This is a genomic window from Polaromonas sp., assembly GCF_029945895.1.
Taxonomy (GTDB): Bacteria; Pseudomonadota; Gammaproteobacteria; order Burkholderiales; family Burkholderiaceae_C; genus Polaromonas.
In genome coordinates this window covers 1-55,998 of record NZ_JAQSDL010000015.1, presented here as the reverse complement: position 1 = coordinate 55,998, position 55,998 = coordinate 1, and the positions used below count along the sequence as shown (strand labels likewise).

The following is a 55,998-nucleotide window of genomic DNA, read 5'->3' as shown; positions in this document are numbered from 1 at the left end:
TTCGACCGGCGTTGAAGAACCGGCCCGTGGTCGTGCTCAGCAACAATGACGGCTGCGCCATCGCCCGTAGCAACGAGGCCAAGGCACTGGGCATTCGCATGGGTGCACCCTGGTTTGAATGCCGCCAGTTGGCGGAGGAACACGGCGTGGTGGCCTTGTCAGCCAACTTCGTGCTGTACGGCGACATGAGCGACCGCATGATGTCCGTCGCCGCCGGGCTGGGGCCGGGGCAAGAGATCTACAGCATCGACGAGTCTTTTATTGACATGGCCGGCGTGCGCGGCGACATCACCGACCGCGCCAGGCGCGTGCGTGAGCGCGTGTTGCAGTGGACGGGCATCCCCACCGGCATCGGCATCGCAGCCACCAAAACCCTCGCCAAGCTGGCCAACCACGTTGCCAAGAGTGCCGATCGCAAGCCAGGCAGCTACCCCGCCGAACTGGCCCGTGTGTGCAATCTTGCGAACTTGCCGGCGGCTGATCTGGACGCCGTGCTGCAAGCCACCGCCGTGGGTGAGGTGTGGGGCGTTGGCCGGCGGATTGCTGATCAGCTGAACGAAGGCGGCGTGTTGACCGTGCTCGACTTGGTGCGGCTGGACCCTGCCACTGTGCGCAGACGCTGGAGCGTGGTACTTGAGCGCACTGTGCGCGAACTGCAAGGCCAACAGTGCATCTCCCTGGAGGACCAGCCGGCACCAAAAAAAGAAATTGCCTATACCCGAAGCTTCGGCGGTGCGGTGACAGAGCTTGCTGACCTTGTGGCGGCCGTCACCCGCTTTGCTAGCGGCGCGGCCGTGAAGTTGCGTGCCCAGGGCAGCAAAGCGGGGCAGCTACAGGTGTTTGCGCACACCAGCGCATTTCGGCCCGGGCCAAAGTACAGCCGCAGCTTGATTCTTCCGCTTCGTCGCCCCACAGACGACAGCATGGCCCTGGTGAACGCCGCAGTGCGCGGCATCGAGGCAATCTACCGGCCAGGCTTCAACTTTGCCAAGGCCGGCGTGATGCTGCTGGATCTGCAAGACGGTGGCATCGAGCAGGGCGAACTGGATCTGGAGCCGGAACCACCGGCACGCGGACAGTTGATGGGAACCCTTGACAAGCTGAATGACCGTTACGGCCGTGGCACCGTGACATTGGGCAGCGCCGGTGTGAAGGGGCCGCAACGTCATTTTGAAATGAAGCAGAACCTTTTGACGCCGCAATACACGACTTGCTGGGCTGACCTACCCGTAGCCAAGGCGTAAGGGCCGCGACGTCCCATACCCATGCCGGCGCACTACGACATACACGCGCGGCCGACCGGACGATCTGTTGGATTGTCTGTCTGTGATGTGTGGCTCGTAATGTGTAAAAAACTTAACCTACCCGTGAGGGTAGGCCGAGTTAAGTAGTGGCAAGTTCCTTGGTAAGCAGGAGCTGCTGTTTAGCGCGATCGTGACGTGACTGGTCCACGTATGCGAGGGACATCTCCTCACCTACGGTAGTGATGTTGTCGAGGATCTTTGCACTGCGTTCGAGAGCAGTGAAGAGGGTGGTGAAGAATGCGAACAGTTGACCGATTGCTTTGCCCATGACGATCCTTAAGGTTGATGGAGTGAGGTAGCTAACCCCCACAGCATGGGCGTAGCCCAAGAAACGTCACGCAGGGTGAAGCGGGGGGGGGTAATCCGCTGTGTGTCGCACTCCCTTTAAGTTCTGGGTTGACACCCAGATTAGATTTTTCACTAAACCCCGATGCTTTCAAGATTAAAAATTTCCCTCAAAATTTTTAAAATTTCACCATATGTCGAGCCAAGTGCAGTAGCCGATACAGTCTGAGGTACATGAATCTAATTCGCCAGTTATGGCGAAGCGTCTGAATCTGGATGCATAGAACTTGTATGAACTGATGCACGTTTAGGGAGAAAAGAACTTGCAAATGGAACAGGACTGGGACGGATCTCCGTTGAGAGCATATCTGTTACGCGATTACTGGACGCCAGATGGCGGCCTATGCCTACTAGCCGGGTTTGATTACGCAGCCCACATTGAAAGTGCACCGTTTCAACCTCAATGGATGCACACGCTGTCCCCCGCTACTTTGCAAGGTCACTATGGACAAGAGGCGGATGAGGTAGACGATCTGCTAAGCAGGATGAATAGCGATCTTGATGAACTTCGTACTGCCTGGGCGGGTTGCAAGAGGGATTCGGAAGCTGAAGATTACTCACCAACATTCTTTATCGAATGGGCGTTATCAAAAAAATTCCCCCCTGATTGGCTGGAATGGGCAATTTGGAGAGGGCTCTATATTCCAAAGCAGGAGGCGGATGACTCCTCGCAGTCAGATTTTGATAAGGCCAGTCTTGGCTATCCTCTTGAGTTAGCTTTGGACTCTCAAGCAGCCGTAGGGAGTACGGATCCTCTGCCTGATGTGCCGGCGATAGCTGACACTGAGACCCAGGCCGCGCCAGTGAATTCAGATAGCATCACCTCAAAACAAGTAGCTCTTTTCTTTGATCGCCTGCCCTACCCTGCCGATAGCTGGCCCAAGCGTCTGAGCGATACCAAATGGCTAAAGCCCGCCAGAATTTCTCAAGGTGAGGTAGGCGGCGTAACTGCCCGATGGTGCCCACTTATATTGGCCCGATTGATTCACGCCCGCGAAGAGGGAAACGTGAAGCAGAAAACCCTTGCAGCACTGAATGCCCGGTTCAAAAAGCACACCGCGTTACTACCTTGGCGCGATGCCTGGAACGAGCACTATGAAATGTTTACAAACGCGAATAGTGACTAATCAAATTCCGGGAATTAATTCCGGCTTCAGTCATTGCAGTAAACGCAAGTCGATGATTTAGAACGGCTTACTAATTCCGGGATACCTTCTAAAAAACCCCGGAAATTTCCAATTCGCTTATTCCTAGCCCGGACGCCTTGCAATGTTTGCAGGCCAGAGCTGCTAGGTAAGAAAGCGTACATGCAAGTCCTACACAGCACCGATACTCGCCAACAGGCGAGGATCCCGACCTTCACACCCCTCGCGCAAGTGCAACGTACCCACGTTGACACCAACGCCGCCGCCTTTTACATGAACCGCCGCCCTCAGACTTTGAGAGGTTGGCATTGTCATGGCGACTTCCCAACCGATGGTTTGCGCCCGCTAGTGCTAAACGGCCGACTGGCTTGGAGCGTTGCGGCGATCAAATCAGCAATGGGGGTCAAATAAAAATGGCGATCAATATAAAAGCCCCCGATCTGCCGCGAACATTGAAAGAGATGGTTGAGATATTGAATGCCAACCAATCCGGTTACGTCAGTACTTTGGACTTCTTAAAGAAAGGGATATTGAGTCCTGCTGCTGGCATTGCCAGACTCAAAAAGAAGGGTGTGATGTTTGAAACCATTTTCCAAACGATAACTGATGGGTCAGGTCGGATTCATACAGGAATAGCCTGCTACAAAATTGTAGGGGTAGCCATTCTATGAACCCTGATGAAAACGCCTCGGTTGCAACCGAGGCGGCCAATCCAAAACATTGCGTGATGCATTTATCGGAAAAGTTCGATCTTCGCAACGAGTTTAAGCGCTCATTATTCGCCGACGCTTTCCCTGATGATGGTGGGGTACTAATGCATATGCCATCCGACATGGCTGCCAACGACTTGTTGGAGGACGATGACCCTGATGCAGCGAGTAACCTGCCGGTTTCCCCTGAAGCTCCTGAATCGCGTTACGACCTGCTGACTGATGATGACCTGTGCAAGCTCTCCCCAATGCAATGGCGAATCAAAAATGTGTTGCCTGAACATGGAGTAGCTGCTCTGTACGGCCCGAGTGGTTCAGGAAAGTCGTTCCTTGTACTCAATATGCTGCAAAGCCTTGCATCTGGCCGTGAATGGTTTGGGCGAAAGGTGAAGCAGTGTTCCGTGACTTATATCGTCCTCGAGGGTGAAGCGGGGTTGGCTGGCCGTGTTTCCGCACATCGCATCCAACATGGTTCGATTTCCATGAATATCCGTTATATTGTGCAGCCGTTTAGGCTGCTGGATGCTGACGATATTAACGAACTGGTGGAAGCCATCCAAGCCGCTGGCACTGGTGATGTGGTTGTATTGGATACGCTGAGCCGAGCCACGCCAGGAAGTGATGAGAATGACAGCAAGGCTATGGGACAAATTATTGCCGCAGCGAAGTTACTGCAAGATTTCATCGGCGGTCTGGTGCTGTTGATTCACCACACCGGCAAGGACGCATCGAAAGGAATGCGGGGGCACTCTTCTCTTCATGCTGCCCTGGATTGCGCCATAGAAGTCAGGCGTCACGGTGACCAGCGCGAATGGCTAGTTGCCAAAAGCAAGGACGGTGAAGACGGTGCATCACATCCTTTCAAGTTGGAGGTTGTGTCATTGGGACACGATAACGATGGGGACGAAATCACTTCGTGCGTGGTTGTGCCGGATGAATCAGTGCGAACCATTCAAAAGAAAATGCCGACCCTCGGGAGTAATCAAGTCATCGCTCATAACGCCCTGAGGGAGCCGCTTAGCAAGTCTGTTGATGTTGACAAAGATGGTGCACCACCAGGAAGACCGTGCATTAGCCTTGATGACGCACTTGCGATTGTTGCGCCTTTGATACCGGTGGCAGCTAAATACCAAAAGGAGCGCGCCAAAGCGGCAATTGCCGGGCTTGTGGGTAAAGACGTTGTTGGTACGAAGGGGGATTGGTTGTGGGACAACCAACCGCATGAACATTAAGCTGACCGGGTTCCCTTCCCGTTTCCACCCCCTCTTATAGAGGGGGCGGGTGAACCGGGAAAACGGGAGCATACCCGAACGGTCCAGGAATGCCCAAAACAGGAAGAGCGGGAAAAACGGGAAACCATGTTTGCAGCCAGGAATCTCGAGCCAATGAATTAGTCACCAGCTTAGGGACCAGGAGTGGAGACCGGCGCGCAGCGACGGAGGGTCCACGACGCAGTTCCGGTGGCTGGTGATTAATTTACTATTGAAGTGCCGACAAAAAAACCACTGAACAAGACAGTTGCTTCGCAAATTTATCGGATGCCTTGTCTTGATATGGCCCATGCCATGGGGCATGTCGGACTGGTGACCCTCCCGGCTGCGCCTACGGGTCACCGCCCTCCAGCCCTCCAGCCCTCCAGCCCTCCGGTTCACGCTCAAGGGAAGTCTTTAGGGTTGAAAGTCAGTGTATCGGCTGGATATCGTACGAATTGAACGATTACACATCGTTAGTTCATCGGGTAGATGTATCGGAGAAGTCGCTTTGCCTCAGCAACAACTTTTCAAAATTTCGGCTGTGTATCGGTACTGAAATTTGAGACAAATATACTGTCTTTCGATTCCAGACGTGCAGTGACGGGGGCGGGTTTTGAATATTCAGGTTATCAATCTCAATCGCCCTTGAAAAACCCATTCAGGGGGATTTTTGGCCCTTACATCATTTACAGAACATGTTCTCACCAACCTTCTTGCACATCACCCGCTCTACACCGAACTTGGGCGGATTCAGGGTGAAGGGTTGGCTTGGGGCGACCGCTGCACCGAAGTTGGGGACAACCATAGGAGCATAGGCAGGTGATGTGGCTTGATTGCTGGCCTGAGTTGTCGAAGGCTTAGTCGCGTTTATTAGGGATGCCAACACATCACACGTTTTCTTATCTGCACGACTTCCCGCACTAATAAGCTCACTAACCTTTGCTTGTACTCGCCCTGTTTCCTGACGATAAATATTACTCATTGCCATGACCTTCCCTCGAGCAGCGGTGTCAAGGTCCATCAACTGGGCATTGGCACAGAGATTGCTGTAATGGAAAACCTCAGAATAGTAGTTAATTTCCTCCGGGGTGTTCGTGGTGGCGCATCCGCCCAGAACAATCAGAGAGAGGCTAAAAATTTGGGTTTGGTGTTTCATGTGTCGGAGTATGGCAGTCCCCTCGCTGTCGCAGCGTGTGATTTAAATCACACACCAGCCTTGCTTAAAATTTGCGGTGGCTGAAGCTCATGTAGAGGCGACTAGATTTTTTGATCTCTTTGCCATCTCGCGCTCGGACTACACCAGGTTGACATCCTTCCCATTGACCAACACCTTGCCGATCTGCCGCCCGTAGCGACCCCGTTTCCGCTTCTGGACGTTCACCGTTTTCTGAAACGAACCTGATAAAGACCCTCACTCCTTCGCAACGACGGTGTCATATAAGCCGTAATGAGTAAGACCCTGGTGGCTCTCGACACCGGTATAGCGGAGTGATGCATCTTCGTAACGCCGGAACGCAAATACCGCCTGGTTCATCTGCTCTGTGTTAAACACCTTGAGGCGCACGAGCAGGTGAAAGTCCTTCACAGTCAGCCCCGTGACCGTCTCGAACAAGCCGGGCTCTATTTTGGTGATCACGTCTTGCAGCTTGTTCTCTCTAAAATCGGTCAGATACATGAATGCTGGAATTCGGGTGGCGAACTTGATGAGTTTCTCCTGTATCAGCTTCCGCTTGGACTTATATTCCTTCTCCTCCTCGGTTAGCATCTTCTTCTCTTTGGCCGACAAGTCCTTGCCCTTCGCCTTATCCTTTAGCTTCTTCACGAGATCGCTCTTGTTGATGATGGTTTCGATGATGTTGTCGCCAAGCGCGCGCCACCCTTCGATGCGTTCCATGGCGGCCATCGCCTCTGGGTTGTTGAGGATACGGCGCAGTGTGTCGTTATCCACATTGACGAGCAGCGCACTCTCCCATTTGCGTGCAAGCAGCGTGGCTGAGGTCCCGGCCATTGCGATGTCGAGGATGCCGCCCGCATCGATTTGCGTCATATTCGCACCGTCGTAGGCAAGGACAGGCAGAAACGATACGAGGTCCTTGACAGCATTTTCTGGGTTCAGCTCGTTGGGCGAGAGCCCGATCCCGTATTCAGAGAGCTGCCGCAGCGCCCGCGTGGGTGCGAAGTCAAACACGAAGCAAATCGGCTTGAGGATTTCCTCCTCCTTCGGGTCATCACCGTTGGGGTTCTTGATCGACCAAGGCGACTGCACGCGAAACGCCGCCTGGAAGTAAGTTTCTGGCGACTTCAGATTGCGCAGCATCAGGATGGAAGACCACTGCGCCACAGTGACGCCAGTCGTGAGCTTGCCGCACGAAAGCGTGATGGTCTTGGTTTCGAAGCCGCTGCCGATGGCCTCACGCACGGGTGGCAATGCCTCCAAGCCGATACCCGCCGCGGCACCAGCGGCGACAAGCGCGTCGTAGTCGTGCCAGAAAACATTGTGCTTCTCGGCCAACAGATTCGCCATCGCGTGGCAGGCCGCGACGTTGGGCAGAAACCAAAACGAGTGCTGGAGATATGGGAGCAGGCGTACGTCCGAATAGGGGAACGGCGGCCGGGTGCCAGTCTTGAGATGTTCTACCGCCCTCGGCGCATAGCCGCCACGAATGATGTCCAGCCACTTCTGTACATCGCTCTTGTGCTTGAACTGCGCCTTGGCGCCTGTTCCAGTGGCCTCAAAAAACGCGTTGAGATCGAACTCATCAAACTCTCCGGCGCTAGCAATCGCCACTAGCTCGTCCGGCATCTGATAGGTTAGCAGCCGCATCTGCGGCAGCGCGCCATAAGGGTTCCATTTGGTGGGGCTCTTCTTTGCAAACTCCTCCTTAGCCCGCTGTTCGTCAGTGTAGGTCCAATTGAAAATCTGCTCTTCAATAAATTCGCCTGTGGCCAGCGCCTTGAAGGGCGTGCCGGAGAGATAGAGGTAGGCTTTGGTGTTGATGGGCAGGAACTGGGTCTCCTTAGTGGAGAGCACGCCGAGGTCTTCGTTCACGTCTTCCAGACCGGCGGCGTACTCCAGCTTTGTTTCCTTTTTTGCGACTGCAGCGTCTTCGCCCTCGAACAACTCCTTGGCGGTGTCGCGCCACGCGCCGAAGTGGTATTCGTCAAACACCACCAAATCCCAGTTCACCACATGAAGCCATTCGTTCTTGGCTTTGATGTTACCCACCGAATCACGCCCCAGCAGATCTTGAAAGGACCCGAAGTAGACCAGTGGCTTCTTCTTGGAAATATCGGTCGGGTCGCTTTCAGAATTGCGAGACATGTATTGCCAGCCGTCGAAATCTGCGTGCGATTCGAGGTCGGTCTGCCACGCGTCCTCCACTGCGGGCTTGAAGGTAAGCACCAGCACTCGCTTCGCCCCGAGTTTTTTTGCGAGCTGGTAGCTGGTGAAGGTTTTGCCAAAGCGCATCTTGGCATTCCATAGAAAGCGCGGGGCGGCTTGTTTGTCCTCCGCCCAGATCGAGTGGAAGTAGTCGTAGGTCTTGTCCACCGCTACAGCCTGTTCCTTCCGCATCGCGAAAGTCTGCGAGTGCGTGCCGGTGAACTTCTTTCCCGTGCGAAGCTCAGTGAGCACAGTCTTCACGTCCTTAAGCGTGCAGCGCATCCACTCCAGTTCGGTGTTCTTGATGCCCTTTCTGGCGAGGGCTGCGCGCACCTCGTGATCGGTAAAAATCGTGCCGTCGTCGCGCTCTCCGGACTCGTCGAGCTCGATCTTGTAGTTCTTAATCGCGGCAGTCTTAAGCTGTTCGGCGACGCGCTGTTTCACATTGCGCGTGGTCTGCCCCACCTTGAGCAGACCCGCGTGCGCCTTGTCTTCTATGGCGTAGGCGTAGATGCGTGGCCGCGCTACCGGCTTGGGCACAAGGATTTCGTCAATACTCTTATTCATCGTTGCTGTCGGCTGCTACGGCGGCATCGAACAACTCGCTGTCGTGCTCTGCCACTTGCGACTCGATGAATGCGATCTCTTCGGCCGTCAGACCGTAGCGTTTGTACAGCTTAGCGTCGGTCCACTCCTTCGCCAACGGAAGGTCGGGAATGAAGGCATACACGTTCTTTGGTGCGTCCTGAGTGGATTTACGAAGCGAGACCAGGAATCTGGCGAAACGGGTACGCAGGTAGCTTCCATATCTCAAGGCCTCGCGCTCGTCGTCGAAGACACCTGCCACGACATAGCTCTCAGTACATGCTGTTCCTGGCTCAGCGATAACCGGCTTACTCAGAAACTTGGTTTCGATTGCGGCGCTGGTTCCTTGAACTCGAGTCATGAGGACTTTCCACTTGTCAATCCACTCAGAATTGACCGGGATATCCCGGCGTTCGACCCAACTGATGCGCTGCGACCCGAACAGCTTAATTGGCTGCTTCAGCCCCTTGTTGTCCGGCTTGCCGTGAAAGAAAGTCCGTAGACCGAACGGCTTCTGGCTGGACACGCGTGCGTCTAGCGTGGGCTCGCGTTTGGCCCTCACCTTTTCAAGGATCGGCACCGCCTCGTTGCGCCGAACGAGGATGTCGTAGGCATCTAGATGGCGTGCCACGGTAGGCCCAGTTGGCTGCCCGTCCCAGATGGTCTCAACCTCGCACAGCCCAGCATGGTTGCGATCCCATACGAAATAGGAGATGCCGCCGCGAATCTTCACGCCCGGAAAGCCCTCGTAAAGTTTTGGGTAATCTACGACCCTCAGCATTCGCTTGTCCGAAAGCATCTTCGCTCTGTACTTGTCGAGCCCCTTGCCCCCTGCCATCCACCGCGACGGAGTCACGAACACCGCGAAGCGTGGGTCAAGGTCAAGAGCGTTCTCCACAAAGAGCTGGTAGATAGGCGCAGCGCTGGTCCCATAGCCACCGTCGTCCAGTTGATATGGTGGGTTCCCGATGATGACGTCGAATTGCATATTGCCTCCAAATAACGCGGCCAGCCGGGTTTTGATGTTCTCTGTATGAATGAACGCGTATGCGTGGGTTTCCAGGCCAGCCGCACGATCAAAAACTGATTTTCCAGCACCACAAAATTTGCACTTTTCACCAGCCCACGTGTGCTTCATACGCTTGAACCAAATGTTTCCATCATCGCTGGCGAAGGATTTGACGATGGAGTGCGAACCGTTGGCGCGCTTTGAGCAATAGACGCTTCGGCGGGCCAAAAGGCTGGTGATTTGCGTGATGCCGATGCCGAATACCTGCTGGGTCAGGATGTGATTCACCCTCTCTTCCAGGTTCGGAATTTCCTTCTCTAACCCCTGGGTAAGGCGGGCGGTGATCTCACGCAAAAACACGCCGGATTTGGTGCAAGGGTCCAAAAACTTGACCGTCTTGTCGGCCCAGAGGTTCGCGCCTTTGTTGCCCGCTGCCCACGCCTCGGCGAGTGTGTCCAACATCTTGTTGGCGAACTCCGGCGGCGTGAACACTTCGTCGTTGGAGAGGTTGGCTATGCACGTCAGCACGTCGGGGTTGCGGTTGCGCAAGGTAAAACTGGCCTGGTTAGTCATGCCGGGGCCTCCTGAACACTGGTGGCCAGCTCGTTTACCACCATGGGCGGATAAGTTCTGGTAGGCGTGAAAATTTCGTGCTTGCCGAGCTGGGCGAAGAGCGACCCCTCAGCACTGAATGCCGACGAACCGGTGAGAACGTCGAGACGGAAGTCGCGCCGCTGGAACCGGCCCTTGCCCAGATAGGCCCACTCGGCAAAGGTGATTGGCAGGGCCTCTTGGGTGCGCATCGTCATGGCGTCACCGTGCACAAGATTTTGCGAAAGCACATAGAAAGCGGCGCGGTACAGATCGTCTGCCTCATCAAGCTGCAGATACTCGGAAAAAATCTCCAGCATGTTCGCGCGGCACTCGGCAATGTTGTCTGGCAGCAGTTCGATGCCGTAGAGGCACATCAGTCCGAGCAGCGCATAGTGCCTTCGCTCGAAATCTGACTTCCCGTATTTGAGTTCCACTGCGGCCAGCTTGCGGCGCAGGATCTGCACGAGGAAGTTGCCGCTCCCGCACGCCGGCTCCAAGAAACGCGAGTCTATACGTTCGGTCTCGCCCTTGACGAGATCGAGCATTGCCTCGACCATCCAGGCGGGGGTGAAGACCTCCCCGTGGTCAGCGACACGCTTTTTGGACTTGACGAGTTTCATGTTCCGGTAACAATCTAGCAGGTTGTTTTAGTTGGATATAGGCGCCCGAACGCGGTAGGTCCGTCGGGGCAGTCTATCAGGTGATGTTGAAGGAATTCGAGAGATTCCAAGTGGGCAAAATGCCAAACGTTGATGCGATCTAGCCTGTCCCTGACCAGCCCAACTTTGCCGATTTAGGCGCCAGCGATTGATTGATGTGCGCGTCATGCGGCTCCTGACAGCGCATGAAAGTTCTTCGGTGCATCCACATGAAGGTTTTCCTCATCGGTCAGGTTAGTTAATCCTGGCCTATCTGGTGCAAAACGGTTATGCGGCGTGCACCACCAGATGCAGCTTACCCGGCTCTGCCTTGGGTTCAAACACAATCCCAGCCTGCTCCAGAATCCACGCCTCGATTTTCTCGTGGTGAACACGCAGCAGGTCGAGTGGGCGGCGGATGTAGTTCTGTTCACGCACACCTTGGGGTGCATGGCCTTGAATCTGTGCACTGATTCCGCCGGGTATGTCCAGCCACTCGCACAGTGAGGCGAACGAACGACGAAGCCCGTGCAAAGTGAGCACCAGCCCGGCAGCAGCGCAGGCTTTGCGGTGGGCGTTGCTGGGGTCTACCAATCGACCTGATGCGCTGCGGGTCGATACGTCACCCATTGGCGCAGCATGTCCTTTGGCTTCGTGATAGCGGGCGCGGCGTTCCGTGTTCTTTTGGGTTGGGTCAAGCACCAGTACGCTTGAAAACACCCACTCGTTGCGCTTGGGCAGGCCAGCCAGTAATTGCGCCACAAACGGCGTTAAAGGCACGGCTCGGCGTCCTTCTATCTTGTCCTTCAAGTCGAGGCCCTTCCACTGAAAATTCACGTCCTCCCATTTCAGCGCAGCCAATTCCTCGCGCCTTGCACCAGTCAAAAGCAGGCATTGCAGGTAAGCACTGATAACCGGATTTTGAATCTGGCGAACATGGGTGAACCAATCGGGCAGTTGCTCGCGTTGGAGATAGTCGTTTTTTGGCTTGGCTTTGCCTGCTAACTCGCGGGTCTTTTTGGCGCTCGCAGCGGTGGGGTCAGCCTTGCCTTTTAGGTCTGGTTCAGACGCGGCCCAGCGTAGAAACGCTTTCAACAATCGCAGTGCAGACCGAACACGGGCGGGGCGGTCTTTGGCTTCGCGACCTGCCCACGCCTCAATCACTGGCGCAGTCAGGTCGGCCAGGCGCAGCGGCATCAATTCAGCCAGCGGCCCGGCCTTGGTCAGCACACCAGGTCGGCGCTCGCGTTGTATGCCTCCGACTTGCGCCAGCAGGTCATGGTCGCGGATGGTCAGGGCGCCCCAATGTGGGCGGCGTTCTTTGGTGTAACGGCTCCATGCTTCGCCCACAGTCACAGCATTGGCAGCGGCGGCAGCTTGTTTTGCAGCTGTTGCGGCCAATGCGCCACGTTTCAGTTCTCGGGGGTCTTGGCCTTCGTCAATCAGTCGTTGCAGTTCGCGGGCCTTGCTGCGGGACTGTTCAATGCTCCAGGCTTCGAGGCTCCCAATGGTCAGGCGGATGGTCTTGTCTTGATACCGGCCCTGAAAAACATAGGCAGGTTTCCCGGCAGGGGTAGCCCGCAGTGCCAGCCCCGGCGCGGTCACGTCCCATAGAAACGCTTGGGCCTTGCCAGCCGGACAGGTGAACCCGCTCACCCTGCCAGCCGTGAAAACAACCTTTGCCATCTTGAACCCTTTGGTGTTGCTTACATCGCAAGGATGTAACGGCGGATGTAAGCAAATTTCCCGAATATTAATGTATTTAAATCAATGCTAGGACCATCCGCCGATCAGCTAAATTGGTGTAAGTCATTGATCTATATAGATTATATAGCTGGTAATCAACGCAGGGAAATATATAAATTCAAGAATTGAAAATCCTTGTGTCGGTGGTTCGATTCCGCCCCAGGCCACCAGAACAGTTTCCTCGTTAACCAATTGACTAACGAGGCAGTTACCAAAATGCGGCCCCTTAAAAAGGCCGCATTTTTGCTTTCTGACGCGGTTTCTTCCCTTCACCTCACAACGGACACTCGCCGGTGCTCCAGCGGGCTATTCCGGGTTATTCCAGTACACGTCAAACAAATTCAGGTTGATGGGTGTCACACCGGCACAGGTCAACCTCAGGGCGTACAGGAAGGGGCAACACGCCGGCATGATGAAGTGAGTGCGGCGACGTCGATTGGCGTTGATCGTCACCCCCGGATTGGAACCGCGCCGAATAAGTGTATATTCGCAATTATTGAACAATACCGGCATCCTTTGGGGCTGACTCGATATCTATGGATAAGCTTGCAAGCAGAACAAATTCCCCATCAATTACCGAGTCTGATGAGGTTTTTGAGTCTGCTGCCGAACTTTTTCGGGCCATGTCCGCGCCGATGCGGCTGAAGATCATCAGCAGTTTGTGCAACGGCGAGAAAAACGTCAGCCAGCTGCTCGTGGAAATTGACACCACCCAGCCCAATATGTCCCAGCACCTCAACACGCTTTATCAGAGCGGCGTCATCGGCAAGCGCCGTGAGGGGGTGCAGATTTTTTACCGGATCATCAACGATCGCGTCGTGACCCTGTGCCGGGCCATTTGTACCCAGATCGCGATCGAGACAGAGTACGAAAACGGCCGCTGAGCCGCTGCATCAGGGCTTGATGTAGACGAAACCTTCCCGGGCTTGCAGGTTGGCGGCTTCTGCGACGCCGGAAGGAACCACTTTGGCTTCCATGAGCAGTTTGTCCGGCGAAATATTGCGCGTTGTCAGCGTGTTGTTGCAGACCCGGAATTCGACACCACGACCGGCCAGTGTGCTGACGATGGAACTGAATTCGCGCCCACGACTGTCCTTGGCGTCCTGAAGCATGAAATCAATACCCGGGCCGTTGGTGACCACCACAATTCTGGCTTTGGGATCCGCGTTCAAATGGTTCTGGATGTTGTTCAGTGCGGCGGCAGCAGTTTCGACGCCCGTGGTGAGGTGATACACCGCCTTGACGGGCTGGGATGCCTGAACGCTCTGGGCATTGGCGGTGGCGCAGCTCGTGAGAGCGCTGGCTGAAAACGCCGCGATGGCCATGGAAAGAATAAGTTTGTGCATGAGTCGTCCCCAAAAAAAATGAATCCCCGGCAAGTGCGGGGGAAGGTGGAAGGTGAAGGGTGAGAGCAACCAAGTTGCCCACCTCCTTACAGCAGTGTATCGGCCCAGATGTTCTGCGCCCAGTTCCAGGCGTACACGCCTTCCAGCTCATTGGGCGCGGCAGAGACCCCTCCCGACCCGGCCACCGTCTTGAACGTTTTTTCAGCGGCCACATACTGATGGACAGACGCCACATGAACGACCAGCTTGTCGTTGACGAAGCTGTAGCAGGTGTTGGTCAGTACCGGCTGCGGGTTGACTTCCAGGCCCGAGAGCTGGGCGACCACGGCAGCGGCAACGACTTTTCCATGTGAGTTGGCCATGTGGCCGGACTTGGGCATCAGTGGGGCGGAAAGTGTCGAATCGCCAATGATGTGGACGTCTTTGGCGGCGGTGGATTCAAACGTCAGGTAGTTGACATCGCACCAGCGCTTGTTGGCATTGGCCAGGCCGGATCGCACGGCAATGGCGCCAGCACTCATGTCCGGCAGTACGTTGAGCACCTGGGCCTTGACGTCGTCCTGAACATCGAATTTGACCGTGTTTGTCCGCGCATCGACGGCAATGGCTTTGTGTCCGCCACGGTACTCGAGCATGCCCTGGTAGTTCTCGGCCCAGAACTTCTTGAACAGTGGGCCCTTGGAGGTGACGTCCGGATTGGCATCCAGAATCAGGACTTTTGATTTCGGCTTGGCTTTCTTGAAGTAGCTGGCCACCTGGCTGGCGCGCTCATAGGGGCCCGGCGGGCAGCGGTAGGGGGCCAGGGGAATGGTGATGGCATACACACCGCCGTCGGGCATGGCTTCGAGTTGGCGGCGCAGCGCCAGGGTTTCCGGGCCCGCTTTCCACGCCTGCAAAATCTGCCCCGACGCACTGGCGGCCTGCAGCCCTTCGATGCTGTTCCACATCAGGTCGATACCGGGAGACAGGATCAGCTTGTCATAACCGATGGTGGCGCCACCTGCCAGCGTCACGGTCTTCCTGGCTGCATCAATGGTGCTGACCATGTCCTTGACAACGGTGACCCCGTGTCTGCCGCCGAGTTTGTCGTAGGGTGTGGTGATGTCGCCCATGGTCCTGGAGCCGCCGACCACCAGATTGGAGATCGGGCAGGAAACGAAGTTGGCGTTGGGCTCGACCATCACCACATCAATCTTGTAGTCCGACAACATGCGCACATACTTGGCCGCTGTCGCGCCGCCGTAGCCGCCGCCGATGACGAGCACCTTGGCCCGGCTGGGGATTCTGCCCGTGGTGGCACAACCTGCCATGCTGCCCAGTGTGCCGAGGGCCAGGGATGCCTGAACAAAATTGCGTCTTTTCATGATGTTGCTCCGGCTCAGCGCTTGGTCGCTGCGAAATAGGTGGCGATGCTGTCGATCTGCTGATCGGTAAAGCCCTTGCTGAGCTGGTGCATCACCGTGGCCGGACGCGAGCCATCCTTGAAGGCCTTGAATTGCATGACCATGTAGCTCTTGGGCATGCCGACCAGAGAAGGAATGGCCGAGCCATCCACCGTGCGCCCATCGGTGCCATGGCAGTTGGCGCAGGTCGCGGCGAGGGCACGCGTGTGCAGGATGGCACTTGCATCCTGAGCCAACGTGGCGCTTGCCGCGCCTCCCAAGAGCAAAGCTGCCGCAAGTTGAATCCTCGTGCGCATGGCCGTCTCCTCGGTTAGATATCAATCAACATGAATATAGCGAAAGCCACACCCGATGTACCGCGGGTAAACACGCACAGCCTCAGGCGTATCAGGGCGCAGTGAGCACGGGCTGTTCCGGGGTCGTGCGCTGGCCGATGGGCTTGCCGTCCAGCAGGCGATCCGTCAGGCCTGCGCCGGCCCACATGCCGACCAGGGCGATCCAGGCCGTCAATGCGAAAATGGATCCACCGGTGATGCCCGCACCGATGGCGCAGCCGCCGGCCAGCATGGACCCAAAACCCATGAGTACCGCGCCCGCGATATAACGGCGCATGCCGTAGCCGTCGGTGAATCCTTCCAGCTTCAGGTCCTTTCCGACCCAGGCGCCAATGAACGAACCCAGGAACACGCCCGGCAGCAGTCCAAAGTCAAACCCGACGGCCGGGGCCGGCGAAGACAGCACCCGCATCAGCCATTCGGCGGAAGGGCCACTGAAGGTCAGGCCCTGAACCTGCACCACCTGAAAGGAGCTCGCAGACACCATGTAGGTGTAGCCCCATGCGGCAGCCACCATCAGGCCTGCGCCGATGCCGCCAATCCATTTCCACAGGCCCCAGCCGCTACGTACCGCGAAGAAAAGCGCAGCCGCAAGCCACACCAGGCCGAAAAAAAGCCCGCCCCAGTGGCCTGCGCCGGTGATGGCCAGCAGGTCACGCGAGGGGCCGCCGTCCACGGTCCACCAGGCGCTGATGGCGTTGCGCAGGGGGGCCAGCGATCCGGAGAGCGAGGCTTGCGCGGTGACTGCAAAGATCAGGCCTGACAGCAATGCCCGCAAATTGCCGTTCGCCGACAAAATCAGCAGACGACTGGCACAGCCCCTGGTCATGATCATGCCGGCGCCGAACAGCAGGCCGCCGATCAGCGCCCCCGAAAGACTGCCGCGCGTGGCGATCTGGCGTGCGGTGCTCACGTCCAGTGACTGTGACAGGATGAGGAGTTGAACGCCGACCACGGCGCTTGAAAACGCAAGCAGCCAGACGGAAAGCTTTTCACCGAATGTCCGATGCCAGAACTCGATGGCGGCCGCCCGCAGACAGAACTTCGACCGCTGGGCAAAAAAACCAAAAAGGATGCCGATGACGAGTCCTCCAAGCGCCAGCGCCGCGCTTTCCCCATAACGCTCAAGAAGGGTTGCCAGGTTCATGACAGTTTCCAATAATTCAGTATTAGCTTATATTCATGGTAAGTTCAGTGAGGCTGTTGTCTCTTGATCTTGCTCAAGTTCCCGGCCTCGGTCCGTGCGGGCGAGCCGGACGACCGATACACTCCTGTTGGGGACACGCATGGCGATGATGAGAATCTTTTTGTGGTGGCGCGGCCTGGGCGCGTTATTGGCTGCGTTGGGCGCCCTGGCGGCCCATGCTGACGCAGGTGTTGCCATGACCGCGCACCAGGTGTCACCCTCTGCGTGGTATGTCGAGGGCGTTTCGGCCCTGGGCTCGCCGGCCAACCAGAACTTCATTTCCAACGCCGGATTCGTGGTGACCCCTGCAGGCGTCGTGGTGATTGATGCGCTGGGCTCGCCTGCATTGGCGAGTCGCCTGATCGCAGAGATCCGCAAGGTAACACCGCAACCAGTCACGCATGTGATCGTGACCCACTACCATGCCGACCACATCTATGGTCTGCAGACCTTCAAGGAGCTGGGGGCGCGCATCATCGCGCACCGGGGGGCGCAGGCCTATCTGAATTCCGAGACGGCCCGCTTGCGGCTGGAGACCTCGCGACAGGAACTTGCGCCCTGGATCGATGCGCAGACGCGCCTGGTGGAGGCCGACGAATGGATCGACAATGACAAGGATCTGGTGGTGGGCGGCGTGCGCTTCCAGATCAAACACGTGGGTCCGTCGCATACCCCGGAGGACCTGGCGGTCTTCCTGCCCTCGGAAAAAGTGCTTTTCGCTGGCGACCTGGTCTTTCGCAGCCGCATTCCGTACGTCGGTCAGGCTGACAGCCGGCACTGGATCGTCGCGCTTGACAATCTGCTCTCGTTTGACACGGCCGTCATCGTGCCTGGCCATGGGCCCCTGTCGTCCGAGGCCCGCAAGGATATGCAGCTGACACGCGACTACCTTGTCTACCTTCGCAAGGCGATGGGGGAGGCCGCCCGGAATCTGGAACCCTTTGACGAAGCCTACAAGGCGGCCGACTGGACGCAGTTTGAACACCTGCCGCTGTTTCGTGTCGCCAACCGCATGAACGCCTACAACACCTATCTGTTGCTGGAACAGGAGACCAAGTGATGAGCCAGTCCCTGTTGATGCCTGGTGCCCCGGGTTCCGGGCGCTCTCCTCTCGCACGCCGGCGTCTGCTGCTGGCCGGCGCTGCCGTTTTCGCCTGCGGTGCCAGTGTGGCCGCGCCGGCGGTTTTGCCCGCTTCCGCGTCGCTGCCCGATGAACTTGCGCAGGCCCTGAAGAAAGGCATGCCCTTGTTGGTGATGGTCAGCCTGGATGGCTGCCCGTTCTGCAAAGTGGCGCGCGAGAGTTATCTCGTTCCACTTCGGGAACAACAGGGCGTGGTGGTGGTGCAGCTTGACATGCGCAGCCGCCAGCGGGTCAAGGATTTCAAGGGAGCCATGCTCACCCATGATGAGCTGATTCGCAACTGGGGCATCAAGGTCGCGCCGACGGTGCTGTTTTTTGGACGTGGCGGCGCGGAAATTGCCGAGCGCATGGTCGGGGGCTATATTCCCGACTTTTACGGCGCCTATCTGGATGAACGCCTGCGCGTGGCGCAAGTTGCGCTGCGCTCCTGACCGGAAGCTGGCGCGCTCAGCATGGCAGACGCCGGGAATAGCCGCCGGCTGCGCAAGTTTCAGGAGCCGGGCGACCGCACGGCTGCGATGCCCTCAAGTCAACCAGCGGCTTGGAACCATGGACTACTACGCTCCAGTTGTTGCTCTAGGGAGTGACGCCGAGCACGTGGTCGACGTAAACCATGTCACCGCTGAACAGGACATGCATCGAGGGCCGCCACACCATCATGTCGCCGGGTGTGTGGCCAGGCGCCGGAAGTCAGCCCGCAATGTGGGGTCATATCGGCCATTGGCCCCCGTTCTATAAGCGCGCCAAGCTATGATAATAATAGCATTTGTGAGGTTGCTCCGATGCGTATCGGAGCGTAGCGCAGCCGTCACGGCGTCGGCGCCATGAACAGTTTCGGACGATCCCTGACCGACCGCCCTGCACATTCGGTCGGCAGGCGTCCTTCAGTGCATCCAGGCCTGACGGCTGACCAACGGTCAGGATCAGCGAAAGCACTTGGCGACCTGGGTGCTTTCAACGCTGTCGCATCCTGCGACGTTTGCGTGGCGTTGCGCCTTGCTGTACGCTTGTATTTCATGAGCCCATCCACCTTCCCCCTGCTTCTCTTGCTGGTCGGTGCATCTGCCGGCGCGCAAGTACCGGCCCTGTACGAGGGCGCTGATCTCAAGCTGGGAGAGCGACTGATCGCGGAGCACAAATGCGCAGCCTGTCATCAGCAGAAATTGGGTGGCGATGGCAGTGCCATTTACCGACCCGCCGGGCGTGTCAATACACCAGGCGTTTTGCGCGGGATGGTGGAGTCGTGCAACACCGAGCTCAATCTGGGGCTGTTTCCCGAAGAAGTGACGGCAATCTCGGCCGTCCTGAATCGGGATCACTACCGTTTCAAATAGGGGCCCTGCAGCCCAGGAGGTGGTGAAAACCCTTGCGGCGATACTGGGATTATCGTTTATATTCGTGCATCCGGATATTCGGAATCTAAGAATACTGGCTGCCCGTTTCAGGACGGGTTTCGGGCTTTGCCTGGATGGCGAGCCGGTTTGACGGAATGCCCGCGATCCACTTGCCGCGGTTGGCAGAGGTGCTGCAAATCCGAGCGACCGGCTTCCAGGCATGCCGGCCGGACAAAAGGGCGAAGGCGGGGGAGCCCCGCAGACCTGGATGGAAATGCGGGCTGGGGCCCGGCTATTTATCAAAAGGACGCTGTGTGAACCAAGACGACTTGAGCTCAGGAAGAATCCTGAAGGCCCCCGAGAGCTTTTTGAGCCGCGACGGCATCAAAACCGTTGTTGCAGAGGCCCGCCACGGGCGTCGCGACTTCATCCGCAGCGCCTTTGCCGCGGCAGCGGCGGGGCTGGCCGTGCCGGTTGCGATGGCCCAGGGAAATCCGGTGCCCGCTGAAGGCGGCGACCCCAACATCCTGAACCTGCCTGAGCACAGCAAGGGCCTGGGCCAGCCCGTGGCCGCCGACGGTGGTTATGGCAAGCCCTCAAAATACGAGGTGAATGTCCAGCGCCGTCAGAGTCCGGGACTGACCCAGACCTCGCAGGCTTCGGTGTCGTTTGCGCCATTGCAGTCACTGTTTGGCATCGTGACTCCCAGCGGCCTGCACTTCGAGCGGCACCATCAGGGCTGGTGGGATATTGATCCATCCAGGCACCGCCTAATGATCAACGGCATGGTCAGGTCGCCCAGGGTGTTCACGCTGGACGAAATCATGCGCCTGCCATCCGTGTCGCGTTTTCACTTTATCGAGTGCGGCGCCAATACGGCGGTCGAATGGGGCAATGTGGCAGTGCCCACAGTCCAGTACACCCACGGCATGATCTCGTGCAGCGAGTTCACCGGCGTGCCGTTGATCACCTTGCTCGAGATGGCCGGAGCCGACCTCAAGGGCGGCAAGTTCGTGCTCGCCGAAGGTGCTGATGGGTCCTCCATGACGCGCACCATTCCCATGAGCCTCATCAAGTCTGGCGAGGTGTTCGTGGCCTACGGCCAGAACGGTGAAATGCTGCGCCCGGAGCAGGGCTATCCTTTGCGCCTGGTCGTGCCGGGTGTGCAGGGGGTGAGCTGGGTGAAGTACCTGCGCCGGCTGGAAGTGGGTGACAAACCTTATGCCACCAAGGATGAAGCGATTCACTACATCGACCTGCAGCTTGACGGCACCCAGCGGCAGTACACCAGCATCCAGGAATGCAAAAGCGTCGTGACCACGCCGTCGGGCGGGCAGGCTTTGCTTGACAAGGGTTTTTACAACATCAACGGGCTGGCCTGGTCAGGCCGGGGCAAGGTCAAGCGGGTCGACGTGTCGGTGGACGGCGGGCGCAACTGGCGCACCGCGCGGCTGGAGTCGCCGGTGCTGACGAAAGCGCTGACACGCTTCAGCCTTGACTGGGTGTGGGACGGCAAACCCGCCATCATTCAAAGCCGCGCCATGGACGACACCGGTTACGTGCAGCCGAATTACAAGCAGCTTCGCGCGGTGCGCGGCACGCGCTCCATCTATCACAACAATGCCATCCAGTCCTGGTTGGTTCAGGAAAACGGCGAGGTGAAGAATGTCCAGGTTTCCTAAAGCGGTTCTGGCCGCTGCCATGCTTGCCCTGGTGAGCCTTGCGGGCGCGCAGACCGCCGCCAACTACCCGGGTGTTGGACGCGCCGCAACGCCCAAGGAGATCGCCGCCTGGGATATCGATGTTCGACCGGATTTCAAGGGTCTTCCGCCAGGATCGGGAACGGTGGCAAAAGGGCAGGAGGTCTGGGAAGGGAAATGTGCGTCGTGCCATGGCGTTTTTGGCGAGTCAGGTGAAGTGTTCAGTCCCCTGGTCGGTGGCACCACAGCAGAAGACATCAAGAAAGGGCGCGTCGCCAATCTCACGACGACAACCTATCCGGGGCGCACCACCCTGATGAAGGTATCCACCCTCTCGACCTTGTGGGACTACATCAATCGCGCCATGCCCTGGACGGCCCCCAAGTCGTTGACGACCGAAGAGGTCTATTCGGTGACGGCCTTCTTGCTCAACCTGGGGGGCATTGTTCCCGACGACTTCACGCTCTCCAACAAAAACATGGAGGAAGTCCAGAATCGCTTGCCCAACCGCAATGGCATGACGAGCCGGCATGCGATGTGGCCGGGCAACGAACTTGGCGGTAGCGCCAAACCTGACACCAGCAATGTGGCCTGCATGAAAAACTGCGCGCCAGAACCCAAGGTGGCGTCGTTCCTGCCGGAGTTTGCGCGCAACGCACATGGAAATCTAGCGGAGCAGAACCGGCCGGTCGGTGCGCAGCGTGGCGTCGATACGACCAGGTCTGAGGGCAAGGCGCTGCTGCCCGGCGTGGCAGCGGCGCCGGGCGCCCAGAAGGCGGCCGAAGCGGCGCCCGCCAAGGCGGCGACCCGGGCCGAGCCGGCTGGAGTCGACAGCAAGGCAGCACTGGCACTGACGCAGAAGTACAGCTGCACGGCGTGCCACTCGATTGACAAAAAGATCATCGGCCCCAGTTTCATGGACATTGCCAGAAAGCACGCCGGGAAAGAGGACTATCTTGCGGGCAAGGTGAAGGCGGGCGGCGTCGGGGTGTGGGGTGCGATGCCCATGCCCGCGCAAAGCTTGAGCGAGGCCGAGGCCAAAACCATTGCCGCGTGGCTGGCAGCAGGTGCGGGAAAATAAGGGCCGGGAATGTCCCCATGCAGGGCGTTGATTCTTATATTAGTATTTACATTGACCAAGGAGATTTAACATGCAAACACGTCGCGAGACACTCAAACAGGGCGCCATCGTTGCGGGCCTGCTGGCATCCACGGGCTTGTTTCCCCAGTATGCAATGGCGGCCTACAACAAGACCGCATTCGAGGCCAAAACACCGGCGGACGTCATGAAAGCACTGGGCGCTGGTGCACCGGTCGAGAGCAAAGACGTCACCATTGGCGGCCCCGACATCGCTGAAAACGGCGCTGTGGTGCCTTTGACCGCCAGCACCACACTTCCCGGCGTGAAGCAGATCCTGATTCTGGTCGAGAAAAACCCCTCCGCTTTGGTGGCAGTGTTCAACATGACCGACAGCGTCGAGCCAAGCTTCGCCACCCGTACCAAGATGGGCCAGTCCTCGGACGTGTACGCCGTCGCGGTGATGGCGGATGGCAAGGCGTTTTTTGCGAAAAAGGAAGTCAAGGTCACGCTTGGCGGTTGCGGCGGCTGATCGCCCTTCTTTGAACAATTCAATACAGATTCAGGAGTAAGAAAATGGCAGATCCGATGCGTATTCGCGCCCAGGTGGCAGGCAACAATGCAACCGTCCGTGTTTTGATGAGTCACGAGATGGAGTCCGGCCAGCGCAAGGACGCGGCAGGCAAGCTTGTGCCTGCCTGGCATATCGCCGAAGTCACCGCCACGCATAACGGCAAGACCGTCATGACCGCGGAATGGGGCCCGGCGGTTTCGAAAAATCCGTTCCTGCAGTTCACCGTCAAGGGCGCCAAGGCCGGTGACAAGGTCGGTGTGAGCTGGAAGGACAACAAGGGCGAAAGCAGGACCGACGAAGCGACGGTTTCCTGAGCTTTCGGATTCCATGTTGAGAGTGGAGAAGGGCTTGCTCTTCTCCATTTACGTTTGGCTTCATAACAAGTTCAAGAGGTGACAATGACACAAGCAAAACTACTGATCATGGCTGCGTTGGCTGCTGTCATGGCAGGCAACGTGCTGGCGCAGAAGTCTGCGTCAGAGGGCATTGCCGAATACCGGGCCATGCTGCAGGACGGTAACCCTGCAGAATTGTTTGAAGCCAAGGGCCAGGAACTCTGGAAACAGAAACGCGGTGTCAAGGCGGAATCGCTTGAAAAGTGCGATCTGGGCAAGGGTCCTGGGGTGGTCAAAGGTGCCTTTGTGGAACTGCCGCGTTATTTTGCGGATACCAAACGGGTGCAGGATATGGAATCCCGTCTGCTCACCTGCATGGAAACGCTGCAGGGCTTCAATGCTGCCGAGATTGCCAAGACGCCTTTCGGCAAGGGCGAGCAAAACAATGTGACGGCGCTCGCGGCCTGGATCTCGGCCGAATCAAAGGGCATGAAATTCAACCTGCCGCAGGACCATGTGCAGGAAAAAACCATGTATGAAGTGGGCAAACGCCTGTTTTTCGCGCGTGGTGGTACCCATGACTTTGCCTGTGCCTCGTGCCATGGTGCGGACGACAAGCGCATCCGCTTGCAGGATCTGCCCAACCTGACCAAGCAACCGGGCGCCGGCAATGGTTTTGGTGCCTGGCCGGCCTACCGCGTCTCCAACGGGCAGTTGTGGGGCATGCAACTGCGTCTGAATGACTGCTATCGGCAGCAGCGCTTTCCTTATCCCCTGTTCGGCAGCGATGCGACCATCGCACTGGGTGTCTATATGGGTGTGAACGGCAAGGGCGGCGAATCGATCGCCCCGGCTCTCAAGCGTTAAGGAGACAGCAACATGAAAAAAACCATCAAATACCTTGTTCCGGCCCTCGCAGTCTTTCTGGCTGGCTGTGCTGTCATGCCCTCGAGCGCGGATCTGGACAAACTGGCGGCGGACATCGCCAAAGCATCGTTCCGGGACCAGGGTCAGGCCAAAGTTGATCGTCTGGTCCAGGACGATGCCAACCGTCAATGCAGCGCCGCCGATGTGGCCGGCAAACCGCTGGATGGAAAAGTGGCCCAGGCGATAGAAGCCGCCAACATGAAAACCATCAAGTGGCCTTCTGACGGGAAATTTCTCGGCGACTGGAAAGAGGGCGAGAAAATCGCTCAGGATGGACGCGGCATGACATGGACTGACAAGGCGGGTTCGGTCAATGGCGGCAACTGCTACAACTGCCACCAGATCAGCAAGGAGGAGATTTCCTTCGGCACGATTGGCCCCAGCCTGTACAACTACGGCAAGTTGCGCGGTGTGGCGGACCCGGCCAGCCCGGCCTCCAAGCCGATCGTGGAATACACCTGGGGAAAGATCTGGAACGCGCGCGCCTACAACGCCTGCTCGCAAATGCCGAGGGCCGGCCACAATGGCTTCCTGACCGAACAGCAGATCAAGAATGTCATGGCCTTGTTGCTGGATCCGAAATCGCCGGTCAACCAGTGATGTGAATCCGACCCAGGCTTGTCCTGGGTCTTTTTTATTGACCAATAATTCAGTAGTTGCAGATTTATGAATTTAACAAAGCGCGAATTTTTCCAGGTTCTGGGCGCGGGCACCATGGCTGGCATGGGCCTGGGCACCTACGCCGAAGCGGATGCCGCGACGGCCTCCAACGGGCTGTACGACATTCCCAAATTTGGCACGGTGTCGTTTCTGCACATGACGGATTGTCATGCCCAGCTCAAACCCATCTACTTCCGTGAGCCCAATGTCAATCTGGGCATCGGTGACATGAGGGGCAAGCTGCCGCATCTGGTCGGTGAGCACCTGCTCAAAGTGGCCAAAGTCCGCCCCGGTACCGCAGAAGCCCACGTGCTCACCTACCTCGATTATGAAAAGGCTGCACGCCGGTACGGCAAGGTCGGCGGATTCGCGCATCTGGCGACGCTGGTCAAGCGCCTGAAGGCAAGCCGTCCCGGCGCGCTGCTGCTTGACGGCGGTGACACCTGGCAGGGTTCGGGCACCGCGCTGTGGACCAATGGCCAGGACATGGTCGATGCCTGCAAACTGCTGGGCGTGGACGTCATGACCGGTCACTGGGAGTTCACGCTGGGCATGGAGCGCGTGAAGGAAATCATCGAGAAGGATTTCGCGGGCAAGGTCGACTTTGTGGCGCAGAACGTCAAGACCAACGACTTTGGCGACCCGGTTTTCAAGCCTTATGTGATGCGTGAAATCAATGGCGTTCCCTGCGCCATCATTGGACAGGCCTTCCCGTACACGCCGATTGCCAATCCACGTTACATGGTTGCCGACTGGGCCTTCGGCATCCAGGACGAAAACATGCAGAAGATGGTGGACGAGGTCCGTGGCAAGGGTGCGCAGGTGGTGGTGGTCCTGTCGCACAACGGGATGGACGTGGACCTGAAGATGGCCGGCCGGGTGACGGGCATCGACGCCATCATGGGCGGCCACACCCACGACGGCATGCCGGTGGCTTCGCTGGTCGGCAACAAGGGCGGCAAAACCATTGTCACCAACGCCGGTTCGAACAGCAAGTTCCTGGGCGTGCTCGACTTTGATGTCAAAGACAGGAAGGTCCGCGATTTCCGCTACAAGCTGCTGCCGGTTTTTGCCAACATGCTGCCGGCCGACCGCGAGATGGATGCGCTGATCACCAGGGTGCGCGCGCCGTATGAAGCCAAGCTGTCGGAGAAGCTGGCCATCACCGAAGGCACGCTGTACCGACGCGGCAACTTCAACGGCACGGGTGACCAGTTGCTGGTCGATGCGCTGATGGATGTCCAGGGGGCTGACATCGCGTTTTCACCGGGTTTCCGATGGGGCACCAGCCTGTTGCCGGGGCAGGCCATCACGCGTGAGTGGATCATGGACATGACGGCCACCACCTACTCCTATGCGACCCTGACCGAGATGTCCGGGGAGACCATCAAGACCGTCCTGGAGGACGTGGCCGACAACCTGTTCAACCCCGACCCCTATTACCAGCAGGGTGGCGACATGGTGCGCGTGGGCGGCCTGCAATACAGCTGCAACCCGATGGCCGGCATGGGCAAGCGCATCGACGAGATGCGCCTCAACGGCAAGCTGATCGAAGCCGACAAGAAGTACAAAGTGGCTGGCTGGGCGCCAGTGGCTGAAGAGGCCAGGAGCCAGGGCAACAAGCAGATGTCGGAGATCGTGGAGACCTGGCTCAAGTCCCAGGGTGGCAAGGTCGGCACCCGCAAGCTCAATACACCCACGCTTTCTGCCGTGTTGCCCAATCCTGGCTACGCGCCGGTGTGACCTGAACGCTTGTCCCCACCGATGACGACCGATGACGAGGCCGCCATCGGGCAGGACCTGCTGCGCAAGGCACCGGGTCGATTGCAAACGCCCGGGGTGCCCGGTTTGAATGCCACGGCCGCGCTATGCTATTGAATTAATAGCTGCACACGCCCGTTCCTGCTGGGCTACAGGCTTATTTGATGAAAGGAATCGCGCGACGGCTGCGGTTGACCGGCTCTGGTCGGCAGGCAGGCCGTCGGGACATTCTCCGCCTGCGGCAGCGCGGCGGACTGCTGGTCCGTCCTACCAGTCCACCAGGCTCAGCCCGACGCTGAGAACCGTCCTGCGGCGGTTGTAGTCGACCAGGCTGTCGCCGTAGCCGCTGAACAGCTGCACGTGGTAACGCAGGGCCGCGCTATCGGCGATCGAGGTGGACGCCTTCATCCATTCCAGCCTGGCCGATCCGCGGGCTTCGGATCGGAGCGAATGGCGCAGCGTCAGGCCCAGGGTGTGCGTGCGGTTGATCTGCCAGTGCCCGGCCAGTTCGGCCCGGCCGATGTAGTCGGCGATGCCGGGATTGTCGTCCTGGCCTGAGGACTCGCGCAAGCGCTGCCACACGCGCGCCTGCAGGTCCAGCCGGCTGTCGCCGCCCAGTTCCTTTTCGGCTGCGCCCATCAGGTAGACCCGGTTCCAGCTGCGTGACAGCGGCAGGCTTTGCCCATTGGACTGGTGGTTCAGGCCGAGGCCGCTCAGGCGGTACTTCCAGCCGCCGGGCAGGGCGATCTGATGCGGGTAGATGTACACCAGTTCGGGCTCATGGTCGGTGGTGCGGAAGGGCCGGGACACGGAGCCGTTGAACAGTTGCCAGTAGCTTTGCTGGGTGTAGCCGACCCACAGCGAATCGCTGCCGTCTTCTTCATCGCTGCCCGAGGCCAGCAGGCCCTTGGCGATTTTTGTACGCACCGACAGCTGCAGCCGGGCCTCGGCGCGCCGGTAGTTGAACGGCGTGGTCACCGTGTGGCCCGGCGCGGGCGAGGACGGCTGGTTGTTCACGCTGTTCGAGCCGGTCCACATCAGGCTGATGGGGCGGTAGCCGCGCAGGCCGAAGGTGTCGCAATCCGTGCCGCGCTGCAGTTCCCAGAAGCGGGACAGCTCGGAGTATTTGGTGTTGCGGCAGCCGATCTTCTTGCCATCCGGGGCTTCGGTGTTCATGGCTGGCAGCAGCAGGACCTGGGCGGACTTTTGCCCGGTATCGGGATTGGCCGGCGCGGTAGTCAGGCTGGGCGGCGGCGTGTCTGCGGGCAATTGCGAGTCCGCCCAGTTCTTGAAACAGGCCAGTTGCGCCGCTGCGTCGCCGCTCATGGCGTGGCAGGCCTGCCAGCCGTGGCGGTTGTTGCGCTCCTGCAGGGTGGGGCTGGTACTGCCGGTCTGTGCCTGCACCGCGCCTGAGGCCAGCAGTGCTGCATATAACCAGGCTGCTGCAAGGCGCCTGCGTTTTTGTTGGGTGGTGACTACCATCCGGAGACCCTCTCCAGCGTGAACGGTACATCGGGCGCGTCGGCCGGGGCGCTGCTGCTCATGTCCTTCCAGGTCCCGGAGATTTTTCTTCCGCAGGACCCTTCCACCATTTTGCCGTTCCATGCCCCGGTGATGCTGACGCCGTTGGAGGACTCGTCGAGGGTCAGGTGTCCGTCTTCCAGGTCGCCGGCCAGCCGGGCCGTCGCCGCGTGGCCGCCCTGCGCGGGTTGGACGGCCGTGGACCCCAGCTCGCGGGTGACGACGCCGGCCACGCTCTCGCTGAATTCTGCGTGCCGCTCCAGGCGCAGCATCGCGTCGGCAGGCAAGCCTGCCGGCGCTGGCGCGAACCGGACCCGCCATGTGCCGTGGATGTAAGCCGCCTTGAGTTGCGTAACGGGCGGACAGGCCGACATGCCGGGCGACCCTGCGCGCGGTGCCTGTCGGTCCGGGTTGCTTTGACCGTTTGCCACGGTGATGACGGCGCTGGCAGCTATAAAAAAGAGAGCAGATCTGGGAAGGGTCAGTGTCATGGTTATTTTCAGGGGCGGTGCCGTCTGGCTGCGGAGCTCTCGGAGCCGCAAGGCAACCGGAGACTGTACCGCAGTCCACCGGAAAATCCGTTTCCCCTCTGCCTTCGCGCAGGCCGTTTTGCCGCCATGCTTTATGCATGAAAGCAACGCTTCCCGGTCCAAACGACGACTCATGGGCCATTCGGTGTTTACACCTACCTGAAAGAGGTCCAAAGTACCTAAAGTGAAACAATATGTAACTGCAAGTGGGTATTTTTAGTTAATTTTCAGGGAGAAAACAATGAATAGACGTTTATGGGTTGGTGCGCTGGCTCTGTTTCTGGGAGCTGGTCAGGTGTGGGCGCAGAGCGGTCCGCTGCTTTTCGCGGTTAACGAGGGCGTGACTTACCGGGTCAATCCGGGAGCCACCGTCGAGCGCTTCAAGGAGGTTTCCGACGACCTCAGCAAATTGCTCAAGCGACCTGTCAAGGTGCAGGCGGTGACCGACTACAAGGAACTCGCGGCGGGCCTGGCCGAACAACGCTACGACCTCGCCTGGGTGCACCCGGCGCACCACGCGATCCGGGCCATGACCAAAAATGGCTACAACCTGGTGGCACTTACGAAGGGGTTTACCGAATACCGCGCGTCCTTCATGGTGCGCGGCGACTCGCCCCTGAAAACGCTGGCCGACCTGAAGGGCATGAAAGTGGGGGCGCCTGACGAAGATTCGATCACGTCGGTGATCATGCGGGCCACGCTGCGTGACGCCCTGGGCCCGCAGCCGCTGGAAACCACCTATGTCAAGTTGCAGGACGCCGTGCCCTTCATGGTGGAACACGGCTTGGTCAAGGCAGGCGTCAGTGCTTCGCGTGCGGTGGTCAAGGACTGGCAGGACAAGGGCGGCAAAGTGCTGGCAACCAGCAAACCCGTGCCGATCAAACACCTGCTTGCCAGCGGCAAGATGTCGGCCGCCCAGCGCGCCCTGGTGACCGAGTACTTTGTCGGTCTGGCTCAGAGCGCCGAAGGCAAGAGACGCCTGGAAGCCCTCAATGTGCAGGGTTTCATCGAGTTCGACCAGAACGCGCTGGTCGGCATCGGTACGTGGCTGGGGATCTGAACCCAGGGGCGGCGCCCGCCAGGGCGTCAGCCCCGCTGCTTTAACGCTCTTCGGCTGCAGCCGCGGCCGCCAGGGCGTCGGCCGATTTTTTGGCAAATTCAGCGCGCAGGGCCCTGATTTTCTCGCGCGGGTCTTCCCTGACCGTGGCCTTGTCGAGGCCCATCTCGGCAATAAAGCGGCTGGGGACGCCGGCGACGGTGTCGCGCCCCTTCTTCCGGCGGCGCAGCCAGTTCACCGCCAGCGTGAACTGGGCCCGGGTGATGCCGACGTACATCAAACGCCGCTCTTCTTCGAGACGCTGCGCAATGTCGCCGGTATTGGTCCCGTCATCGTCTTCGAGCTTGAAAGGCAGCAGGCCTTCGTTCACGCCAGCCAGCACCACATGCGGCCACTCGAGTCCCTTGGCCGCGTGCAGCGTGGACAAGGTCACCACGTTCTGGTCGCCTTCGCGCTCGCTGATGGTCGACAGCAGGGCAATCGTCTGCACCACCTCCAGCATGGTCTTGGTTTCCGCGGCCACCACCGCGCCCGAGGTGTCGTCGATCTGCCCGCCGCAGCGCTGCGCCATCCAGTCGCAGAAATCCATCACGTTGGTCCAGCGCGCGGCGGCGACGTTCTCGCTGTCCTCGCTGTCGTAGATGTGCTTTTCGTAGTCGATGTCCTTGAGCCAGGCGGTGAGAAAAGCGCGCGCATCCTCGGCGCCCACCGTGCGTCTGGCGCGGTATTCGAGGTCGTTGAGGTAGCGGCCGAACTCATGCAGCGACCCGACCGCCTTGGCCGGCAGGACGGCACTGAGGGAACTGCTGAACAGCGACTCGAACAGGCTCAGCCTGTACTGCTCGGCAAAGGTGCTCAGCGCGCCCAGGGTGGTGTGGCCAATGCCGCGTTTGGGCGTCTTGATGGCACGGATGAAGGCGGCATTGTTGTCGTTGTTGACCATCAGCACCATCCAGCTGCAGAGGTCCTTGATCTCGGCGCGGTCAAAAAAGCTCTGCCCACCCGAGACTTTGTAGGGAATTTGTGCCTTGCGAAAGGCCTTTTCAAACGGCTTGGCCATGTGGTTGGCGCGGTACAGCACGCAGAAGTCTTTCCACTCTTTGTGCTGGCCGCCCACGGCCTGCAGCGTGCCTTCGGCGCGCAGGCTCTGGATGCGCGCCACCACGCGTTCGGCTTCATGTTCCTCGCTGTCGCAATCGACCACGCGCACCGGCTCGCCTTCGCCCAGTTCGCTGAACAGCGTCTTGGGAAACAGCTTGGGATTGGGGGCGATCACGTTGTTGGCCGCGCGCAGGATGGCGCTGGTGGAGCGGTAGTTCTGCTCCAGTTTGACCACCTTGAGCTGGGGGTAGTCCAGAGGCAGCTTTTTCAGGTTGTCCAGGGTGGCGCCACGCCAGCCGTAAATCGACTGGTCGTCGTCGCCCACGGCAGTGAAACGCCCCCTCGGACCGACCAGCAGCTTGAGCACCTCGTACTGCGTCGCGTTGGTGTCCTGGTATTCGTCGACCAGCACATGGCCCATCGAGGCCTGCCACTTGTCGCGCACGGCGTCATGCTCGCGCAGCAGCTTGAGCGGCAGCCCGATCAGGTCGTCAAAGTCCACACTCTGGTAGGCCGTCAGGCGCTCTTCGTAACGCGCCATCACGCGTGCCACCAGGCGGTCCTCGTCGCTGGCTGCCTGGGCTTCAGCCTGGGCCGCATTCAGGCCGCTGTTCTTCCAGCCGCTGATGGTCCATTGCCATTGCCGCGCCGTGGCGGCGTCGGTGCTGCCGCCAGCGTCCTTCAGGATGCTGGTCACGTCGTCACTGTCCAGAATGGAAAACTGCTTCTTCAGCCCCAGCACCTCGCCGTCCTGGCGCAACATGCGCACGCCGAGCGCGTGAAAGGTGCAGATCAGCACGCCCCTGGCGGGCTGGCCGATCAGTTTTTTGGCGCGTTCGCGCATCTCCGCTGCGGCCTTGTTGGTGAAGGTAATGGCCGCGATCTCCTGCGGGGGCAAGCCGGCCTGGATCAGGCGGCCAATCTTGTGCGTGATCACCCGTGTCTTGCCGGAACCTGCACCTGCCAGCACCAGACAGGGGCCATGCATGTAGTTGACGGCTTCCTGCTGGGCGAGGTTCAGGCCGTGGGCCTGGGGCGATGCAAAGGGCGGGGGGGACGACATGCAGTGAAAAGGGGCGAACAGGAAGGGCCGAAGCGGTTGCAGCCACCGTCACAGGGCTGGCTGAAAGATGGACGCAAGCGGGCCATCATAGCCAGTCCGCTGGGCGGCCTCTTTGGCGGTGACAATACGGCTTGTGCTAAGCATTCTCCTGATCACCTTTCCCTTCTTCGCGCTGGTGCTGTGTGGCTATCTGGCGGCGCGGCGCGGGTTGCTGCCGCAGGCTGCGATTCCGGGCCTGAACACCTTTGTGCTGTATTTCGCGCTGCCCTGCATGTTGTACCGCTTTGGCGCGAACACGCCGGTGGCGCAGCTGCTCGACGGCGGGCTGGTGGCCGTGTACCTGCTGTGCGCGCTGATCATGGTGGCGTTCACGATTGCCGTGACGCGCAACCTGCGCATCGGCTGGAACGACGCCTCCTTCGGCGCGCTGGTCGCGGCTTTCCCGAACACCGGTTTCATGGGCGTACCCCTGCTGGTGGCGCTGCTGGGCGCGCAGGCGGCGGGGCCAGCCATCGTCACCATCGTGGTGGACCTGCTGGTGACAAGTTCGCTGTGTATCGCCCTGTCGCGGCTCGATTCTGCCGATATCCATGGCGCGGAGGTGGCGGCGAAGAACGCACTCAAGGGTGTGGCGCTGAATCCCATGCCCTGGGCCATCCTGCTGGGCGCCCTGTCGTCGGGACTGGGACTGGCCCTGCCCGGACCGGTGATGCAGACGGTGGGCCTGCTGGCAGATGCCGCCTCGCCGGTGGCGCTGTTCACGATAGGCGCGGTGCTGGCGCGTTCGCAGATGAACAGCGTGGAAACCATACCGCTGAAAGACTATGTGCCGGTGGCGCTGATCAAGCTGGTCCTGCACCCGCTGCTGGTGGGCCTGGTGGGCCTGGGCGCCATCCAGCTGGGTGTGCCGCTGCAGCCTTTTGCCCTGACGGTGATCGTGCTGGTGGCCGCCCTGCCGAGCGCCAGCAATGTGTCGCTGCTGGCCGAGCGTTTCGGCGCCAACAACGGCCGCATCGCGCGCATCATTCTGGTGTCGACGGTGTTGGCGTTTTTCACTTTTTCAGGCGCCGTCGCACTGCTGACCTGAGGCTCCCGCAGAAGCCTCTTCAGACCAGCCGGGGCCGTGGGTCCGGCTCAGCCGGGCCGCAGGCGCAGCGCCCCCTCGGGGGGCAGCGTAGTACGCGAAGCGACAAGCGCGGGGGCTTTATATTGCCAGCGGATCCACGTCGATCGCCCAGCGCACCAGGCTTTTGAATTCGGCCTGCCTGCGCGTCTCGTGCAGCACCGGCTGCCAGGCCGCCAGGAAACGCTGCAGTGCCGCGCGTGAGGGGCTCTCCACCAGCATTTGCGCCCGCTCGATATTCGCCACGCGCTGGATGGTCATGGGCACGGCCGGGTAGGGGGTGACGGCGTCGATGCCCGGAAGCTGCTGCGCCTGCGCCACGGCGGCAGCCGCATTGAGAAACCCCTGGGCCACCGCCTGCTCCCGGGCCTCGGCGCGCACCAGCGCTGAAAAACCGAAGGGCGACATGCCGGCCGCCTCGCGCTCCTTGAGTTCCTGCGCCGCAAACGCCGGGTAGTCGTGTTTTTTCAGCGCGGCGAACAGCGGGTGCTGCGGATGGAAGGTCTGCACCCACATCTCGCTGGCTTCGCCATGGTCGGCGTCGCGCCCGGCGCGCCCGGCGGCCTGCATGAGCAGGCCGAACAGTCGCTCGGGCGCGCGGAAGTCGCTCGAGAACAGCGCGCCGTCGGGGTTGATCGCCGCGACCAGCGTGATGTGACGAAAGTCATGGCCCTTGGCAATCATCTGCGTGCCGACCAGCACATCGACCTCGCGCGCGTGCACGCTGGCCAGCTGCGATTCGAGCGCGCCCTTCAGGCGCGTGGTGTCGGCGTCGATGCGCGCAATGCGCAGGGGGCTGCCGTCGGGCCGCGTCACACCCGCCAGCAGTTCGGCGATGTGTTCCTCCAGCCGCTCCGTGCCCTTGCCTACGGGCGCAATGTCGATGTTGCCGCAGGCCGGGCAGGCGCGCGGCACGCGTTCGGTGAAGCCGCAGTGGTGGCAGCGCAGCGTGCGGTCTATCTTGTGGAAGACGCGGAAGGCGCTGCAATGCGGGCACTCGCTTTTCCAGCCGCAGTCGTGGCAGGCCAGCACCGGGGCGTAACCGCGCCGGTTCAAAAAAATCAGCGACTGCTCGCCGCGCGCGATGCGCTGGCCGATGGCGTCCAGCAGCGGCGGGGCAATCGTGCAGTGTTTGGGCTGGTGGTTCATGTCGACCAGCCTGACGGCAGGCAGGCTGCCCTGTTGCTCCACGCCCCCGATTCGTTCGTTCATCGTCAGGCGCTGGTAACGGCCCACCACGGTCGCCTGCCAGCTTTCCAGCGAAGGCGTCGCCGAACCCAGCAGGACACGACAGGCCCCCACGCTCCCCGCTGCGTCTGGTTCGCTGCTCCTGCGGCCCGGCCAAGCGGGTCCCGCGGTCCCGGCTGGCAAGGGAGAAGCCTCAGCGCCCTCACTGTCACCGGCGTGTGATCGTGAGCTTTCCAGCATCGCCCGGTAAACCGCCAGATCCCGCGCCGAATAACGCGCGCCTTCCTGCTGCTTGTAGCTCGGGTCATGTTCCTCGTCGACGACGATCAGGCGCAGATTGGGCAGCGACGCAAAAATCGCCATGCGGGTGCCCAGCACCAGCCGCGCTTGGCCGGCGTGGGCGGCCAGCCAGCTCTTGAGCCGCTGCGCCGGTGTCAGGCCGCTGTGCAGCGCCACCACCTGGGCCTTGCCGAGGTGCGCAAAACGTTCCTCGAAACGTGCCTGCAGCTGGGGCGTCAGGTTGATCTCGGGCACCATCACCAGCACCTGGGCGGTGGGGTCCTGCGCCAGCACGCGGGCGGCGGCTCGCAGGTAGACCTCGGTTTTTCCGCTGCCGGTGGCGCCAAACAGCAGCGCCGGCCGGGTATCGGCATCAAATTCGGCGATAGCCCTTTCCTGCTCTGCGCTGAGTGCTATTAAATCAGTAGTGTCCGGGGTGTCTGGCGCCGGAGCCACCGGCCGCTTGAGCCGGCGTGCCAGCTGCACGGTGCTCAGTTCGCGCAATTGCGGCGGCAGCGCGGCCAGTGCCACCTCGCCGAGCGAGCGCTGGTAGTAGTTCGCGGTGAAACCGACCAGCCGCCGCCAGGTGGACTGCAGGGGCGCCAGGCCTTCCAGCGCGCCCAGCACCGCTTTGGACTGGCTTTCCGGCAGGTCGCCGCTGTCCGGCAAGACCTCCCACACCACACCCAGGACTTCACGTTTGCCCAGTGGCACGCGCACCAGGCTTCCCGGCAGAAGCGGCCACTCGCTCCGATAGGTCAGCGGTCCGGCCACGCTGCTGTGGGCGGGGGTGGCGACAACAATGCTGAGCCAGTACCTCATTTTCGGATGAATCGATTGGAAGAACAGAAGGGATAGTTAATGAGATAGTCCTCAGATACATTTTCGAACATCGCTCTAAGTGCTTGATTTAAAAAAGCTTTGGCGGTCTTCCAAGGTTTCTGTGGATAACTTTGTTGATAGATTGCTCTGGCGCGCGCCGGGGCCTTATAAATCAAGGCTTTTCTTAAATTGCCCGCAAAAAAAGCAGTTTGAAGATCCTATATGAATCAAGCACTTAGCGGCGCTATGGCTTTGATAGCGGGAGGCCGGCCTGTTACAGCTTCATGCGGCACCGCAGCACAAAATTTGTGAATAAGTCGGGTCTGCGGCGCCTGGATTTGTGCTAACGGACGGCAAAACCTGCATCAATGCGGGTTTCCCGTGCGCATGCGGCGGGAATACGCATGGACGGCACGGACCAGCACCTCCACGCTTTCGGGCGGGGTGTGCTGGCTGATACCGTGGCCCAGGTTGAAGATATGGGTGGGGCCGCTGCTGTGCAGGTCTGCATGCGGCTGGCCAAAACTGTCCAGCACCGCGGCCACTTCCTTCTCGATCTGCGCCGGGTTGGCGAACAGCACATTCGGGTCCAGGTTGCCCTGCAGCGCCATGCGTGCACCGACCCGTGCACGCGCCTGGGCCAGGTTGACGGTCCAGTCCAGGCCCAGCACCTCGCAGTCGAGTCCGGCCATCTGCTCCAGCCACAGGCCGCCGCCCTTGGTGAAGACCAGGCGCGGAATGACCACGCCCTCATGGCTGCGCTTGAGCTGGCTCAGCACGCGCTGGGTGTAGGCCAGGCTGAAGGTCTGGAAGGCCGCGTCGGCCAGCACGCCGCCCCAGCTGTCGAAAATCATCACCGCCTGGGCACCGGCCTCGATCTGGGCGTTCAGGTAGGCCGCCACCGCGTCGGCGTTGATGGCCAGCATTTTGTGCATCAGGTCGGGGCGCTGGTACAGCATGGTCTTGACCAGACGGTAGTCGTCCGAACCGGCACCCTCGACCATGTAGCAGGCCAGCGTCCAGGGGCTGCCTGAAAAACCGATCAGCGGCACGCGGCCATTGAGCGCCTTGCGGATGGATGTGACGGCGTCGAAAACATAACGGAGTTTTTCCATGTCCGGCACTTCGAGTTGGGTCACGGCGGCTTCGTCGCGTACCGGCGTCGCAAAACGCGGACCTTCGCCGAGCGCAAACGACAGGCCCAGGCCCATCGCGTCGGGCACGGTCAGGATGTCGGAAAACAGGATGGCTGCGTCCAGCGGGTAACGCTCCAGCGGCTGCAAGGTGACTTCAGTGGCGTAGTCGGGCGACGTCGCCAGACCCATGAAACTGCCGGCCTTGGCCCGGCTGGCGCGGTATTCCGACAGGTAGCGTCCGGCCTGGCGCATCAGCCAGACGGGGGTGTAATCGGTGGCCTGACGCAGGCAGGCGCGCAAAAAGGTGTCGTTTTGGAGGGGAGCAAACATGCTTGTATTGTCTCAGAGCCGTGAATCTTTCTACTGCGCGGGCCGATCTGGTGCCCGCGTGGCGGAGCGGCGGAGTTTTGAGTCAAGCAGGGGCCGCGGGACCGGCTTTGCCGGCCCGCAGGCGCAGCGGCCCCCTCGGGGGGCAGGGAGTTACACGCAGTGAACGACCGTGGGGGCTATGTTTTTCCGCCGGGCCGCCCCAAGGAAAAATGCGCCCCCCTCGGGGGGCAGCGAACCACACGAAGTGGGGAACGTGGGGGCCTGTCTAACGGACCGGCAGAAACTGCAGAAAGGAAGCGCCCGCCAGGCTCTGCACATAGGTGATCACGGCGCGGCGGTATTTCTCGGTCAGGACTTCGGAGAGCAGGTCGAGCCGGCCGATGACCTTGCCGAACTCGCGCTCGAAACTGAGGTTGCGTTCGCGTTCGGAGATCTCATCGGCCAGCAGCAGCGGCTGGCCGGCCGGGTTGCGCCGCGAGGCCAGCAGCCAGACGGCCGATTCGATGTTGCGCGCCGCGTTGTAGATGTACTGCGCGTCCAGGCTGTCAACCAGGTAAAAATCGGTTTTTCCGTTGTGCGCCACGATCAGCATGTCGGCGCTGGCATACACAAAAGCGGCCACCCGGTCGCCCTTGAAGTCGGGGCTCAGCGCCAGCGACAGGGCGGCGATGTCGCGTTTGCCCTGCAGCTCCGGCCAGGGTGTGTGGCTGTCGATGGCGCTGCGCACGCGCTGGACCGCTGCCTCGCGGCTGGTGCTGCCGGTCTTGCGCCATTCGGCGGGGTTGCGCCGGTACAGCTTGTCGAGTAGGCGGTACAGGCTGCCCAGGTTGTCGCGCATGCCCAGGGTGGCCATGCGGTTCACATCCGATTGCGCCAGCTCGCCCGAGGTCAGTGGCGCCACCTGCGTCTCGCCGCGGTGTGTCGGGGCGGTCTGCAGGCAGCCGCCCAGCAGCAGCAAGGCCGGCAGCCACAACAGGGGCAGCAGGGTCGACAGGGACGAGTGCACAGGCCGGTGCAGGGAGGACATGCGGCGATTATCCCGGAGCCGCGCGCGGCGCAGGGGCCGCGCTCCCCTCAGCCGCCCCGCGTCGCCAGCAGGCCGCGCGACTGCAGCACCTTGTGGTCGACCTTGATGCAGTGGTCCTGCACCACCAGCAGGCCCGCCGCTTCGGCCTGGGCGGCGGCCGCCGGGTGGCGGATGCCTAGCTGCATCCAGACGGCCTTGGCGCCAATGGCGATGGCCTCGTCAACGATGGGCGGAATGTCCTCGCTGTTGCGAAAACAGTTCACCAGGTCGATGTGTTCGTGCTGCGCCGCTTCCGTCAGGCTGGCATAGGCTTTTTCACCGAGCACCTCGCTGACATTCGGGTTGACCGGGATGATGCGGTAACCCTGGCCCTGCATGTAACGCGCCACGTCGAAACTGGCGCGATGCGGTTTGGGCGACAGGCCCACCACCGCAATCGTGCGGCAATGGCTGAGGATGTAAGGCAGACGTTCGGCCGGCGGCACCGGGGTCGCGCCGGAACTCACGCCTTGTCCTTGTATTTGATCGAGCAGCCGTAGGCCCGGCTGCTCGCCACGCTGAGGGCCTTGCCAGCCAGTGCTTCGTTCAAGCCCTGGCGCACATAGTTGGTCGCGGTCCGGATGTCGTCCACGCGGGCGGAAGGCACGCTGTCGATGGCCCCGGCATAAACCAGCTGGCCTTGCGGGCTGATGATGTACATGTGCGGCGTGGTCCGGGCGCTGTAGAGCTGGCCGATGCTGCCCGAGTCGTCCATCAGGGTGGCACTGGCCGCTGCCTGTTTGCCTGCCATCCAGCCGGCGAGCCTGGCGGGCGCCAGGTAGTCGCCGCTGCCGGTGTCGGTCGAGTTGACGGCCAGCCAGACCACCCCTTTGCCAACGGCCTCTTTTTGCAGGCCCTGCATGTTGCCGTTGTAATGTTTCTGCACAAACGGGCAGCCGGGGTTGGTCCATTCCAGCACCAGTTTGCCCTTGTAGTCGCTGAGGCGGTGGGTTTTTCCGGCGGTGTCCAGCGCCGAAAAGTCTGGCGCGGCCTGGCCGACAGCCACCGCTGCATGGGCGGTCTGCGTGAAGCTTGCAGCCCACGGCGCGGTGAGCAGGGCGCCGGAAAAGAGGCGGCGATTGACAGGGTGGTTCAACATGGCTGGAACTCCTTCAGAAAAATGAACTGACGGACAGGTTGCAGTACTAGAGCCTGGCCAGTTCGGCCCGGACATCGGCGACCGAGAGAATTTCCGACAGCACCACCGGCGCGCGGCCGGGTTTGTAGATCACATACACCGGCACGCCGTTGCGGCCCAGCTGCGCCAGCGCAGCCGTCACGGCCGGGTCGCGGCGCGTCCAGTCGGCGCGCAGCAGCACCACGTTTTTCGCATCCATGTCAGCCAGCACATCGGCATTGGCCAGCGTGGTTTTCTTGTTGTACTGGCAGGTCACGCACCAGGCGGCGGTGAAATCGACAAACACGCTCTGGCCCTGGGCCGTGAGCTGGTCCACGCGGCCCGGCTCCCAGGCCTGCCAGCGGCCCGGGGATGCCGCAGCGACGCTGGAAGTCTCCAGCGGCTTGATGACATTCTGGCCTACAGCCCATACCCCGAAAGCGCCAAGCGCTATTGAAAGCGTAGCAGCCACGGTCCGGGTCCGGCCCCGCAGCGTCAGCGACCACAACACCAGCGCCATCAGCACCAGCAGCGCCAGCAGGGCGCCTGCCCCGTCGATGCCGCTTTGCTGGCCCAGCACCCAGACCAGCCAGGCAACGGTGGCAAACATCGGAAACGCCATCAGCTGCTTGAAGGTCACCATCCACGCGCCCGGTCGCGGCAGGGCGCGCGCCACCGCCGGCACCGCACTGGCCGCCAGGTAGGGCAGGGCCATGCCCAGACCGATGGCCCCAAACACTGCCAGCGCCTGCACGGCGGGCAGGCCCACGGCGTAACCGAGCGACGCCCCCATGAAAGGCGCGGTGCAGGGCGAGGCAATCGCGGTGGCCAGCACGCCGGTCAGAAAGGCATTGAGCGTCGGATTTTTGGCCTGCAGGCCGGCGACCTTTCCGGGCACAAAACTGCCAAATTCAAACAGGCCCGCCAGGTTCAGGCCGATCAGCGTGAACAGCACGGCCAGCGCGGCCACCACGGCCGGGCTTTGCAGCTGGAAGCCCCAGCCGAGCTGCTCGCCGGTGGCGCGCAGGCCCAGCAGCAGGGCGCCCAGTGCCAGGAAGGACAGCACCACGCCGGCCGTGTAGGCCAGCCCGCCACTCAGGCGTGCCGCGCGATTTTTCTCCTTGGCGAAACTCATCACCTTGATGGCCAGCACCGGAAACACGCAAGGCATGAGGTTCAGGATCAGTCCGCCCAGCAGTGCACCCAGCAGGGCGGCCACCAGCGTGAGCGGCGGCGTGCTGCTGCCGGTCGGCGCCGCGCCCAGCGCCGCATTGGCCTTGAGCGCGGCTTCCAGCGCCGGCGACACCGTGGCCGCGGCGGCCACGGCCGGCCAGTCGCCCTGGACCAGCAGCTCGACGCGGTAGGCGGTCTTGTCCAGCGCCACCACCACCGGCATCACGCGCGGGCTTTCGCTGCGCTGGCTGGAGAGCGGCAGTTGTGCGGTCCACACCGAGCCCTGCCAGGCTTGCTGCCAAGCGCCGGCGGGCTCAATCACGCCGCCGGTTTCCGGGAAAAAGTCCAGGGTCTTGCCCTGCAGGCGCGCGGGCAGGCCTGCGAGCGCCACCTGGATGGATTTGGCGCCGACCTGCACCTGGCTGCCGGTGGCGGCCAGCGGCTGGGGGCTGGCGGCAAAGGCAGCCGCAAACAGGCTGCTGCTGCTGCCGGTCGAACTCCTGACCGGGATCTGCAGGGAAAAATCACCTTCCTGCGGAATACATTCCTTCTTGCAGACCAGCCAGCTGGCCTTGAGCTGGATGTCCAGGTTGGCGGCGTTGAAGCCGGGCGCCACGGTGAGCGGTACCGGCAGCAGCACGGTGCCTTCGTAGCCGTAGTTGGCGAGGGTGCCGATCGGTATCTTTTTCGGGGTCGGCCAGGCGATGTCGCCAGCGGTGACACCGGCCGGCAGTGTCCATTCAAGCTGCGTCGGCAGGCCGGAATCGCCGGAGTTCTTCCAGTAGGTGTGCCACTCGGGAATGTGCGCCAGCTGCAGGGCCACCCATACCGGCTTGCCCTGCTCCACGCCATCGGGTGCCCAGGCCAGCAGTTCGGCGCGCACCTGGTCGGTGCTGACCACGGTCTTCGCCGCAGTCTTGTTTGTGAAGCTGATTTGGGCTGCAGCCCCCGTTGACAAAGCGCAAGCAGCTATCAAAAACAGAGCGGATGCCAGGCGGTGAAAAATCATGGTCATGGTGTGAGCGGCACGCTGGCCTTTAGTTCCTGGGACGGTGCCCGCAGGCCCTCTTGCTATTGTCGTCCGGCAGGGTCCGTGGGCAGGGCGGTCTGCGCAAACACCCCCGGAAGTTTCTTTGGCGCGCGGATGCGCAGCTGCTTGTTGACGTTCTCCTGGCCGAAGACCACCTCGATGTCGCTGACCGCCACACCGAACAGCGGCGCCAGGAAACGCAGCATGTGGTCGGTGGCCTTGCCGGCCTGCGGCGCGGCGGTCACGCTGACCTTGAGCTGGGTGCCCTTGGGTTTGCCGATCGCGTCACGGCTGGCCGACGGTTTGCCCAGGATATTGACCACCAGCACCTCGCCGTCCCAGGCAAAAAAAGTGTCGCCGGTGGCATTTCTCGGACGCATCGAAGAAATCAGGCAGCGAAGCCGAGGACGATGCGGCGCGTGGTGGCGCTTTTTTTCTCGATTTTGGTGACGATTACCGCGCCGATCTCGGAGGTGTTGGCCACATGGGTGCCGCCGCAGGGCTGGAAGTCGATCATGGCGTCTGCACCGGCGCCGCCGATGCGGATGGTGCGCACCTGGCCGCTGCCGCGCGGCGGCTGCACACTCATGCTTTTGACCAGGGCCGGGTTCGCATCGAGTTCCGCGTCGCTGATGCTGCCCACGGTCACCGGGTGCGCGGCGGCGACCAGGCGGGCAAGGCCGGCGCTCAAGACGTCCTTGTCCAGCGGGTCCGTCATGTTGAAGTCCAGCCGCGCATAGTCGGGCGTGATCGAGCAGCCGTTGACCAGCTGCGGCACCAGGTGGCACAGCAGGTGGGTGGTGGTGTGAAAACGCATGAGCCGGTGCCGGCGCGCCCAGTCGACGCGGGCGGTCACCACATCGCCGGCTTTCAAGCCAGCCGCCAGAAGGTGGTCCAGCACCGACGCGGCCGGGTCCGGCAGGGCCGGCAGGTGGCAGATGTCCGCTGTGAACTGGCCCTGGTCATTTTTTCCCTTGCGCGTGTCGGTAATGGCGATCTCGCGCCCGTCGGCCAGCACCAGCACGCCGGTGTCGCCGGCCTGGCCACCGCCCAGCGGGTAAAACACGGTGCGGTCCAATACCAGGCCCTGGCCGGTCACCGCGGTCACGGCCGCGCTGCATTCGGCCAGATAAGCGTCATCACGAAACAGGGTTTGTGTCATGGTTTGATAATACCGGCATGAACCCCCACGCGCCTTCACCCCTTCTCCCTGAGGCCCAAGGCAGCGCGCGTGTTGTTCTGGCCACCCTGAACGCCAAATACATCCACGCCTCGCTGGGTCTGCGTTACCTGCTGGCCAACATGGACCGCCACGGCGGCGCCGGCCTGCGCGCGCAGACACAGCTGCGCGAGTTTGTCATTGGCCAGCCCGCCACCCGCATGGTGGAAGAGCTGCTGGCGCTGCAGCCCGAGGTGATCGGTCTTGGCGTCTACATCTGGAATGTGGTGGAAACCACCCAGCTGGTGCGCCTGCTGAAAACCTTGCGGCCCGACATCAAAATTGTGCTGGGCGGCCCCGAGGTCAGCCATGAGGTGGAGCAGCAGGAAATCTGCCGCCTGGCCGACCATGTGGTCACCGGCTGGGGTGACGTGAGTTTTCCGAAACTGTGCCGGGCGCTGCTTAAATTACCGGGTGGGGGCCCGCAGCCGCTGATGAAAGTGATTGTTGGCGAGCAGCCGCCGCTGGAGGAACTGGCGCTGCCCTACAGGGACTACACGGCCGAGGACCTGGCCCAGCGCCTGTTGTATGTGGAAGCTTCGCGCGGCTGCCCGTTCAAGTGCGAGTTCTGCCTGAGCTCGCTCGACAAGACCGCCTGGGCCTTTGACCTGGATGTGTTCATGGCCGAGATGGAAGCGTTGTACCGCCGCGGCGCGCGCAACTTCAAGTTTGTGGACCGCACCTTCAACCTGAAGATCGACAACTCGGTACGTATCCTGCAGTTTTTTCTGGACCGCATCGCCGAAGTGCCCGATGTGTTTGTGCATTTCGAAGTCGTGCCCGACAGCCTGCCGGACCGCCTGAAGGAATTGATTGCGCAATTCCCCGACGGCGCGCTGCAGTTCGAGGTCGGCATCCAGAGCTTCAACCCCGACGTGCAGCAGCGCATCTCGCGCAAGCAGGACAACGCCAGGACGGCCGAGAACCTGCGCTGGCTGGTCACGCAAAGCCGCGCCCATGTGCATGCCGACCTGATCTTTGGCCTGCCCGGCGAGACGTTGGCGAGTTTTGCCGAGGGCTTCGATCGCCTGCACGCCCTCGCGCCGCACGAGATCCAGTTCGGTGTGCTCAAGCGCCTGCGCGGTACGCCGATCACGCGGCACACGGCGCAATTTGCGATGGCCTACGACCCGCACACGCCCTACACCATCCTGCAAAATTCGACGGTGGATTTTGCGACCATGCAGCGCATCAAGCGCTTTGCGCGCTACTGGGACATGGTTGCCAACTCAGGGCGTTTCTCGCAGGCGCTGGCCTTGTTGCTGGGACCCGGTTCGGCCTTTGGACATTTCCTGGCCTTCAGCGACTGGCTCTGGCAGACCACCGGCAAGACGCACGAATTCGCGCTGGAGAAACTGGTGGACCTGCTGTTTGTGCATTTGACACAGGTGCGCTTGCTGGCTCCGTCCCTTGTGGCGCAAGCCCTGCTGGCCGACTACCAGGCCAGCGGCGCGCGCGGGCGGCCGCAGTGTCTGGCGGCGTTGCTGGGCGGCCCGCAGAAAGCGCTTTCTGCAGCGGCTGACAAACATGGGGCTCAGCGGCAGGGTCGGCATCTGAGTCAGCAGCAGAATTTGCGGGTGGAGATTCAGAAGGCAGCGGCGGCGGCTTAGTTTTGAACCTTAGAACGGCTAACACCCCCAGCGCAGAATGGCCCAAAATACGCCCATGAACCCCGCGCGCCCCTCCCCAGCATCCTTCCCCCATTTCTGGGCCGACCTCAAAAGCCCCGACTTCGCCCGCCTCGATGCGGCGACCATTGCCGTGCTGCCGGTCGCCGCGATCGAGCAGCATGGGCCGCACCTGCCGCTCAGTGTGGACACGGACCTGGCTAATGGCGTGATTGCACACTGCCTGCCCCATCTGCAAAACCTGCCTGTTCTTTTTCTGCCGACCCAGACCGTGGGCCGCAGCATCGAACACATCGCCTTTCCCGGAACCCTGACCCTGGGCGCGGCCACGCTGATCCAGAGCTGGATCGACCTGGGTGAATCGGTCGCGCGCACCGGCATCAAAAAGCTGGTGTTTCTCAATGCGCACGGCGGCAATGTCTCCACGCTGGACATCGTCGGGCGCGAACTGCGGGCCCGTTTCGCCATGGCGGTGTTCACCGTCAATACCTTCAGCCTGCCGCTACCGGCTGCCGTGAAACAGCTGTTCGGCCCCGACGAAGAACGCTTCGGCGTGCATGGTGGCGATGTCGAAACTTCCATGATGCTGGCGCTGCATCCTCAGAAGGTGGACATGGCGCTGGCGCAGAACTTTCACTCCAGCAGCCAGGACCGGGCGCACAGCTACCCCATCCTGGGCAACGGCAGCAGCGCCAAACTGGCCTGGGCCGCCCAGGACCTGAACCCGCAGGGTGCGGCCGGCAATGCGGCGGCCGCCACGGCCGGCAAAGGCCTGGCGGTGTTGCAGGCCAGCGGCGCGGCGCTGGCGGCCCTGCTGCGCGAGATTGGCCAGCTCCCGCCGATGGCCTGAATCGCCGCCCGGCCGACCTGACAAAAACTGGGGACTTCAGCTGACAGAACACAGCAGCCTGCAGGGTCAACAATCAGCAGCATGCGCGTCCCGATGCGCCCCCAATCACCGACCAAGGATTTACCATGCCAGCCTCGCCTGTTTCCCGCCCTGCCGCCCTTGTTTCGCGTTTCGTGCTGGTGCCGCTGTGCGCAGCGCTGGTGCTGGGTCTGAGCGGCTGTGGCGACACGACCAAGCTGCCGGCTGGCGCCGATATGGGCGTCACCCCCACGCTGTCCCAGCCGGTCAGGTCGCTGATCCCCACCGTCAACATTGCCCCGGCACAGGGCTGGCCGGCAGGCGTGATGCCGCGGCCCATGGCCGGCACCACGGTGACTGCCCTGGCCACGGGCCTGGACCATCCGCGCTGGCTCTACACACTGCCCAACGGTGACGTGCTGGTCGCCGAGAGCAACAAGCCGCCCCAGCCCGACGCCGGCTTCAGCATCAAGGGCTGGATCATGGGGGTGGTCATGAAGCGTGCCGGTGCCGGCGTTGCGAGTGCCAACCGCATCACGCTGCTGCGCGATGTGGACGGCGACGGCAAGGCCGAAACCCGCACGGTGTTCATGCAGGGTCTGAACTCGCCGTTTGGCATGGCGCTGGTCGGCAGGGAACTGTTCATTGCCAACGCCGACGCACTGGTCAAGGTGCCGTATGAAGAGGGCCAGACCGCCATCACGGCCACGCCGGTCAAGGTGGTGGACCTGCCGGCTGGCCTGAACCATCACTGGACCAAAAATGTCATCGCCAGCCGCGATGGCAGCAAGCTCTACGTCACCGTCGGCTCGAACAGCAACGTCGGTGAAAACGGCATGGACATCGAGGTGGATCGCGCGGCCATCCACGAGGTCGACCCCAAGACCAACACGCGCCGCCTGTTTGCCTCGGGCCTGCGCAATCCCAACGGCATGGGCTGGGCGCCCGACGGCTCGCTCTGGACCGTGGTCAACGAGCGTGACGAGATCGGCAGCGACCTGGTGCCTGACTACCTGACCTCGGTGAAGGACGGCGCTTTTTATGGCTGGCCCTACAGTTATTACGGGCAGACAGTGGATGTGCGCGTGGCGCCGCAGCGGCCGGACCTGGTGGCCAAGGCGATTGCACCCGATTACGCGCTGGGCTCGCATGTGGCGCCGCTGGGCATGGTGTTTGCCGAAGGCAACACGCTGCCTTCATCGCTGGCCAGCGGTGTGTTTGTCGGCCAGCACGGCTCCTGGAACCGCAAGCCGCTGAGCGGCTACAAGGTGGTGTTTGTGCCCTTCATCGGCAGCAAACCCTCTGACAAACCCATCGATGTATTGACCGGCTTTGTCAGCCCCGAGGGCAAGGCCTGGGGCCGGCCCGTCGGTGTGGCGCTCGACAAACGTGGCGCCCTGCTGGTGGCCGATGACGTGGGCAATGTGGTCTGGCGCGTCAGCGCCCAGACGCCGCGTTAGGACGTTCATGGACGCGGTCTGCATGGTGATGGCCGCCATGGACAACGAGGCCGCGGCGGAAATGCTGGCGCAGCACCTGGTGGAAGCCCGCCTGGCCGCGTGTGTGCAGGTGATGCCGGTGAAAAGTTTTTATGTCTGGCAGGGCGAGAGCCGAAAAGATGCCGAATTCCTGCTGCTGATCAAGACCCGCGCGGCGTTGTATGCGCAGGTGGAGGCCTTCATCATCACCCGGCACCCGTACGACACGCCGGAGATCCTGCAGATGCCGGTAAGCGCGGGCGCCAGCGCCTACCTGCAATGGCTGGACGCCGCCACGCAAGGGGCCGGCTAGGCCCTAGGAGTAGGTGATCCAGTCCGCGTGTTCGGGCGCATCCAGGTGCGGTAGCGTGTTGTAGGTCACCAGCATGTGGCGTTTGGGCGTGAACGCAAACTCGGTCAGCGAGCAATTGCGGATGCGCAGGTTCAGGTCGATGGTGGCCTCGGGGCTGGTGCCCAGCACATGGCCCACGGCGGTGGCAATCGGGCCGCCGCTGGAGACCAGCAGCACGTTGCCGGTGTAGCTGCTCTTGACGTGGTCCAGCACCCCGGTGATGCCCGCCACAAAATCGGTGTAACTGGGCATGCCGCGTGGGCTGACCACGCCGGCCATCCACTGTGCCAGTCCGTCCTTGAGCAGGCGGAAGTGGCCGCGGACCATTTCGGGCGAGGTCGGTTTCTCGAGTTGGGCCGGATGGATGGCCGCGATCACCGCTTCCGCGTCGTATTCATTGAGCCCGGGTTGCCGCGATGCATCAAGCGTCGTGCCCATGCCTTCGCAGATGCCTGCAAAGGTCTGGATCTGGCGGTTCAGCGTGCCGGTCAGCGCCGCGTCGAAGGTGAGGCCCTTGTACTTGAAGTATTCCCCCAGACGCACGCTCTGCCTGTGCCCCATGCTGCTCAGCACATCGTAGTTGTCAGCGCCAAACGAGGCCTGGCCGTGGCGCACGAGGTAAAGGGTTCCCATGGGCAAATTGTGGCGCGCACCGAAGCCGCACCCAGTCCCGTGTGTGACCACCGCTAAAAGTAGTCGGTCCAGCCGGGGCCGCGGAACCGGGTTCGCCGGGCCGCAGGGGCAGCGTACTACGCGAAGCGAGAAGCGTGGGGGTCCAATACCCTGGCGACAGTGGCGCTGTCCACATTGCCGCCGCACAGCGTGGTGCCCACCACCTGGCCCTTGAGTTGCGCGCGCTCCTGCATGGCGGCCGCAAAACTCGCGGCACCGGCGCCTTCGGCCACGTTGTGGGTGTCGGCATACAGGTCGCGCATGGCCTGCGCGACCTCGTCGTCGCTGACCTTCACGATGTGATCCAGCTGCGGCAACAGGATGTCAAGCGCGGCCGGGTCCGCGATGCGGCAGGCCATGCCGTCGGCCAGCCGCGTGCTGACCGGCGCTTCGACCACGTGGCCGGCGGCCAGCGAATCGGCGTAGGTGGTGGCGTGTGCGCTGACAACACCAACGATGCGCAATTTTCGGCCCAGGGCGAGTTTGGCCGCAATCGCCGAACACGCGCCCGAGCCCTGGCCGATCGGCACATAGACCACATCGAGCTGCGGCACGGCCAGCATGAACTCCCACCAGTAGGTACTCACGCCGCTGAGCAGGTCGGCATGGAAACTGGGCACCATGTGGCCACCGCGTTCGATCGCCAGGTGCATCGCGTATTCGCGGCTCTCCTGGAAGTCCTCGCCGTGTTCGATCAGCGTGACGCCGAGCGCGCGCATGGCGGCGTTTTTCTCCAGTGAATTGCCGCGCGGAACCACGATGGTGCAGGCCACGCCATGCGCGCGCGCGGCCCAGCCCATGCTCTGGCCGTGGTTGCCCCGGGTGGCGCTGATGACTTCCTTCGGCAGCGTGCCGGCCTGGCTCAAGGCATTGAAGTAAGTCAGCCCGCCGCGTATCTTGAAGGCGCCGACCGGTGTGTGATTTTCGTGTTTGATCCAGCAGTCGGTGCCCAGCCGCTGGCTCGACAGGCCCCAGCGGTACTGCGGCGTGGCCTGGAACTCGCGGTACACGACCCGGGCCGCGGCTTCGATGTCCGCGAGTGACGGCAGCGTGCTGCTGCCCACGTCTTTCAGGAGGGCGTTCATGCGCTTGTCCGTTTTTCGCTCAGCAGGCGCAGCGCCAGCAGGCCCAGCACGCTGCCCATGACATAACGCTGCACGCGCATCCAGGCGCTGTTGCGATTGATAAAGACCGCCAGGCTGGCGGCGAAAAAGATGATCACGGTGTTGATGGCCAGACTGACGCTGATCTGCACCGCGCCCAGCGTCAGGCTCTGCAGCAGCACCTGGCCGCGTTCGGGGTGCAGGAACTGCGGAAAGAAGGACAGGTAAAACATCGCTACTTTCGGGTTGAGCAGGTTGGTCATGAACCCCATCAGGAAGAGCGTGCGCGGCGGGTCGTGCGGCAGGCTGCGGGTTTCAAATGGCGAGAGGCCCCCGGGTTTGACGGCCTGCCAGGCCAGCCAGAGCAGGTACAGGGCGCCAGCGACCTTGATTGCGGTAAACCCCACCGGCGCCGCCAGCAACAATGCGCTCAGACCGAAGGAGGCGCCCAGCAGGTGCACGACAAAACCGAGGGCCACGCCGCCCAGCGAGACCATGCCCGCACCGCGGCCCTGGCACAGGGTGCGCGAGATGCAGTAAATCATGTTGGGGCCGGGCGTGAGCACCAGCGCCAGCGCGATGAGCGCAAACCAGGCGAGTTCGGATGCCGTGAGCATTTAAATTCCTTTCGATTCGAGCGCGACGAGGCCGCGCGGCGTCTGTAGCGTGGCATGAAGACTGGGCGGGCCCTGGGTCACGCTCACACCGGTCAGGCCGATCGCGGCATAAGCGGCCTGAAGCTGTTCCGGCCGTGGGTGGCGGACCTGCAGCGCCTGAAGTGTCACGCCCGAAGCAGGCATCGCATCCAGTGGATGCGTCGCCTGCGCCGGGTCCTCTCCGGCCTCGCCCCACTGGATCAGCGTCGGCAAGGCGCCATAAAACAGCCGCTGGCCGTCGTCGCGTACGGTGATGCGCCAGCTCAGCAGGCCGGTGGCGGTCTGGCGCGAGGCTTCCACGACGCTGCCGCGCTCCAGGCCCTGTGCGGCCAGTGCCTTGACGGCCGAAACCACGCCCGGGACGCTGGCGACAAAATGCACCAGCTGCGGGCCTTCACTGGCCACACGCGCCTGCAGTTCGCGGTCGTCCATGTCGAACCAGCGCTGCCTGCCGGCCGCCCTGAGTGGCGCGACGCCGGGCTGGATCGCAATGATCTCGAAGTAGGCGCGCGGGAAGGCGGGGCCGGCCACGCTGAACAGGCGGTTGTGTGTGCCCATCAGCGGATGTTCGCCGCCGGGGCCGGGCGTGATGCCCAGGGTGTCCTCGCACCAGGCCACGCCTTGGGCCAGGCTGGCGGCCACGACGACCAGGTGATCGATCTGGGCCTGCTTCATGGCGCGCGGCGCACAGTGTCGCTCACAGCGCCACCGTGCCGTTGATGCAGGTGACGGATTGGCCGCCGACCCAGACCTGTGCAGAACCCGCCGCATCCGTCTCGCGTGTCAGGTAGACGCGGCCGGCGCGGCCCAGGCAAGTGCCTTGGGCGGCCACGTAACGCTCGGGCGCATGGCCTTCGGCGATCAGCCATTGCGCCAGGCTGGCGTTCAGGCTGCCGGTGACCGGGTCTTCCTCGATGCCGAGGGGCGCTGCAAAACCCCGCATCTCAAAGTCAGCGGTGGCTGATTCTGCTGCGCCGGCGGGCATGCTGCCGGCAAAAGCGCGTGCCTCGCGGTTGGTGCGCGCTATTAAAACAGGAGCTATCTGCGCTGGATGGGCACCGGCTACACCCACTTTTAGCCCATGTTTTTTGAGTGCGGCGTGATCCGGCGCCAGCTGCAGCACGGTGTCGGCGCTGTCCAGCAGCAGGCCCAGCCACACCGGGCCGTTGTCGAGCAGCTGCGCGGCCAGGATGTGTTGCGCTTTCAGGCCGAGGGCGGCAGCCACCTGCGCCAGCACCGCGGGGCTGGGCGCCGAGCGCTGCAGCGTCGGCGCGGCAAAAGCCAGCCGGTCCCCTTCGCGCCGGATGTTCACCAGACCGACCTGGCATTCCTGCACGATGAAGTCCTGACGCCTGGGTGTGCCGCCGGCCTGTAGCCAGGCGTGGCAGCTGCCCAGCGTGGGATGGCCGGCAAAAGGCAATTCGCCGCCCGGCGTGAAGATGCGCACGCGGTAGTCGGCAGCCGGATCGACGGGCGGCAGCACAAAGGTGGTTTCCGAGAGGTTGGTCCAGCGTGCAAAACGCTGCATGGCTTCGTCGTCCAGCCCGCTGCCGTCCAGCACCACCGCCAGCGGGTTGCCGAAATAGGGCCGGTCGGTGAAGACGTCGACTTGTTTGAAGGGTCTGGTTTTCATGGTGCGGGGTCAGAAGATGAGAAGTGAGAAGTGAGAGGTGAGAGGTGAGAGGTGAGAGGTGTCAGGACAGCGCCAGGTCCAGCACACCCTTGCTGGCCTGCCGGGCGCACAGGCTGTCGTACCAGCGTTCGAGGTGGGGCCGGCTCTGTCGTGGCTGCTGCAGGCCGAACCAGCGGTGCACCTCACAGGCGACGGGAATGTCGGCCACGGTGAAACGCTCGCCGACCATGAAGCTGCGCTGCGCGAGGTGGGCGTCCAGCATCGCCATCAGCGCCTCGACCGCGGCATTGGATTCGTCAATCAGTGCGGCGTCACGCTGCTCGGGCGGGGTGCGCACCAGCTGCCAGAAGCCGGGGCGGCTGGCCGGGTTCAGTGTGGTCTGCTGCCAGTCCATCCAGCGTTCGGCGTCAAAACGCTCACGCAGGTCGGTCGGGTAAAGGTCGCCGGACGAATGCCGCGCACACAGATAACGCACGATCACATTGGACTCCCACAGCACAAACCCCTGGTCCTCGATCACCGGCACCAGTGAGTTGGGGTTGAGCGCCATGTACTCGGGTGTCTTGACCACGCCAAACAGGCCGCCGGCTTCGGTGCGCTGAATATCAAGCGCCAGCTCCTGCGCGGTCCACACCACTTTCTTGACATTGATGGAGCTCATGCGCCCCCAGATCTTCAGCACTTATTGGACCCCCACGCTCGTCGCTTCGCGAGCCTGCGGCAGTTCGCTGCCCCTCTCACCTTGTATGGGGGCGTTGCTTGCTCGGGGCGGCCCTTCGCTGCGCAAGCTGTGGCTGGAACTCACGCTGTCGGTTTGCGCTGGCTGGTTCTCGCGGATTGCCGCCGCCAGCGCAGCAATGCCCGTGTTGATCTGTTCCACGCTGGCGGTCACAAAAGACAGGCGCAGGGTGCGTTCGTCGGCGTTGTCGGCGTAAAACGCGGCGCCCGGCACAAAGGCCACGTTTTTGTCGACGGCCTTGGGCAGCAGCGCCACCGCGTTCATGCCGGCCGGCAAACGCGCCCACAAAAACATGCCGCCGTCCGGTGTGTTCCAGCTGACATCCGATGGCATTTCGCGTTTCAGTGCGGCCAGCATGGCATCACGCTGCGACTTGTAGAGCGCGCGAATCGTCGGCACGTGGCGGTCCAGAAAACCGTCCTTCATGACCTCGGCGATCATGCGCTGGTTGAAACCCGGACTGTGCAGATCTGCCGCCTGCTTGGCCTGCAGCAGCTTGGGATACAGCGCTTTCGGTGCGACCAGAAAACCCAGACGCAGCCCAGGCGCCAGCACCTTGGAAAATGAACCGAGGTAGAGGCAGCCGTCCGGGTTGCGTGCGCTCAGCGGCAGCGGCGGCGGCGCATCGAACCACAGGTCGCCGTAGGGGTTGTCTTCGACGATGGGTAGCCCCAACTCGGCAGCTTTGGCCGACAACGCGGCGCGGCGTGCTTCGCTCATGGTGCGGCCGGTCGGGTTCTGGAAGTTGGGCAGCACATACAGAAAGCGGGCGCCTTTGGCTTTGCGTGCGAGGTCGTCCACATCAATGCCTTCGTCGTCGCTGGCCACACTCACCACCTGCGGCTCCATCGGCATGAAAGCCTGCAGCGCGCCCAGGTAGGTCGGCGTCTCCACCAGGATGGGGCTGTCCTTGTCGATCAGGATCTTGGCCAGCAGATCGAGGCCCTGCTGCGAGCCGGTGGTGATCTGCACCTGCGCGGGGTCCACGTTCCAGGGCAGCATCGCCGCCACCATCTCGCGCAGCGGGCCGTAACCTTCGCTGGCCGCGTATTGAAGGGCTGCCGGGCCGTCTTCGCGCAAGACCTTGGCGCAGGCCTCGGCAAACGCGCTGACTGGAAAGGTTTTGGGTGAGGGCAGGCCGCCGGCAAAACTGATGATGCCGGGCTTTTCGGTGACCTTGAGGATCTCGCGGATCACCGAGGGGTTCATTTTTTCGGCGCGTGCGGCCAGGGTCCAGTGCATGTTGCTTTTCTCCATGGTTGTTCTCTTTTCTGTCGTCAATCCACGATAAACAGTGTCGCACCTTTGGGTGCGCTGGAGCGGTGCGCCTCGGCCCCATCGGCCACCTGGTAACTCATGCCGGGCTGAAGTATGTGCACGCTGCCGTCTTCCAGCTCGGTGTGCAATTCACCCGCCAGGCACAGCAGGATATGGCCCTTGCTGCACCAGTGGTCGGACACGTAACCGGGCGTGTACTCCACCATGCGCACACGCAGTTCGCCAAACTGCTGGGTGCGCCAGAAAGCCCGGCCGCTTTGTGCCGAATGTTCGCTGCGCTCCACGGCGGACCAGTCGGTCGTGCCGAAAGGAATCTGGCTCATCTTCATGGGGCCTCCTTCAGGATGGCGGTATGGACGGGCATTTTCTTGCCGGCAAACACGGTGGCAATCACGGCCAGGCTGAAACCCACGGTGACTGCATCCAGGCGCTCACCGAGCAGCGGCACGGCAAACAGCATGGACAGGAAGGGCTGGACCAGCTGCACCTGGCTCACACGCACGGTGCCGCCCATCGCCAGCCCGCGGTACCAGGCAAAAAAGCCCAACCACATGGAAAACACGCCGAGGTAGGCAAAACCGGCCCAGGCACTGGCCTTGACCGTGCCCTGGGGCCAGCTCAGCAGCGCCAGCGGCAGGGTCAAGGGCAGGGAGATCAGCAGCGCCCAGCAGATCACATGTTCGGCCTGCATGTGTTGCGACAGCCGCGCGCCGTAGCCGTAACCGACCGCTGCACACATCATGGCCACCAGAAGCAGCATGTCGGCAAAGTGGATGGACAGCCCGCCCGAACCCGAACGCAGCACCGCAAATGCCACCACCAGCGCGCTGCCGAGCACCGCGCACCACCAGAACCCGCCCGAGGGCCGCTGGCGGTGCAGCAGCGCGCCGACAGCGGCGGTGGCCAGGGGCAACACGCCCACGATCACGCTGGCATGCATGGCCTCGACATAACGCATGGCGATCGAGGTGAACAGCGGAAAACCGAACACCACGCCGCCGGCCGTGATGGCCAGCGGCAGCCAGTCGCGCCGCTGCGGCAGCGGTGCGCGGGTGGCCAGCAGAAACAGCGCCGACAACGCGGCCGCCACCACGGCGCGGCCCAGCGCGATGAACATGCCCGACATCTGCGGCGCCTCGGGCGTGCCGACCGCCAGCCGCGTCATCGGCAGGGTCACCGCAAAAATCACGATGCCCAGCAGGCCCAGCCAGAGTCCTTTGCTGATGTTGGCGGGGGTGGCGTTCATAAAAACAGCATCCAGATCGCGGTGGCCACCAGCACGGCGGCCATGGCGCGGTTGAACCACACCAGGCGCCGGCCACTGCCCGCCGGGCCGCTCAGCCACTCGCGCAACAGCGAGCCGGCCAGCGCGTACAACAGGTTGCTGGCAAAGGCATAGACCAGCATCACCGGCAGCACCACGGCAAAACGCAGGCCGGGATCGCTGCGACCGGCGATCCAGCCACCCACGATGGCGAGCGCCAGCATCCAGGCCTTGATGTTGACGAACTGCAGCGCCGCGCCCTGCCAGAAACCGACATTCATGCGTTCTGCGTCGGCTTCGCTGAGCTGACGCGAGCGCGCGATCTTTGAGGCCAGCCACAGCAGATACGCCACACCGATGAACTTGATCGCCAGGCCCAGCAGCGGGATCGCCAGCAGCAGCGCGCCCAGGCCGAACGCGCACAGGCTCAGCAGCACGCCCCAGCCCACCGGCACCGCGCAGACAAAAGGCATGGCGCGGCGCAAGCCGTGGTTGGCCGCCAGCGCCGTCGCGAGCGTGGTGTTGGGGCCGGGTGAAAAGCTCATCGCTGTCGCCAGCACCAGCAGGGCGGTAAATTCTTGCCAATTCATGGCTCAGACTTTATAGTTCAAGCCAGCACACCACCCATACAGTTGGGGTGACAAATTCTGAAACTGTGCTGGTCAAATTATCAGCACACAGGCCGCGGTGTTGCCTTGCACCGGGCCAGCCGGGGTCCGCCATGTTGATGAAAACCGCCTCCCAGTCCCTGACCGAACAGCTCAGCGCACGGTTTGCCGAGCGCATACGCAGCCGCCTGCTGGCGCCCGGCGCGCGCCTGCCCTCGGTGCGCCTGTGTGCCGGGCAGCAAGGCGTCAGCGTCTCCACCGTGGTCGCGGCGTATGACCAGTTGCAGGCGCAAGGCCTGGTGGTGGCGCGCAAGAACCGCGGCTTCTTTGTCCGCGATGCGTCATTCAATGCGGTTCTGGCGCCCGTCCATCCAGCGCAGGGTGCTACAAAAAACGGATCGGTGGCGCCGGACACCCCGCTGCCGCTGAACAGCTGGAGCACCGCGACCTGGATGTCAACCCGGCAGGCGCCGGTGGATGCCACCGCGCTGATCCGCGGCATGTTCCACAAGGTCAGCAACAAGCCGCAGCCGGGCATGGGGGTGTTTCCGCCCGAATGGCTGGAGACCAGTTTCATGCCGGCGGCGGTGCGCAAGGTCACCAGCGGCAGCGCGCTGCGCGATTTTTCTCTCAGTTACGGCGAGCCCATGGGCGACAGCGGCCTGCGCCGCGCGCTCGCGCAGAAACTCAGCGCGCTCAATGTGCATGCGGTGCCAGAACAGATCATCACCAGCGTGGGCGCCACCCATGCGCTGGACATCGTGAGCCGCACGCTGCTGCGCGCCGGCGACTGCGTGATGGTTGAGGAGCCCGGCTGGGCGGTCGAGTTTGCGCGCCTGGATGCGCTGGGCATGCGCATCCTGCCGGTTCCGCGGCGCGCCGACGGCCCGGACCTGGAAGTGATGGCGCGTTACTGCGAGGCCCATGCACCCAAGCTGTTTGTCAGTGTCAGCGTGTTCCACAACCCCACCGGTTACTGCCTGAGCCCCGGCAGCGCACACCGCGTGCTGCAGCTGGCCAACCAGCACAATTTCCACATCGTCGAGGACGACACCTACAGCCACCTGGCACCCGAACACGCGACGCGGCTGTGCGCGCTCGACGGGCTGCAGCGCACGGTTTATGTCAGCGGTTTTGCCAAGATTCTGGCGCCCGGCTGGCGCGTCGGTTTCATGGCCGCGCCGCCCGCGCTGGTGGAGCGCCTGCTCGACACCAAGCTCCTGGGCACCCTGACCACACCGGCGCTGCTGGAAAAGGCGCTGGCCTGGTGCATTGACCAGGGGCAGCTGCGCCGCCACGCCGAACGGGTACGCACGCGACTCGATGCGGCGCGCGCCCGCAGCGTCAAGCTGGCGCTGGCGCACGGCTGCAGCTTCGCGGCGGAACCGGCCGGCCTGTTCGGCTGGGTGGAAACCGGCGTGGACACCGACGCGCTGGCGCAGCGCATGCTCGACGAGGGCTACCTGATCGCGC

At 61.9% G+C, this 55,998-nt stretch carries 53 protein-coding genes and 1 pseudogene (1 of these 54 only partly in view); 22 read left to right on the top strand and 32 right to left on the bottom strand.

Features of this window, described 5'->3' with window-relative positions; all coding sequences use genetic code 11:
• A protein-coding gene (locus tag PSV33_RS02170; RefSeq protein ID WP_300558064.1) for a Y-family DNA polymerase crosses the window boundary here: on the top strand, positions 1-1,244 show its 3' portion. Its footprint begins 52 nt before the window's first position; the window shows 1,244 of its 1,296 coding nt (coding positions 53-1,296); its start codon lies off the left edge, out of view; the stop codon is at positions 1,242-1,244.
• A 139-nt stretch (positions 1,245-1,383) separates the two neighbouring features.
• Here the strand turns inward: PSV33_RS02170 and PSV33_RS02165 are convergent, their stop codons facing one another.
• Complete coding sequence (locus PSV33_RS02165; RefSeq protein ID WP_300558062.1) at positions 1,384-1,572, bottom strand: hypothetical protein; 189 nt, start codon at positions 1,570-1,572, stop codon at positions 1,384-1,386.
• A 346-nt stretch (positions 1,573-1,918) separates the two neighbouring features.
• Between PSV33_RS02165 and PSV33_RS02160 the strand changes: the two genes are divergently transcribed.
• The 3 genes from PSV33_RS02160 (at position 1,919) to PSV33_RS02150 (ending at position 4,736) form a co-directional block, all read left to right on the top strand.
• Entirely contained in the window at positions 1,919-2,776 is an 858-nt protein-coding gene (locus PSV33_RS02160; RefSeq protein ID WP_300558060.1) for a hypothetical protein, read from the top strand.
• A gap of 431 nt (positions 2,777-3,207) precedes the next feature.
• Positions 3,208-3,465 (top strand): helix-turn-helix domain-containing protein, encoded by a 258-nt coding sequence (locus tag PSV33_RS02155; RefSeq protein WP_300558057.1) that lies wholly within the window; start codon positions 3,208-3,210, stop codon positions 3,463-3,465.
• The gene (locus PSV33_RS02150; RefSeq protein ID WP_300558054.1) at positions 3,462-4,736 is read left to right on the top strand and encodes an AAA family ATPase; all 1,275 of its coding nucleotides are present in this window, start codon (positions 3,462-3,464) and stop codon (positions 4,734-4,736) included. Before PSV33_RS02155 ends, PSV33_RS02150 begins: the two co-directional genes overlap by 4 nt.
• 703 nt (positions 4,737-5,439) lie before the next feature.
• Here PSV33_RS02150 and PSV33_RS02145 read toward each other — a convergent pair.
• The 5 genes from PSV33_RS02145 to PSV33_RS02125 form a co-directional block, all read right to left on the bottom strand.
• Entirely contained in the window at positions 5,440-5,913 is a 474-nt protein-coding gene (locus PSV33_RS02145; protein ID WP_300558051.1) for a hypothetical protein, read from the bottom strand.
• 255 nt (positions 5,914-6,168) lie between these two features.
• Positions 6,169-8,706 carry a GIY-YIG nuclease family protein gene (locus PSV33_RS02140; RefSeq protein WP_300558048.1) on the bottom strand — a complete coding sequence of 846 codons (2,538 nt, stop codon included), beginning with the start codon at positions 8,704-8,706 and terminating at the stop codon, positions 6,169-6,171.
• A complete protein-coding gene (locus PSV33_RS02135) occupies positions 8,699-10,306 on the bottom strand; it encodes an Eco57I restriction-modification methylase domain-containing protein (protein WP_300558045.1) in 1,608 nt (535 codons plus the stop codon). Before PSV33_RS02135 ends, PSV33_RS02140 begins: the two co-directional genes overlap by 8 nt.
• Positions 10,303-10,947 carry a DNA methyltransferase gene (locus PSV33_RS02130; RefSeq protein ID WP_300558042.1) on the bottom strand — a complete coding sequence of 215 codons (645 nt, stop codon included), beginning with the start codon at positions 10,945-10,947 and terminating at the stop codon, positions 10,303-10,305. Before PSV33_RS02130 ends, PSV33_RS02135 begins: the two co-directional genes overlap by 4 nt.
• A 306-nt stretch (positions 10,948-11,253) precedes the next feature.
• Positions 11,254-12,651 carry an integrase family protein gene (locus PSV33_RS02125; protein WP_300558039.1) on the bottom strand — a complete coding sequence of 466 codons (1,398 nt, stop codon included), beginning with the start codon at positions 12,649-12,651 and terminating at the stop codon, positions 11,254-11,256.
• Between the two features lie 596 nt (positions 12,652-13,247).
• Here PSV33_RS02125 and PSV33_RS02120 point away from each other — a divergent pair.
• Positions 13,248-13,595, top strand: a complete 348-nt coding sequence (locus tag PSV33_RS02120) for a metalloregulator ArsR/SmtB family transcription factor (RefSeq protein WP_300558037.1) — start codon at positions 13,248-13,250, stop codon at positions 13,593-13,595.
• A 9-nt stretch (positions 13,596-13,604) separates the two neighbouring features.
• Here the strand turns inward: PSV33_RS02120 and PSV33_RS02115 are convergent, their stop codons facing one another.
• The 4 genes from PSV33_RS02115 to PSV33_RS02100 form a co-directional block, all read right to left on the bottom strand.
• Positions 13,605-14,036, bottom strand: coding sequence for a DsrE family protein (locus PSV33_RS02115; RefSeq protein ID WP_300558110.1), 432 nt, complete (start codon positions 14,034-14,036; stop codon positions 13,605-13,607).
• A gap of 107 nt (positions 14,037-14,143) precedes the next feature.
• Positions 14,144-15,421 (bottom strand): NAD(P)/FAD-dependent oxidoreductase, encoded by a 1,278-nt coding sequence (locus PSV33_RS02110; protein WP_300558035.1) that lies wholly within the window; start codon positions 15,419-15,421, stop codon positions 14,144-14,146.
• Between the two features lie 14 nt (positions 15,422-15,435).
• Positions 15,436-15,756: a c-type cytochrome gene (locus PSV33_RS02105; RefSeq protein WP_300558033.1), complete on the bottom strand. Its 321-nt coding sequence runs from the start codon at positions 15,754-15,756 to the stop codon at positions 15,436-15,438.
• A gap of 91 nt (positions 15,757-15,847) precedes the next feature.
• The gene (locus PSV33_RS02100; RefSeq protein ID WP_300558032.1) at positions 15,848-16,942 is read right to left on the bottom strand and encodes a YeeE/YedE family protein; all 1,095 of its coding nucleotides are present in this window, start codon (positions 16,940-16,942) and stop codon (positions 15,848-15,850) included.
• 235 nt (positions 16,943-17,177) lie between these two features.
• Here PSV33_RS02100 and PSV33_RS02095 point away from each other — a divergent pair, with 235 nt between their 5' ends.
• Together PSV33_RS02095 and PSV33_RS02090 are read left to right on the top strand one after the other, a co-directional pair.
• Positions 17,178-18,041: an MBL fold metallo-hydrolase gene (locus tag PSV33_RS02095; protein WP_300558107.1), complete on the top strand. Its 864-nt coding sequence runs from the start codon at positions 17,178-17,180 to the stop codon at positions 18,039-18,041.
• Positions 18,041-18,553, top strand: a complete 513-nt coding sequence (locus PSV33_RS02090) for a thioredoxin fold domain-containing protein (RefSeq protein WP_300558031.1) — start codon at positions 18,041-18,043, stop codon at positions 18,551-18,553. The genes PSV33_RS02095 and PSV33_RS02090 overlap by 1 nt, the downstream gene beginning before the upstream one ends.
• A 145-nt stretch (positions 18,554-18,698) precedes the next feature.
• Here PSV33_RS02090 and PSV33_RS02085 read toward each other — a convergent pair.
• Positions 18,699-18,797 (bottom strand): annotated as a pseudogene (locus PSV33_RS02085) (MBL fold metallo-hydrolase); the annotation flags it as partial.
• A 149-nt stretch (positions 18,798-18,946) separates the two neighbouring features.
• Here PSV33_RS02085 and PSV33_RS02080 point away from each other — a divergent pair.
• From PSV33_RS02080 to soxB, 8 genes are all read left to right on the top strand, one after another.
• On the top strand, positions 18,947-19,456 hold the full coding sequence (locus PSV33_RS02080; RefSeq protein WP_300558029.1) for a hypothetical protein: 510 nt from the start codon (positions 18,947-18,949) through the stop codon (positions 19,454-19,456).
• Between the two features lie 314 nt (positions 19,457-19,770).
• Positions 19,771-21,138, top strand: coding sequence for a sulfite dehydrogenase (gene soxC / locus PSV33_RS02075; protein ID WP_300558027.1), 1,368 nt, complete (start codon positions 19,771-19,773; stop codon positions 21,136-21,138).
• A 19-nt stretch (positions 21,139-21,157) separates the two neighbouring features.
• Positions 21,158-22,237, top strand: a complete 1,080-nt coding sequence (locus tag PSV33_RS02070) for a c-type cytochrome (RefSeq protein WP_300558025.1) — start codon at positions 21,158-21,160, stop codon at positions 22,235-22,237.
• 70 nt (positions 22,238-22,307) lie between these two features.
• Positions 22,308-22,766 carry a thiosulfate oxidation carrier protein SoxY gene (soxY, locus tag PSV33_RS02065; RefSeq protein WP_300558023.1) on the top strand — a complete coding sequence of 153 codons (459 nt, stop codon included), beginning with the start codon at positions 22,308-22,310 and terminating at the stop codon, positions 22,764-22,766.
• A gap of 44 nt (positions 22,767-22,810) precedes the next feature.
• The gene (gene soxZ, locus PSV33_RS02060) at positions 22,811-23,122 is read left to right on the top strand and encodes a thiosulfate oxidation carrier complex protein SoxZ (RefSeq protein WP_300558022.1); all 312 of its coding nucleotides are present in this window, start codon (positions 22,811-22,813) and stop codon (positions 23,120-23,122) included.
• An 84-nt stretch (positions 23,123-23,206) separates the two neighbouring features.
• Positions 23,207-24,010, top strand: coding sequence for a sulfur oxidation c-type cytochrome SoxA (gene soxA, locus PSV33_RS02055; RefSeq protein ID WP_300558019.1), 804 nt, complete (start codon positions 23,207-23,209; stop codon positions 24,008-24,010).
• Between the two features lie 12 nt (positions 24,011-24,022).
• On the top strand, positions 24,023-24,670 hold the full coding sequence (gene soxX, locus PSV33_RS02050; protein WP_300558016.1) for a sulfur oxidation c-type cytochrome SoxX: 648 nt from the start codon (positions 24,023-24,025) through the stop codon (positions 24,668-24,670).
• 66 nt (positions 24,671-24,736) lie between these two features.
• The gene (gene soxB / locus PSV33_RS02045) at positions 24,737-26,473 is read left to right on the top strand and encodes a thiosulfohydrolase SoxB (protein ID WP_300558013.1); all 1,737 of its coding nucleotides are present in this window, start codon (positions 24,737-24,739) and stop codon (positions 26,471-26,473) included.
• A 285-nt stretch (positions 26,474-26,758) separates the two neighbouring features.
• Here the strand turns inward: soxB and PSV33_RS02040 are convergent, their stop codons facing one another.
• Complete coding sequence (locus PSV33_RS02040) at positions 26,759-27,973, bottom strand: phospholipase A (RefSeq protein WP_300558010.1); 1,215 nt, start codon at positions 27,971-27,973, stop codon at positions 26,759-26,761.
• Complete coding sequence (locus tag PSV33_RS02035; RefSeq protein WP_300558007.1) at positions 27,967-28,503, bottom strand: hypothetical protein; 537 nt, start codon at positions 28,501-28,503, stop codon at positions 27,967-27,969. Before PSV33_RS02035 ends, PSV33_RS02040 begins: the two co-directional genes overlap by 7 nt.
• Before the next feature lie 280 nt (positions 28,504-28,783).
• Between PSV33_RS02035 and PSV33_RS02030 the strand changes: the two genes are divergently transcribed.
• The gene (locus tag PSV33_RS02030) at positions 28,784-29,602 is read left to right on the top strand and encodes a phosphate/phosphite/phosphonate ABC transporter substrate-binding protein (protein ID WP_300558004.1); all 819 of its coding nucleotides are present in this window, start codon (positions 28,784-28,786) and stop codon (positions 29,600-29,602) included.
• Positions 29,603-29,642: 40 nt separating this feature from the next.
• Here PSV33_RS02030 and PSV33_RS02025 read toward each other — a convergent pair whose 3' ends face one another.
• Positions 29,643-31,763 carry an ATP-dependent helicase gene (locus PSV33_RS02025; RefSeq protein ID WP_300558001.1) on the bottom strand — a complete coding sequence of 707 codons (2,121 nt, stop codon included), beginning with the start codon at positions 31,761-31,763 and terminating at the stop codon, positions 29,643-29,645.
• 133 nt (positions 31,764-31,896) lie between these two features.
• Between PSV33_RS02025 and PSV33_RS02020 the strand changes: the two genes are divergently transcribed.
• Complete coding sequence (locus tag PSV33_RS02020; RefSeq protein ID WP_300557998.1) at positions 31,897-32,850, top strand: AEC family transporter; 954 nt, start codon at positions 31,897-31,899, stop codon at positions 32,848-32,850.
• A gap of 117 nt (positions 32,851-32,967) precedes the next feature.
• Here PSV33_RS02020 and priA read toward each other — a convergent pair whose 3' ends face one another.
• The 8 genes from priA to PSV33_RS01980 all read right to left on the bottom strand — a co-directional run bounded on the left by priA (position 32,968) and on the right by PSV33_RS01980 (position 42,189).
• Complete coding sequence (gene priA / locus PSV33_RS02015; protein WP_300557996.1) at positions 32,968-35,175, bottom strand: primosomal protein N'; 2,208 nt, start codon at positions 35,173-35,175, stop codon at positions 32,968-32,970.
• 365 nt (positions 35,176-35,540) lie between these two features.
• Positions 35,541-36,641, bottom strand: a complete 1,101-nt coding sequence (hemE, locus tag PSV33_RS02010; RefSeq protein WP_300557993.1) for a uroporphyrinogen decarboxylase — start codon at positions 36,639-36,641, stop codon at positions 35,541-35,543.
• Positions 36,642-36,906: 265 nt separating this feature from the next.
• Complete coding sequence (locus PSV33_RS02005) at positions 36,907-37,668, bottom strand: hypothetical protein (RefSeq protein ID WP_300557990.1); 762 nt, start codon at positions 37,666-37,668, stop codon at positions 36,907-36,909.
• A 47-nt stretch (positions 37,669-37,715) separates the two neighbouring features.
• Positions 37,716-38,174, bottom strand: coding sequence for a CoA-binding protein (locus PSV33_RS02000; RefSeq protein ID WP_300557987.1), 459 nt, complete (start codon positions 38,172-38,174; stop codon positions 37,716-37,718).
• Positions 38,171-38,806, bottom strand: coding sequence for a thioredoxin family protein (locus tag PSV33_RS01995; protein ID WP_300557985.1), 636 nt, complete (start codon positions 38,804-38,806; stop codon positions 38,171-38,173). The genes PSV33_RS02000 and PSV33_RS01995 overlap by 4 nt, the downstream gene beginning before the upstream one ends.
• Before the next feature lie 46 nt (positions 38,807-38,852).
• Entirely contained in the window at positions 38,853-41,006 is a 2,154-nt protein-coding gene (locus PSV33_RS01990; protein ID WP_300558105.1) for a thioredoxin family protein, read from the bottom strand.
• A 62-nt stretch (positions 41,007-41,068) separates the two neighbouring features.
• Positions 41,069-41,407, bottom strand: coding sequence for a DUF167 family protein (locus tag PSV33_RS01985; RefSeq protein WP_300557983.1), 339 nt, complete (start codon positions 41,405-41,407; stop codon positions 41,069-41,071).
• Positions 41,408-41,415: 8 nt separating this feature from the next.
• Positions 41,416-42,189, bottom strand: a complete 774-nt coding sequence (locus PSV33_RS01980; protein WP_300557981.1) for an alanyl-tRNA editing protein — start codon at positions 42,187-42,189, stop codon at positions 41,416-41,418.
• 17 nt (positions 42,190-42,206) lie between these two features.
• Here PSV33_RS01980 and PSV33_RS01975 point away from each other — a divergent pair, with 17 nt between their 5' ends.
• The 4 genes from PSV33_RS01975 (at position 42,207) to cutA (ending at position 46,533) form a co-directional block, all read left to right on the top strand.
• Positions 42,207-43,856: a DUF4080 domain-containing protein gene (locus PSV33_RS01975; protein WP_300557979.1), complete on the top strand. Its 1,650-nt coding sequence runs from the start codon at positions 42,207-42,209 to the stop codon at positions 43,854-43,856.
• Positions 43,857-43,911: 55 nt separating this feature from the next.
• Entirely contained in the window at positions 43,912-44,724 is an 813-nt protein-coding gene (locus tag PSV33_RS01970; protein WP_300557977.1) for a creatininase family protein, read from the top strand.
• A gap of 125 nt (positions 44,725-44,849) precedes the next feature.
• Positions 44,850-46,202, top strand: a complete 1,353-nt coding sequence (locus tag PSV33_RS01965; protein WP_300557975.1) for a sorbosone dehydrogenase family protein — start codon at positions 44,850-44,852, stop codon at positions 46,200-46,202.
• A gap of 7 nt (positions 46,203-46,209) precedes the next feature.
• Complete coding sequence (gene cutA, locus PSV33_RS01960) at positions 46,210-46,533, top strand: divalent-cation tolerance protein CutA (RefSeq protein ID WP_300557973.1); 324 nt, start codon at positions 46,210-46,212, stop codon at positions 46,531-46,533.
• Between the two features lie 3 nt (positions 46,534-46,536).
• Here the strand turns inward: cutA and PSV33_RS01955 are convergent, their stop codons facing one another.
• The 10 genes from PSV33_RS01955 to PSV33_RS01910 form a co-directional block, all read right to left on the bottom strand.
• Entirely contained in the window at positions 46,537-47,205 is a 669-nt protein-coding gene (locus PSV33_RS01955) for a histidine phosphatase family protein (RefSeq protein ID WP_300557971.1), read from the bottom strand.
• Positions 47,206-47,321: 116 nt separating this feature from the next.
• Positions 47,322-48,329, bottom strand: a complete 1,008-nt coding sequence (locus tag PSV33_RS01950) for a threonine dehydratase (protein ID WP_300557969.1) — start codon at positions 48,327-48,329, stop codon at positions 47,322-47,324.
• Entirely contained in the window at positions 48,326-48,964 is a 639-nt protein-coding gene (locus tag PSV33_RS01945; RefSeq protein WP_300557967.1) for a LysE family translocator, read from the bottom strand. The genes PSV33_RS01950 and PSV33_RS01945 overlap by 4 nt, the downstream gene beginning before the upstream one ends.
• Positions 48,965-49,678, bottom strand: a complete 714-nt coding sequence (locus PSV33_RS01940) for a VOC family protein (protein ID WP_300557965.1) — start codon at positions 49,676-49,678, stop codon at positions 48,965-48,967.
• A 22-nt stretch (positions 49,679-49,700) separates the two neighbouring features.
• Entirely contained in the window at positions 49,701-50,636 is a 936-nt protein-coding gene (locus tag PSV33_RS01935; RefSeq protein ID WP_300557963.1) for a PhzF family phenazine biosynthesis protein, read from the bottom strand.
• A 61-nt stretch (positions 50,637-50,697) separates the two neighbouring features.
• A complete protein-coding gene (locus tag PSV33_RS01930; protein WP_300557962.1) occupies positions 50,698-51,318 on the bottom strand; it encodes a glutathione S-transferase in 621 nt (206 codons plus the stop codon).
• The gene (locus PSV33_RS01925) at positions 51,319-52,632 is read right to left on the bottom strand and encodes a PLP-dependent aminotransferase family protein (protein ID WP_300557960.1); all 1,314 of its coding nucleotides are present in this window, start codon (positions 52,630-52,632) and stop codon (positions 51,319-51,321) included.
• 20 nt (positions 52,633-52,652) lie between these two features.
• Positions 52,653-52,982 (bottom strand): DHCW motif cupin fold protein, encoded by a 330-nt coding sequence (locus PSV33_RS01920; protein ID WP_300557958.1) that lies wholly within the window; start codon positions 52,980-52,982, stop codon positions 52,653-52,655.
• On the bottom strand, positions 52,979-53,899 hold the full coding sequence (locus PSV33_RS01915) for a DMT family transporter (protein ID WP_300557956.1): 921 nt from the start codon (positions 53,897-53,899) through the stop codon (positions 52,979-52,981). The genes PSV33_RS01920 and PSV33_RS01915 overlap by 4 nt, the downstream gene beginning before the upstream one ends.
• A complete protein-coding gene (locus PSV33_RS01910) occupies positions 53,896-54,507 on the bottom strand; it encodes a LysE family translocator (protein WP_300557954.1) in 612 nt (203 codons plus the stop codon). Before PSV33_RS01910 ends, PSV33_RS01915 begins: the two co-directional genes overlap by 4 nt.
• Before the next feature lie 131 nt (positions 54,508-54,638).
• Here PSV33_RS01910 and PSV33_RS01905 point away from each other — a divergent pair.
• Positions 54,639-55,998 (top strand): PLP-dependent aminotransferase family protein (locus PSV33_RS01905; protein ID WP_300557952.1); only part of this gene is annotated, 1,360 nt, incomplete at its 3' end.

Bases quoted from the DNA above. Each gene is read 5' to 3' on its own strand.
- PSV33_RS02165 (WP_300558062.1), bottom strand. From the start codon at position 1,572: ATGGGCAAAGCAATCGGTCAACTGTTCGCATTCTTCACCACCCTCTTC.
- PSV33_RS02160 (WP_300558060.1), top strand. From the start codon at position 1,919: ATGGAACAGGACTGGGACGGATCTCCGTTGAGAGCATATCTGTTACGC.
- PSV33_RS02155 (WP_300558057.1), top strand. From the start codon at position 3,208: ATGGCGATCAATATAAAAGCCCCCGATCTGCCGCGAACATTGAAAGAG.
- PSV33_RS02150 (WP_300558054.1), top strand. From the start codon at position 3,462: ATGAACCCTGATGAAAACGCCTCGGTTGCAACCGAGGCGGCCAATCCA.
- PSV33_RS02145 (WP_300558051.1), bottom strand. From the start codon at position 5,913: ATGAAACACCAAACCCAAATTTTTAGCCTCTCTCTGATTGTTCTGGGC.
- PSV33_RS02140 (WP_300558048.1), bottom strand. From the start codon at position 8,706: ATGAATAAGAGTATTGACGAAATCCTTGTGCCCAAGCCGGTAGCGCGG.
- PSV33_RS02135 (WP_300558045.1), bottom strand. From the start codon at position 10,306: ATGACTAACCAGGCCAGTTTTACCTTGCGCAACCGCAACCCCGACGTG.
- PSV33_RS02130 (WP_300558042.1), bottom strand. From the start codon at position 10,947: ATGAAACTCGTCAAGTCCAAAAAGCGTGTCGCTGACCACGGGGAGGTC.
- PSV33_RS02125 (WP_300558039.1), bottom strand. From the start codon at position 12,651: ATGGCAAAGGTTGTTTTCACGGCTGGCAGGGTGAGCGGGTTCACCTGT.
- PSV33_RS02120 (WP_300558037.1), top strand. From the start codon at position 13,248: ATGGATAAGCTTGCAAGCAGAACAAATTCCCCATCAATTACCGAGTCT.
- PSV33_RS02115 (WP_300558110.1), bottom strand. From the start codon at position 14,036: ATGGCCATCGCGGCGTTTTCAGCCAGCGCTCTCACGAGCTGCGCCACC.
- PSV33_RS02110 (WP_300558035.1), bottom strand. From the start codon at position 15,421: ATGAAAAGACGCAATTTTGTTCAGGCATCCCTGGCCCTCGGCACACTG.
- PSV33_RS02105 (WP_300558033.1), bottom strand. From the start codon at position 15,756: ATGCGCACGAGGATTCAACTTGCGGCAGCTTTGCTCTTGGGAGGCGCG.
- PSV33_RS02100 (WP_300558032.1), bottom strand. From the start codon at position 16,942: ATGAACCTGGCAACCCTTCTTGAGCGTTATGGGGAAAGCGCGGCGCTG.
- PSV33_RS02095 (WP_300558107.1), top strand. From the start codon at position 17,178: ATGACCGCGCACCAGGTGTCACCCTCTGCGTGGTATGTCGAGGGCGTT.
- PSV33_RS02090 (WP_300558031.1), top strand. From the start codon at position 18,041: ATGAGCCAGTCCCTGTTGATGCCTGGTGCCCCGGGTTCCGGGCGCTCT.
- PSV33_RS02080 (WP_300558029.1), top strand. From the start codon at position 18,947: ATGAACAGTTTCGGACGATCCCTGACCGACCGCCCTGCACATTCGGTC.
- PSV33_RS02070 (WP_300558025.1), top strand. From the start codon at position 21,158: ATGCTTGCCCTGGTGAGCCTTGCGGGCGCGCAGACCGCCGCCAACTAC.
- soxY (WP_300558023.1), top strand. From the start codon at position 22,308: ATGCAAACACGTCGCGAGACACTCAAACAGGGCGCCATCGTTGCGGGC.
- soxZ (WP_300558022.1), top strand. From the start codon at position 22,811: ATGGCAGATCCGATGCGTATTCGCGCCCAGGTGGCAGGCAACAATGCA.
- soxA (WP_300558019.1), top strand. From the start codon at position 23,207: ATGACACAAGCAAAACTACTGATCATGGCTGCGTTGGCTGCTGTCATG.
- soxX (WP_300558016.1), top strand. From the start codon at position 24,023: ATGAAAAAAACCATCAAATACCTTGTTCCGGCCCTCGCAGTCTTTCTG.
- soxB (WP_300558013.1), top strand. From the start codon at position 24,737: ATGAATTTAACAAAGCGCGAATTTTTCCAGGTTCTGGGCGCGGGCACC.
- PSV33_RS02040 (WP_300558010.1), bottom strand. From the start codon at position 27,973: ATGGTAGTCACCACCCAACAAAAACGCAGGCGCCTTGCAGCAGCCTGG.
- PSV33_RS02035 (WP_300558007.1), bottom strand. From the start codon at position 28,503: ATGACACTGACCCTTCCCAGATCTGCTCTCTTTTTTATAGCTGCCAGC.
- PSV33_RS02030 (WP_300558004.1), top strand. From the start codon at position 28,784: ATGAATAGACGTTTATGGGTTGGTGCGCTGGCTCTGTTTCTGGGAGCT.
- PSV33_RS02025 (WP_300558001.1), bottom strand. From the start codon at position 31,763: ATGTCGTCCCCCCCGCCCTTTGCATCGCCCCAGGCCCACGGCCTGAAC.
- priA (WP_300557996.1), bottom strand. From the start codon at position 35,175: ATGAGGTACTGGCTCAGCATTGTTGTCGCCACCCCCGCCCACAGCAGC.
- hemE (WP_300557993.1), bottom strand. From the start codon at position 36,641: ATGTTTGCTCCCCTCCAAAACGACACCTTTTTGCGCGCCTGCCTGCGT.
- PSV33_RS02005 (WP_300557990.1), bottom strand. From the start codon at position 37,668: ATGTCCTCCCTGCACCGGCCTGTGCACTCGTCCCTGTCGACCCTGCTG.
- PSV33_RS01995 (WP_300557985.1), bottom strand. From the start codon at position 38,806: ATGTTGAACCACCCTGTCAATCGCCGCCTCTTTTCCGGCGCCCTGCTC.
- PSV33_RS01990 (WP_300558105.1), bottom strand. From the start codon at position 41,006: ATGATTTTTCACCGCCTGGCATCCGCTCTGTTTTTGATAGCTGCTTGC.
- PSV33_RS01985 (WP_300557983.1), bottom strand. From the start codon at position 41,407: ATGCGTCCGAGAAATGCCACCGGCGACACTTTTTTTGCCTGGGACGGC.
- PSV33_RS01980 (WP_300557981.1), bottom strand. From the start codon at position 42,189: ATGACACAAACCCTGTTTCGTGATGACGCTTATCTGGCCGAATGCAGC.
- PSV33_RS01975 (WP_300557979.1), top strand. From the start codon at position 42,207: ATGAACCCCCACGCGCCTTCACCCCTTCTCCCTGAGGCCCAAGGCAGC.
- PSV33_RS01970 (WP_300557977.1), top strand. From the start codon at position 43,912: ATGAACCCCGCGCGCCCCTCCCCAGCATCCTTCCCCCATTTCTGGGCC.
- PSV33_RS01965 (WP_300557975.1), top strand. From the start codon at position 44,850: ATGCCAGCCTCGCCTGTTTCCCGCCCTGCCGCCCTTGTTTCGCGTTTC.
- cutA (WP_300557973.1), top strand. From the start codon at position 46,210: ATGGACGCGGTCTGCATGGTGATGGCCGCCATGGACAACGAGGCCGCG.
- PSV33_RS01955 (WP_300557971.1), bottom strand. From the start codon at position 47,205: ATGGGAACCCTTTACCTCGTGCGCCACGGCCAGGCCTCGTTTGGCGCT.
- PSV33_RS01950 (WP_300557969.1), bottom strand. From the start codon at position 48,329: ATGAACGCCCTCCTGAAAGACGTGGGCAGCAGCACGCTGCCGTCACTC.
- PSV33_RS01945 (WP_300557967.1), bottom strand. From the start codon at position 48,964: ATGCTCACGGCATCCGAACTCGCCTGGTTTGCGCTCATCGCGCTGGCG.
- PSV33_RS01940 (WP_300557965.1), bottom strand. From the start codon at position 49,678: ATGAAGCAGGCCCAGATCGATCACCTGGTCGTCGTGGCCGCCAGCCTG.
- PSV33_RS01935 (WP_300557963.1), bottom strand. From the start codon at position 50,636: ATGAAAACCAGACCCTTCAAACAAGTCGACGTCTTCACCGACCGGCCC.
- PSV33_RS01925 (WP_300557960.1), bottom strand. From the start codon at position 52,632: ATGGAGAAAAGCAACATGCACTGGACCCTGGCCGCACGCGCCGAAAAA.
- PSV33_RS01920 (WP_300557958.1), bottom strand. From the start codon at position 52,982: ATGAAGATGAGCCAGATTCCTTTCGGCACGACCGACTGGTCCGCCGTG.
- PSV33_RS01915 (WP_300557956.1), bottom strand. From the start codon at position 53,899: ATGAACGCCACCCCCGCCAACATCAGCAAAGGACTCTGGCTGGGCCTG.
- PSV33_RS01910 (WP_300557954.1), bottom strand. From the start codon at position 54,507: ATGAATTGGCAAGAATTTACCGCCCTGCTGGTGCTGGCGACAGCGATG.